The organism is Streptomyces sp. NPDC052109 (assembly GCF_040680195.1).
GTDB lineage: Bacteria > Actinomycetota > Actinomycetes > Streptomycetales > Streptomycetaceae > Streptomyces.
In genome coordinates this window covers 342,528-395,865 of the sequence record NZ_JBFAWF010000005.1, presented here as the reverse complement: position 1 = coordinate 395,865, position 53,338 = coordinate 342,528, and the positions used below count along the sequence as shown (strand labels likewise).

The 53,338-nt window shown below is 72.4% G+C and carries 43 protein-coding genes and 1 pseudogene (1 of these 44 running past the window's edge); 17 read left to right on the top strand and 27 right to left on the bottom strand.

The features are described 5' to 3' along the window. Nucleotides 1–699 precede the first annotated feature (699 nt). The 3 genes from AB0L59_RS14685 to AB0L59_RS14675 all read left to right on the top strand — a co-directional run bounded on the left by AB0L59_RS14685 (nt 700) and on the right by AB0L59_RS14675 (nt 3,537). Complete coding sequence (locus AB0L59_RS14685) at nt 700–1,140, top strand: amino acid ABC transporter permease (RefSeq protein WP_365582731.1); 441 nt, start codon at nt 700–702, stop codon at nt 1,138–1,140. Between the two features lie 7 nt (nt 1,141–1,147). Beyond that, nucleotides 1,148–2,941, top strand: a complete 1,794-nt coding sequence (locus AB0L59_RS14680; protein WP_365582729.1) for an alpha/beta hydrolase — start codon at nt 1,148–1,150, stop codon at nt 2,939–2,941. Between the two features lie 161 nt (nt 2,942–3,102). Beyond that, entirely contained in the window at nt 3,103–3,537 is a 435-nt protein-coding gene (locus AB0L59_RS14675; RefSeq protein ID WP_365582727.1) for a hypothetical protein, read from the top strand. Between the two features lie 399 nt (nt 3,538–3,936). Here AB0L59_RS14675 and AB0L59_RS14670 read toward each other — a convergent pair whose 3' ends face one another. After that, the gene (locus AB0L59_RS14670) at nt 3,937–5,082 is read right to left on the bottom strand and encodes an MFS transporter (protein WP_365582753.1); all 1,146 of its coding nucleotides are present in this window, start codon (nt 5,080–5,082) and stop codon (nt 3,937–3,939) included. Nucleotides 5,083–5,503: 421 nt separating this feature from the next. Between AB0L59_RS14670 and AB0L59_RS14665 the strand changes: the two genes are divergently transcribed. Next, nucleotides 5,504–6,013 (top strand): hypothetical protein, encoded by a 510-nt coding sequence (locus AB0L59_RS14665; RefSeq protein WP_365582725.1) that lies wholly within the window; start codon nt 5,504–5,506, stop codon nt 6,011–6,013. 92 nt (nt 6,014–6,105) lie between these two features. Continuing rightward, nucleotides 6,106–7,038 carry a hypothetical protein gene (locus AB0L59_RS14660; protein WP_365582723.1) on the top strand — a complete coding sequence of 311 codons (933 nt, stop codon included), beginning with the start codon at nt 6,106–6,108 and terminating at the stop codon, nt 7,036–7,038. 281 nt (nt 7,039–7,319) lie between these two features. On the opposite strand, the gene lysA is transcribed toward AB0L59_RS14660, so the two are convergent. After that, nucleotides 7,320–8,645, bottom strand: a complete 1,326-nt coding sequence (gene lysA, locus AB0L59_RS14655) for a diaminopimelate decarboxylase (protein WP_365582721.1) — start codon at nt 8,643–8,645, stop codon at nt 7,320–7,322. Nucleotides 8,646–8,660: 15 nt separating this feature from the next. Then, nucleotides 8,661–8,999 (bottom strand): SAV_915 family protein, encoded by a 339-nt coding sequence (locus tag AB0L59_RS14650; protein WP_365582720.1) that lies wholly within the window; start codon nt 8,997–8,999, stop codon nt 8,661–8,663. A 273-nt stretch (nt 9,000–9,272) separates the two neighbouring features. On the opposite strand from AB0L59_RS14650, the gene AB0L59_RS14645 reads away from it, so the two are divergent. Further along, nucleotides 9,273–9,839, top strand: coding sequence for a universal stress protein (locus tag AB0L59_RS14645; protein ID WP_365582718.1), 567 nt, complete (start codon nt 9,273–9,275; stop codon nt 9,837–9,839). A 116-nt stretch (nt 9,840–9,955) separates the two neighbouring features. On the opposite strand, the gene AB0L59_RS14640 is transcribed toward AB0L59_RS14645, so the two are convergent. The 8 genes from AB0L59_RS14640 to AB0L59_RS14605 all read right to left on the bottom strand — a co-directional run bounded on the left by AB0L59_RS14640 (nt 9,956) and on the right by AB0L59_RS14605 (nt 22,747). Continuing rightward, a complete protein-coding gene (locus AB0L59_RS14640; RefSeq protein ID WP_365582717.1) occupies nt 9,956–12,490 on the bottom strand; it encodes a sensor histidine kinase KdpD in 2,535 nt (844 codons plus the stop codon). A 1-nt stretch (nt 12,491) separates the two neighbouring features. Next, nucleotides 12,492–13,175 (bottom strand): response regulator transcription factor, encoded by a 684-nt coding sequence (locus AB0L59_RS14635; protein ID WP_365582715.1) that lies wholly within the window; start codon nt 13,173–13,175, stop codon nt 12,492–12,494. Nucleotides 13,176–13,257: 82 nt separating this feature from the next. Then, entirely contained in the window at nt 13,258–13,890 is a 633-nt protein-coding gene (locus AB0L59_RS14630) for a potassium-transporting ATPase subunit C (protein ID WP_365582714.1), read from the bottom strand. Nucleotides 13,891–13,895: 5 nt separating this feature from the next. Next, nucleotides 13,896–16,025 carry a potassium-transporting ATPase subunit KdpB gene (gene kdpB / locus AB0L59_RS14625; RefSeq protein ID WP_365582713.1) on the bottom strand — a complete coding sequence of 710 codons (2,130 nt, stop codon included), beginning with the start codon at nt 16,023–16,025 and terminating at the stop codon, nt 13,896–13,898. Next, the gene (gene kdpA / locus AB0L59_RS14620; protein ID WP_365582712.1) at nt 16,025–17,686 is read right to left on the bottom strand and encodes a potassium-transporting ATPase subunit KdpA; all 1,662 of its coding nucleotides are present in this window, start codon (nt 17,684–17,686) and stop codon (nt 16,025–16,027) included. Before kdpA ends, kdpB begins: the two co-directional genes overlap by 1 nt. Nucleotides 17,687–17,694: 8 nt before the next feature. Then, nucleotides 17,695–17,784 carry a K(+)-transporting ATPase subunit F gene (gene kdpF, locus AB0L59_RS14615; protein WP_037770757.1) on the bottom strand — a complete coding sequence of 30 codons (90 nt, stop codon included), beginning with the start codon at nt 17,782–17,784 and terminating at the stop codon, nt 17,695–17,697. A gap of 318 nt (nt 17,785–18,102) precedes the next feature. Continuing rightward, nucleotides 18,103–19,944 (bottom strand): APC family permease, encoded by a 1,842-nt coding sequence (locus AB0L59_RS14610; RefSeq protein ID WP_365582710.1) that lies wholly within the window; start codon nt 19,942–19,944, stop codon nt 18,103–18,105. 307 nt (nt 19,945–20,251) lie between these two features. Beyond that, a complete protein-coding gene (locus tag AB0L59_RS14605; protein WP_365582709.1) occupies nt 20,252–22,747 on the bottom strand; it encodes an ATP-binding protein in 2,496 nt (831 codons plus the stop codon). Nucleotides 22,748–22,989: 242 nt separating this feature from the next. Between AB0L59_RS14605 and AB0L59_RS14600 the strand changes: the two genes are divergently transcribed. Beyond that, nucleotides 22,990–24,564, top strand: coding sequence for a Na+/H+ antiporter (locus AB0L59_RS14600; RefSeq protein ID WP_365582708.1), 1,575 nt, complete (start codon nt 22,990–22,992; stop codon nt 24,562–24,564). Between the two features lie 88 nt (nt 24,565–24,652). Beyond that, complete coding sequence (locus AB0L59_RS14595; protein WP_365582707.1) at nt 24,653–27,808, top strand: BTAD domain-containing putative transcriptional regulator; 3,156 nt, start codon at nt 24,653–24,655, stop codon at nt 27,806–27,808. 13 nt (nt 27,809–27,821) lie between these two features. On the opposite strand, the gene AB0L59_RS14590 is transcribed toward AB0L59_RS14595, so the two are convergent. Continuing rightward, nucleotides 27,822–28,616 (bottom strand): ABC transporter permease, encoded by a 795-nt coding sequence (locus AB0L59_RS14590; RefSeq protein WP_365582706.1) that lies wholly within the window; start codon nt 28,614–28,616, stop codon nt 27,822–27,824. Then, entirely contained in the window at nt 28,613–29,584 is a 972-nt protein-coding gene (locus AB0L59_RS14585) for an ATP-binding cassette domain-containing protein (RefSeq protein ID WP_365582704.1), read from the bottom strand. The genes AB0L59_RS14590 and AB0L59_RS14585 overlap by 4 nt, the downstream gene beginning before the upstream one ends. 193 nt (nt 29,585–29,777) lie before the next feature. Here AB0L59_RS14585 and AB0L59_RS14580 point away from each other — a divergent pair, with 193 nt between their 5' ends. Continuing rightward, nucleotides 29,778–31,826, top strand: coding sequence for an NAD(+) synthase (locus tag AB0L59_RS14580; RefSeq protein ID WP_365582703.1), 2,049 nt, complete (start codon nt 29,778–29,780; stop codon nt 31,824–31,826). A gap of 57 nt (nt 31,827–31,883) precedes the next feature. On the opposite strand, the gene AB0L59_RS14575 is transcribed toward AB0L59_RS14580, so the two are convergent. Further along, nucleotides 31,884–32,627, bottom strand: a complete 744-nt coding sequence (locus AB0L59_RS14575) for a TIGR03943 family protein (RefSeq protein WP_365582701.1) — start codon at nt 32,625–32,627, stop codon at nt 31,884–31,886. Beyond that, nucleotides 32,624–33,643 carry a permease gene (locus AB0L59_RS14570; protein ID WP_365582699.1) on the bottom strand — a complete coding sequence of 340 codons (1,020 nt, stop codon included), beginning with the start codon at nt 33,641–33,643 and terminating at the stop codon, nt 32,624–32,626. Before AB0L59_RS14570 ends, AB0L59_RS14575 begins: the two co-directional genes overlap by 4 nt. Nucleotides 33,644–33,797: 154 nt before the next feature. Here AB0L59_RS14570 and AB0L59_RS14565 point away from each other — a divergent pair, with 154 nt between their 5' ends. Further along, nucleotides 33,798–35,600, top strand: coding sequence for an NAD-binding protein (locus AB0L59_RS14565; protein WP_365582697.1), 1,803 nt, complete (start codon nt 33,798–33,800; stop codon nt 35,598–35,600). Nucleotides 35,601–35,652: 52 nt separating this feature from the next. On the opposite strand, the gene AB0L59_RS14560 is transcribed toward AB0L59_RS14565, so the two are convergent. Next, a complete protein-coding gene (locus AB0L59_RS14560) occupies nt 35,653–37,470 on the bottom strand; it encodes a prolyl oligopeptidase family serine peptidase (protein WP_365582695.1) in 1,818 nt (605 codons plus the stop codon). Nucleotides 37,471–37,554: 84 nt separating this feature from the next. Here AB0L59_RS14560 and AB0L59_RS14555 point away from each other — a divergent pair, with 84 nt between their 5' ends. Both AB0L59_RS14555 and AB0L59_RS14550 read left to right on the top strand, forming a co-directional pair. Beyond that, nucleotides 37,555–38,397, top strand: coding sequence for a class I SAM-dependent methyltransferase (locus tag AB0L59_RS14555; protein ID WP_365582693.1), 843 nt, complete (start codon nt 37,555–37,557; stop codon nt 38,395–38,397). A 47-nt stretch (nt 38,398–38,444) separates the two neighbouring features. After that, the gene (locus AB0L59_RS14550) at nt 38,445–39,236 is read left to right on the top strand and encodes an SURF1 family protein (protein ID WP_365582691.1); all 792 of its coding nucleotides are present in this window, start codon (nt 38,445–38,447) and stop codon (nt 39,234–39,236) included. Between the two features lie 174 nt (nt 39,237–39,410). Here AB0L59_RS14550 and AB0L59_RS14545 read toward each other — a convergent pair whose 3' ends face one another. From AB0L59_RS14545 to AB0L59_RS14530, 4 genes are all read right to left on the bottom strand, one after another. Further along, the gene (locus AB0L59_RS14545) at nt 39,411–40,508 is read right to left on the bottom strand and encodes a hypothetical protein (protein ID WP_365582690.1); all 1,098 of its coding nucleotides are present in this window, start codon (nt 40,506–40,508) and stop codon (nt 39,411–39,413) included. 128 nt (nt 40,509–40,636) lie between these two features. Beyond that, on the bottom strand, nt 40,637–41,320 hold the full coding sequence (locus tag AB0L59_RS14540; protein WP_365582688.1) for a SigE family RNA polymerase sigma factor: 684 nt from the start codon (nt 41,318–41,320) through the stop codon (nt 40,637–40,639). A gap of 315 nt (nt 41,321–41,635) precedes the next feature. Further along, a complete protein-coding gene (locus AB0L59_RS14535; RefSeq protein WP_365582686.1) occupies nt 41,636–42,694 on the bottom strand; it encodes an aspartate-semialdehyde dehydrogenase in 1,059 nt (352 codons plus the stop codon). Between the two features lie 28 nt (nt 42,695–42,722). Then, the gene (locus AB0L59_RS14530) at nt 42,723–43,994 is read right to left on the bottom strand and encodes an aspartate kinase (RefSeq protein ID WP_365582684.1); all 1,272 of its coding nucleotides are present in this window, start codon (nt 43,992–43,994) and stop codon (nt 42,723–42,725) included. A gap of 193 nt (nt 43,995–44,187) precedes the next feature. On the opposite strand from AB0L59_RS14530, the gene AB0L59_RS14525 reads away from it, so the two are divergent. Continuing rightward, nucleotides 44,188–44,916: a sulfite exporter TauE/SafE family protein gene (locus AB0L59_RS14525; RefSeq protein WP_365582683.1), complete on the top strand. Its 729-nt coding sequence runs from the start codon at nt 44,188–44,190 to the stop codon at nt 44,914–44,916. On the opposite strand, the pseudogene AB0L59_RS14520 reads toward AB0L59_RS14525, so the two are convergent. The 3 genes and pseudogenes from AB0L59_RS14520 to AB0L59_RS14510 all read right to left on the bottom strand — a co-directional run. Continuing rightward, nucleotides 44,906–45,258: pseudogene (locus AB0L59_RS14520) on the bottom strand (Uma2 family endonuclease); the annotation flags it as partial. The gene AB0L59_RS14525 and the pseudogene AB0L59_RS14520 sit on opposite strands and share 11 nt — an antisense overlap. Nucleotides 45,259–45,565: 307 nt before the next feature. Beyond that, the gene (locus AB0L59_RS14515; protein ID WP_365582682.1) at nt 45,566–45,748 is read right to left on the bottom strand and encodes a DUF397 domain-containing protein; all 183 of its coding nucleotides are present in this window, start codon (nt 45,746–45,748) and stop codon (nt 45,566–45,568) included. Continuing rightward, complete coding sequence (locus AB0L59_RS14510; RefSeq protein WP_365582751.1) at nt 45,741–46,520, bottom strand: helix-turn-helix transcriptional regulator; 780 nt, start codon at nt 46,518–46,520, stop codon at nt 45,741–45,743. Before AB0L59_RS14510 ends, AB0L59_RS14515 begins: the two co-directional genes overlap by 8 nt. Before the next feature lie 96 nt (nt 46,521–46,616). On the opposite strand from AB0L59_RS14510, the gene AB0L59_RS14505 reads away from it, so the two are divergent. Next, nucleotides 46,617–47,057 (top strand): hypothetical protein, encoded by a 441-nt coding sequence (locus AB0L59_RS14505; RefSeq protein WP_365582680.1) that lies wholly within the window; start codon nt 46,617–46,619, stop codon nt 47,055–47,057. On the opposite strand, the gene AB0L59_RS14500 is transcribed toward AB0L59_RS14505, so the two are convergent. Genes AB0L59_RS14500 through AB0L59_RS14490 form a run of 3 tightly spaced genes read right to left on the bottom strand, consistent with a single transcriptional unit; the run spans nt 47,008 to nt 48,658 of the window. Next, nucleotides 47,008–47,670: a DUF5063 domain-containing protein gene (locus tag AB0L59_RS14500; RefSeq protein WP_365582679.1), complete on the bottom strand. Its 663-nt coding sequence runs from the start codon at nt 47,668–47,670 to the stop codon at nt 47,008–47,010. The two genes, AB0L59_RS14505 and AB0L59_RS14500, sit on opposite strands and share 50 nt — an antisense overlap. Beyond that, entirely contained in the window at nt 47,663–48,262 is a 600-nt protein-coding gene (recR, locus tag AB0L59_RS14495) for a recombination mediator RecR (protein ID WP_031164801.1), read from the bottom strand. Before recR ends, AB0L59_RS14500 begins: the two co-directional genes overlap by 8 nt. 51 nt (nt 48,263–48,313) lie before the next feature. Continuing rightward, on the bottom strand, nt 48,314–48,658 hold the full coding sequence (locus AB0L59_RS14490) for a YbaB/EbfC family nucleoid-associated protein (protein WP_365582677.1): 345 nt from the start codon (nt 48,656–48,658) through the stop codon (nt 48,314–48,316). 262 nt (nt 48,659–48,920) lie between these two features. Between AB0L59_RS14490 and AB0L59_RS14485 the strand changes: the two genes are divergently transcribed. Continuing rightward, nucleotides 48,921–49,670, top strand: a complete 750-nt coding sequence (locus AB0L59_RS14485) for an SLATT domain-containing protein (RefSeq protein WP_365582676.1) — start codon at nt 48,921–48,923, stop codon at nt 49,668–49,670. A gap of 66 nt (nt 49,671–49,736) precedes the next feature. On the opposite strand, the gene AB0L59_RS14480 is transcribed toward AB0L59_RS14485, so the two are convergent. Then, entirely contained in the window at nt 49,737–51,683 is a 1,947-nt protein-coding gene (locus tag AB0L59_RS14480; protein WP_365582675.1) for a protein kinase, read from the bottom strand. 211 nt (nt 51,684–51,894) lie between these two features. Between AB0L59_RS14480 and AB0L59_RS14475 the strand changes: the two genes are divergently transcribed. Both AB0L59_RS14475 and AB0L59_RS14470 read left to right on the top strand, forming a co-directional pair. Further along, a complete protein-coding gene (locus AB0L59_RS14475; protein WP_365582673.1) occupies nt 51,895–53,250 on the top strand; it encodes an aspartate aminotransferase family protein in 1,356 nt (451 codons plus the stop codon). Nucleotides 53,251–53,336: 86 nt separating this feature from the next. Next, on the top strand, nt 53,337–53,338 hold a 2-nt sliver of the coding sequence (locus AB0L59_RS14470) for a GntR family transcriptional regulator (protein WP_365582671.1). 694 nt of this gene lie beyond the right edge of the window; a 2-nt sliver of its 696-nt coding sequence is all that appears in the window; only part of the start codon is in view: it crosses the right edge, with 2 bases visible at nt 53,337–53,338; its stop codon lies off the right edge, out of view.

Here is a 53,338-nt window from a genome sequence, read left to right as displayed (position 1 = left end):
CGGGCGGGTAGCCAGACCTGGCTCGACATGCAGTCTTGCAGTCACTTCGAAACGCCGCCGGCGGACCACAACGATCGAGACGACGGACACCATCTACGGGCGGCGGACCAGATCAATCGAGACAGGACACAAGCGCAACGGCGCCATCGGCTACGGCATCATGCGGTCGCGCATCGCTTGCAGAGCCCAGATGACGCCGACCCGGCTAACGCGTACCCGCTCCCGGACTTCAAGGCAGCGGCGTCTCAGTCGGCTTCGCCGAAAGCTTCGGGATCCGAAGACTGCGATGCTCGGGCAAAGGGCGGCAACGCGCCCGCGTCTCGGGACAGCAGTACCCCCCTGAATCGCGCTGGGCGTGGGCACTGTCGTACTTCTCGGAGCAGGGATCGCGGTTGCCGTCGTCGTCCGGAAGCCGCGGAAAACCGCGATTCCGCCCCCAACGACCGCGCCCCCTCCGGGGCTAGCGCACTAGTCGCCCGTGGGTTCACGCCCTCGTCGTACGCGCCGCCGGTCTCGCCGGACACCCCCCGTCCCATGGAGGACCTGGGGCTGTCTGAGTATGCATACCCAGACGGGCTGGTGACTGATACGGATGGGGTAATCGACGCAGCGTTACTAATGTGCTCCTTGGCCACCGCAGCGTCGCGGTCGCACGTTCACCACAACTCGGCGGCATACAAGGAGATAAGGGGGCCACGCATGGCGTGGGACGAGTGGGAGCAGCTCAAGGCGGGTGCGGCCCAGCGGATGCAGATCGACCAGCTGGCCGATCCGGGAGGCGGTGGGTCGAGCAGTACCCCCGGCGGGTCGGCTCCTGATCTGAAGGCGTCGAAGGGTCCGTGGACCAAGGCTTCCGGCGTGGCTCAGGATCTGCGGACGGTCACGAACACAGGGCTGACGGAGCTCAAAACGGCCCACGATGGCGTCAAGGGAGGGACCGCCGGCTTCACGAGCACCGCCGCGCTGAACGAAATCCTGCCCACCTGGGAGAAGCGGCTGACCTCGGTGCGCAACGAGTGCGATCGGTTGCACGGCGCGCTCGCCAAGGCCGGCCGGGACTTCGGCGAGATCGATCCCGCCGTCGCCGGCGAGGTCAACGGCGTGAACGTCGGTGGCAACAAGCCCGATTGGGCGCGGTGAGGCGAGCATGCCCACATGGCAGCAGCTGCGCGACGCGAAGTTATCCGAGTACGAGGACGCGGCCGACGGCTGGAGCATGGTCAGCAACCGGGCCGACGCCGCACGCATCCGGGCCGACCACGAAATGGCCGGCCCGCTCCGTGCCACGCAGAAGGGTCAGGCGCAGACCTCGGCCGAGCGGGATCTGACCCAGCTGGGCCGGAACTACCAGTACATCCACAGCGAATGCGGTCTCGTCCGTACGGCTCTGAACGCTCTCGCCTCCGAACTGTCCGGTGCCCAGAAGAAGCTGAAGCAGGCCCTCGACGACGCGGCCGATCTCAAGTTCACGGTGAATGAGGACGGCTCGGTCGAGTACCCGAGGAGCACCGAGCTCCCCATGGCCCCCGGCACCTCCTCCGGTACCGGAACCGCCAAGCCAGGCGCCCCCGTCCCGTACCTGCCCGGCGCAAGCGAGGCGAATGGCGACCCCAACGAGGGCAGGGCCGAGGACATTGCCGAGCGCATCTCGCAGGCGGTGAACAGCGCCATCGAGATCGACAACCGGTACGCAAAGATCCTGCGCGAGCTGAAGGCTCCGGACGGCTTGGCCGTGACCGACGACATGCTCCTGGACGAGGCCCACGACATGGGCGATGTCCAGAAGACGGTGGGCACCTACCTCAGTAAGGACAGCATTCCGCAAGGCAAGTCCCCGGCTGACAACAAGAAGTGGTGGGACGGCCTCACGCAAGGGGAGCGCGAGGAGTACCAGACGCTGTATCCGGCAGAGATCGGCGCCCTCGACGGCCTACCGAGCGTGGTCCGCGACTCGTCCAACCGGATCGTGCTGGACGAGTCGCGTGTCCAGGTCAAGAGCGAACTTGACGCACTGGGCCCGGAGCCGTCCAAGACGGTCGTCACCGCAGGCGGGCTGATTCGCAATCCGGAGTGGACCGCTTGGGAGGCCATGGGCGGTGGTCGGCTCAAGGGGCAGCTCGACGGTATGAACGCCATCCAGTCCCGTTTCGACCAGACTGGCATCGACGGCTTGCCGCCGGCCTACCTTCTGGGCTTCGACGTCAAGGGCAATGGTCACGCCATCGTGGCGAACGGCAACCCGGACACGGCGGACAACACAGCGGTCTATGTGCCAGGGACGAAGTCGAAGTTGGCGGGGGCCGGAGGGGACATCGGGCGCATGACGCGGGTGTGGAAGGAAGCCCGCAGCATGTCAGTCAGCCAGTCAACCTCGACGATCACGTGGATCGGATACGACGCCCCGCAGGGCATCGCCCCCGAGGCCATGGAGAAGCACTGGGCCTACGACGGCGCACCCAAGCTCAACAATTTCCTGGACGGTCTGCAGACGGTCCAGGGCGGCCCGGACGCCAGCCACACCACCGTCATCGGCCACAGTTACGGATCCACCACCGTGGGCGCCGCGTCCAAGGCCCCCGGGCACATTGCTGCGGATGACATCGTCGTGGCGGGCAGCCCCGGCATGCTGGTCGGCGACGCGAGTGATCTGGACGTCGGCAAGAACCACGTCTGGTCCGAGGCCGCAGGCGACGACGCGGTCCCACTGGGCGGCAAGATCGCCCACCTCGGTGGCTACAAATGGGGCGTCCAGACCTTCCACGGGCTGCCCTACGATGCCGGTTACGTTCAGACGGTCCCGTCGGACGAGGCATTCGGTGCCCACAGGATGCACGTCGACACCAGCGGTCATAGCGGTTACTGGGACGAAAGATCGGACAGCCTCAAGAACCAGGCAGCGGTAGTCGTCGGCCGCTATGACAAGGTCCAGGAGGACAATTGATCCCCCCGTCCCGTCGCCGCTTCCGGGGCAATCGGCTTGGTATCGCGGTCACTATCACCGCCCTCTCCCTCACCGGAACAGGTTGCTCGAACACCATGGATCACAAAGCAGACGCTGCGGCAACGCACGAGACGACCAGCTCGAAGCCCACCGTCCTCGACGTGGACAAAGCTCGTGAGAAGGCGAAGGCCGTATCCAGTCAGATCTACGACTTGATCAACCTCCCCTCCGGCAAAGTCACCGAACCGGGTCCGAGCATCTCCACCTGTGACCAGGACCCCGAGCACCTCTACCAGACCGTTCACCCATGGTCGGTCTACGACATGTCCGAGGACGAGTTGAAGGCAGGCTTCCAGCGGCTGCGGGAGGGCCTTCCCGGGAAGGGGTGGAAGATCGTCCACTACGGCCCGAACAAGAGCAAGGACAAGACCCTGGAACTCACGGCGGACTCCAAGACCGAGCCCTTCTCCGTGAACGCCGAACTCTGGGTATCGAGCCCGACGGCCAGCCACGAGAAGGAACCGAAGATCCTGATCAACATCGTCTCCGGCTGCTGGCGGGCTCCCAAGGGCACGGATCTCAACACCCAGTACTGACCACAGAGCCAACGACCGAGCTGACCAGGTGGTGGCTGCCGTGCCGGGTGGAGACGGCGCGCGTACTGGAAGGACGAAGGGCCCGACGGGGCCCCTCACCGAGCAGGTACCGGCATGGTTGGTCACATCGAGGGGCTCGGCGATACTGCGATCACCGTCGATGCCTCCGGCCACGTGGACAACGCCGACGGCGCCGATCGCCTCGGTCCACCTGGCCGCGTGCGAAAGGACTCTTCTCGGTCATCCCCGCACCGTCCTCGACTCGGGTGGCACGCCCCGCCTGGTCGGGCCACTCCGTCAGGCCGAGCGGCCCGTGCTCGGCGAGTCCACGACAGCCGCCGTGCCACACGTGCAGGCGCGGACTGCTGGTCGAGGGGACGAGGGCAGTGGTCGTCCACCCTACGAGCGCTCCCGCGTGGGGGCCCGGCGTCGTACGAGGGCGAGTGCCGGGCCCAGGGCCAGCAGGATGGCGAGGGCCGCGTAGCCGTGGGTGAGGGTGGTGAGCGAGGCGACCACCGCGACCAGCAACGGTCCGCCCGCGTCGCCCAGTTCGCGGCCGAGTTCGGCGGCGCCCATGGTCTGGCCGAGCCGCTCGGCCGGGGTGGCGGCGGCCAGGGCCGCGAAACCGAGCGGGGTGATCAGACCCGTCCCGACACCGATCAGGGCGGCGCCGGGCAGGACCCCGGTCAGACCCGGCAGCGTCGCGCAGCCCAGCCCGGCGGCGGTCACCAGCAGGCCCGCCGCGATGCCGGACCGGGTGGTCAGGCGCCCGGCGTCCCGCGCCCGCCCGGCCCGGGGCTGGACCACGGCCGCACAGGCGGCGAGCACGGATACGGCGGCACCGGTGGCCACCGTGCCCAATCCGGCCGCCCGGCCCGAGACCGGCAGGAAGCCCACGCCGACCGACAGGGCGGCGGTCGCCGCGGCCAGCGCGGACGTCGGGACCAAGAAGGCCGGGTCGGCCAGCCGCCGGGCCAGATCCAGCACCGTCTGCCGGGCCTTCGGCAGCGGGGGTACGACGGGGACGGCGAGCGCGGCCCAGCCGGCGACCGCCGTGCCGAGCACCGCGAGCACGGCGAACAGCAGCCGCAGCCCGCCGGCCCACACCAGGACACCGCCGAGCAGCGGGCCCAGCGTGTAGCCGACGGACTTGTGGAAGCCATAGCTTCCGAAGGCGCGGCCGTGCTTGGCGGCCGGGTTGAGGCGGGCGACGAGCGTGGCGGCGGACGGGGAGAAGGCGGAGGCCGCGGCGCCCTGCCCGAGGCGGGCGGCCCAGAGCCAGCCGGGGCTGTCCGCGAGGGCGTACAGCGCGGAGGCCGCGGCGAAGGCGACGAGTCCGCCGATCAGCACGGGGCGCGCGCCGACGCGGTCGGCGAGGGTGCCGAAGACCGGCTTGAGGACAGCCTCCGCGCCGTCGTAGAGCGCGAGAAGGCCCCCCAGGACCAGCAGCGAGGTGACCGCGCCCGCGGCGTGACCGCCGAGGTTGGCGGCGATGCCGTGTGCGCCGAAGGCCGTGGTGAACCCGGCCGCGTACAGCGGCCACATCTGCCGGGCCGGCCACATCCGCCGGGGCGACCGCATGCGCCGAGCCGGCCACCTCCGCCCGGCCGGCCACCTCCGCCCAGCCGGCGGCGTCCGCCCGGCCGGCGGCGGCGGGACGCTCACCGCTGCCCCGGCGGGGGGCTCGGTCCCGGCTGCTTCCGGTTCCGTGTTCGGCACAGCGTGAAGGTAACAGGGGTCGCCTCCCCGCGTGCCGGCCGCGCACCACGTCAAAGCCGGCGGCCTGACCGGCGGACAGGAATGCTTGTGTGGGCTCGGGTGAGCGCCGTACAACTACGGGGCCGCAGCGGGTTGTTGTTCCTCACGCCCTGCTCGCTCACCGGTCGGTGGTCCGGAGGCCCGTCGGGTCACCCGGTCGGCCGCGCTTGCCCGCGTCCCCGTTCGTGCCTCCCCTTAAGGTGGAGCCGTGATCCTCGCGCAGCCCGCCGCCGGCACGGCCGGGGCCCGTCACCGCTCGGCGGTGCGGCCCTCGGTCCTGGTCGCGGTGCTGCTCGGGCTGTTCCTCATGCACGGCGGCCCGGCCGCGGCCGCGGGCGGCTGCCACGGGGCCACGCCGGACACCGCCGTCACGCACTCGACGGCCATCCCGACGGCCGAGCACCCTGCCCACCACCCCGGGATGACGGCCGAGCACCCGGAGAGGGCGGCCGGTCATCCCCAGACGGCGGCGGGGACGGGCGTGGTCGTGGGGGGCAAGGCTGCCCTCCGGGTGGACGAGGCCATGCGTGGTGCGCTCTGTCAGGCCACCACGCCCCGCTCGGAGATCCCGGCGCCCCCGGGCGCGGCGGTCGCGCTCCTGCTTCCGGCCGCCGGCCTGCTGCCGTGGGTCCGGCCCGGTTCCGGCGGCACCCGCCGCCGAGGTCCGCCGGGCGGCGGACGTCCTCTCCTGCTCCAGGTGTGCGTCGCGCGGACGTGACGGGACCCCGGGCCGCGGCTCGTCGCCGCGATCCCGCGCAGGTCTCACGCCGCCCGCGCCGTCTCACGGCGCCCACCTGGAAAGACACACGCATGTCCCAGCGCTTCCGCACGCCCCGCCGCGCCCTCGCGGCGGCCGCCGCCACCGCGGCCCTCGCCCTGCCCCTCGCCGCCTGCGGCACGGGCTCCGACGGCGACCCCGACCACGGCTCCGCCATGGGCGGCATGCACCACGGCGCCACACCGTCCGCCTCGGTCTCGGCCTCGGACGACGGCATGGCGTCGATGCCCGGCATGGACACCGCGTCCACCGCCAACGGCCTGGCCGCCGCCGAGGACGGCTACGCGATGACCTCCCCGGCCTCGGCCCTCCCCGCGGGCAGGGCGGCCGCGTACCGCTTCGCCATCACCGGGCCGGACGGCAGGCCGGTCACCGACTTCGCCGTCGACCAGACCAAGCGGATGCACTTCTACGCCGTCCGCTCCGACCTCACCGGCTTCCAGCACCTGCACCCGGCCATGGCCGGAAACGGCACCTGGACCGCGCCGCTGGCCACGCTGCGGCCGGGCACCTGGCGGCTGTACGCCTCCTTCACCCCCGGCAGCGGCGCGGGCAAGGGCAAGGGGTTCGTCCTCAGCCGCACCGTGAAGGTGTCCGGCATGGTGATGACCTCACCCCTGCCCCAGGCGTCCGGCACCGTCACCGTCGACGGCTACACCGTGGCGGTGAAGGGCGATCCGATGGCGGGCATGGCGCACCAGCTGACCGCCACCGTCTCCCGGGACGGAAAGCCGGTCACCGATCTCCAGCCCTACCTCGCCACCTACGCCCACCTGACCGCCTTCCACCAGGGCGACCTCGCCTTCGCCCACCTCCACCCGGAGACGAAGGCCGACGGCGGCCACGGCGGACCGACGCTGACCTTCCACGCCGAGTTCGCCCGGTCCGGGAACTGGCGGCTGTTCCTCCAGTTCCGTACCGGCGGCAAGCTCCACACCGCGGCCCTCACCCTGCGCGTCGGCTGACGCCGAGGAGGCCTCGGCGTCCACGCGCCGAGGCCTCGCCGGTCCGACGTGCCGTGCCGATCAACCGCTCGGGGACCACACTCCCGCCCGGTACGGCGGCGTGCACACCACCGGACCGGTCGCCGTTCGCGACGTGCCGGGCCGAACACCGTCGGGATCTCGCCACGGCCGGCCGGGCAGTCGGCCCCGGCATGCGGTGCGGGGCGGTGGGGTGCTCCAAGAGGCCCGGGCGGGTCGGCCGGCGTGAGAGGGAAGACCGGCCCGCCCGGGAGTCGTACCGGCTACAGGCCCACGTCGCGGGCGCGGATGTCCGCCAGGGACTCGCGGCGGACCAGGAGGCGGGCGAGGCCGTCGCGTACGGCCACCACGGGTGGGCGGCCGACCAGGTTGTAGCCGGAGGCCATGGACAGGTGGTAGGCGCCGGCCACCGGTACGGCGAGCAGGTCTCCGGGGCGGGTGTCGGCGGGGAGTTCCGCGTCGGCGGCCAGGACGTCGCCCGCCTCGCAGTGCCGGCCGACCACGGCGACCCGGGCGGGCTCCGCCGTGCTGTGCCGGCCGATCAGGCGCGGCGCGTACCGTACGCCGTACAGGGCGGGGCGCGGGTTGTCGCTCATGCCGCCGTCCACGGCCACGAACACGTGCTCGCCCGTGTGCTTCACGGACAGGACGCGGTACACGGCGATCCCGGCGGGGCCCGCGATCGCCCGGCCCGGCTCGATGAGCAGGCGCGGGACCGGCAGGCCGGCCGTCGCGCAGGCGTCGGCGAGCTCCGCGCGGACCCTGCGGGCCAGTGCCGTCAGGTCCAGTGCCGCCTCACCGGGGCGGTAGGCGATGCCGTGGCCGCCGCCGAGGTCGAGTTCGGGCAGGACCAGTCCGTGCTGCTCGTACAGCCGCGCCATCAGGCCGACCATCCGCCGCACGGCGACGAGATACGGCTTGACGCTGCTGATCTGCGAACCCAGGTGGCAGTGCAGGCCCGTGAGTTCGAGCTGGGGCTGGTCGAGTATGCGGGCGATGGCGTGCTGGGCGTAGCCGTCGGAGATGGACAGGCCGAACTTCTGGTTCTCGGTGCCGGTGCGGATCTTGTCGTGTGCGCCGGCGCTGATGCCGGGGACGACCCGCACCATCACCTTCTGGTGACCGTCCGGCCCGACGGCGGCGGCGAGCCGCGCGATCTCGGCGGGACTGTCGATGACGATGCGGCCGACGCCGAGGCGCAGCGCGGTGTCCAGGTCGCGCGGGGACTTGGCGTTGCCGTGCAGCACGATCCGCTCCGGCGGGAAGCCGGTGGTGACGGCGAGTTCGAGCTCACCGGCGGAGCACACGTCCAGGCCCAGGCCCTCCTCGTCCATCCAGTGGGCCATGGCCCGGCACAGGAACGCCTTGGCCGCGTAGAGGACTTCGGCGTCCGGGAAGGCGTCCCGGTAGGTACGGCAGCGGTCGCGCACCTCGGCCTCGTCCAGGACGTAGACGGGGGTGCCGAAGCGGTCGGCGACCTCGGCGAGCGGTACGCCGCCCACGGCGAGGTCGCCGTGGGCCGACTCGGTGGTGGAGGCGGGCCACACCAACAGGCGGCCCGTGGTGCCGGGTTCGTGAACCGTGGTCATCGTCGTCCTCCCCGCTCAGGCGATCCGTGCGACGCGCAGCACGGGGATCTCGTGGGTGACCGGCGTGGGCGCCGGGGCGGTGAACTGCGGGTCCACCGTGAGGTGGGTGACTCCGAGCGGCGTGGTCAGGGCGCGCAGCGCGGGCTCGGCGAGGCGGATCCACGCCTGCCCGGCGCCCAGGGTGGCGGCCAGCCGGCGCTCGGAGGTGAAGCCGACGGCCGTGCGGTCGCCGAGCGGGGTGCGGAAGAGCCGGGCCGCGCACCCGGAGGGCCCCGGCCGGACCGGGACGTACAGCGGTCCGGCCGGGAACGGATCGGAGGGCTCGGGGTCTTCGCCGTAGCGGGGTTCTGTCATGGGGTGCCTCCCGAAAGGCAGGGAGCGGGGGATCTGGGAGCCCCGGACACGGGGAGGCGGACCGGGGCGCGGTGTCGACGGTATGCCCGGCGCCCCGGGGTCCCGGGCGGCCCCTGACGTGACGCTGACGGCGATCCGCACGACCTTGACGGGACGCTGACGCCGCTGGTGAGAGGGCCGGGAGGGGTCGTCAGAAGGGTGTCAGGAACGGGCGTGCGAACTGTTCGGGGGCGCCGGGGCGGGGTGTGATGGAAGGGATTTCGAGGAGGGGCCATGTCCGACCACCGCCCGCCTGCGGCCGCCCGGGTCGTGGTGGGAGTCAGCGGCTCACTGGGCGGTGCGACCGCCCTGGGCCGAGCCGCGTACGAGGCCGGGTGCCGGGGCGCGGAGCTCTGGCCGGTGCTGTGCTGGCAGCCGCCGGAGGGCGATCTCGCCGCCCGCAGGTTCCCGTCCGCGGCCGTCATGGCCGAGGAGTGGGAGCGGGTGGCGCGGGACCGGCTGATCAGGGCCCTGCGTGAGGTGTTCGGCGGCACGGACACCGGGTTGCCGGGGCAGGCGCTCGTCGTGCGGGGCTCGCCCGGGCCGGCGCTGGTGCGGATGGCCGACCGGGACGACGACGTCCTCGTGGTCGGCGCCGGACAGCGCGGGCGGGTGCGCCGGGCGCTGTGGCCGTCGGTCGGCCGCTACTGCCTGGCCCGCGCCACGTGTCCCGTCCTCGCGGTGCCGCCGTCGCCGCTGCAGGGCGAGTTGGCCGCGGTGCACCGGCGGAACGTGTGGCGGCTGGGGTTGCACACGGGGCATCTGGAGCGGGAGCTGGACACGGCGCCGCCCGAGTCCTGACCCGGTTGCTCCGCTCGCCGGCGCCGGCGGAGTGCCGCGGCGCTGCGGAGCCGACGGCACCGCAGCTCCCTCCGGGGCGCGGGGAACCGCCCGACCGGCCATCCGCTCACCCGCGCTCACGGCGTGGGCAGCCCCCCGCGCCGGCTCTCACCGGCCGGCGCGGTCGGCACCGCGAGGACCATGGTGAGCCCGCCCCCCGGCGTGTCCTCGGCGAGCAACGTGCCGGAGACCGCCTCGGCGAACCCGCGCGCGACCGCGAGCCCGAGGCCGACGCCGACCCCGCGCGGAGCGTCCCCGTACCGCTGGAAGGGCTCGAAGATGCGCCCCTTGGCCTCGTCCGGCACGCCCGGCCCGCGGTCCACCACCCGTACCTCGACCCGGTCGGCGAGGGCGCTCGCGGAGACGAGGACCTTCCCCCCGGGCGGGCTGTACTTGACGGCGTTCTCCACGACGTTGGCCACGGCCCGCTCCAGCAGACCGCGGTCGACGTACACCATGGGCAGCGTCTCGGGGATGTCCAGCTCCACGCTGTCCTCGGGCACCCCGCCGAGCGCCATCGGCACGACCTCGTCCAGGTCGGTCTCGCGGATGATCGGGGTCACCGTGCCGGTCTGCAGGCGGGACATGTCCAGCAGGTTGCCGACGAGGTGGTCGAGCCGGTCGGCGCCCTCCTCGATGGCCTGCAGCAACTCCGCCTGGTCCCGCGCGGACCACTCGACGTCGTCGGAACGCAGCGACGTCACCGCGGCCTTGATGCCGGCGAGCGGGGTGCGCAGGTCGTGGCTGACGGCGGCGAGCAGCGCGGTCCTGATGCGGTTGCCCTCGGCGAGTTCCTTGGCCCGGTCGGCCTGGCTCTGCAGGCGCTGGCGGTCCAGGACGACGGCGGCCTGGGCGGCGAACGCGGCCAGCACCCGGCGGTCGGCGGCGGGCAGCACCCGGCCGCACAGGGAGAGGGCCATGTGGTCGCCGACGGGGACGTCGACGTCGGCGTCCTCCGGGATCCGCGCGGCTCCGGGCCCCACACTGCCGGCGCAGGTCCAGGGATCCGTCTCGCCGGTGCGCTCCAGCAGGGCGACCGACTCCATGCCGAAGGTCTCCCGGACCCGCTCCAGCAGCTCCTGCAGCGAGGTCTCGCCCCGCAGCACGTTTCCGGCGAGGAAGGAGAGGATCTCGGACTCGGCGCGCAGCCGGGCGGCCTGGTGGGTGCGGCGGGCGGCGAGGTCCACCACCGAGGCCACGGACACGGCGACGCCGACGAAGATCGCGATGGCGACGATGTTCTTGGGGTCGGCGATGGTCAGGGTGTGGACCGGCGGGGTGAAGTACCAGTTCAGCAGCAGCGAGCCCACGACCGCTGAGGCCAGCGCCGGGAAGAGGCCGCCCAGCAGGGCCGCCGCCACCGTCAGCGTCAGGAACAGCAGCATGTCGTTGGCGAGGCCGACGGGCGGGGCGGCGCCGGTGAGCAGCCAGGTCAGCGGGACCGGGCCGAGCACGCCGACGAGCCAGCCCCGGATGACCCGGGAGCGGCCGAGGCGGGCACCGCGCGCCACCGGCAGTCCGCGGCCCTTGCCCGCCTCGTCGTGCGTGATGAGGTGGACGTCGAGGTCGGGGCCGGACTCGCGGGCGACCGTGGAGCCGACGCCCGGCCCGAAGACGTACTGCCAGCTGCGGCGGCGGGAGACGCCCAGCACGATCTGGGTGGCGTTCACGCCGCGGGCGAAGTCCAGCAGGGCGGCCGGTATGTCGTCGCCGACGACGTGGTGGAAGGTGCCGCCGAGGTCCTCCACCAGGGTGCGCTGAACGGCCAGTTCCTTCGGGGAGGCCGAGGTCAGGCCGTCGCTGCGGGAGATGTAGACGGCGAGCACCTCACCGCCGGCGCCCTTCTCGGCCAGGCGGGCCGCACGCCGGATCAGGGTGCGGCCCTCGGGGCCGCCGGTCAGCCCGACCACGATCCGCTCCCGGGATCCCCAGATCGTCGACACCCGGTGCTCGCGGCGGTACTCGTTCAGGTACTCGTCGACCCGGTCCGCCACCCACAGCAGCGCCAACTCCCGCAGCGCCGTGAGGTTTCCGGGCCGGAAGTAGTTGGACAGGGCCGCGTCGACCTTGTCCGGCTTGTAGATGTTGCCGTGCGCCATGCGGCGGCGCAGCGCCTGCGGGGACATGTCGACCAGTTCGATCTGGTCGGCCCGCCGTACCACCTCGTCCGGGACCGTCTCGCGCTGCCGCACTCCGGTGATCGACTCGACCAGGTCCCCCAGGGATTCGAGGTGCTGGATGTTGACGGTCGAGATCACGTCGATGCCGGCGGCGAGCAGCTCCTCGACGTCCTGCCAGCGCTTGGCGTTGCGCGAGCCGGGGACGTTGGTGTGGGCGAGCTCGTCGACGAGGACGACGGTGGGGGCGCGCCGCAGGACGGCATCCACGTCCATCTCGGTGAAGACGCCGCCCCTGTAAGGGAGTTCCCTGCGCGGCACCTGTTCCAGGCCGTGCAGCATCACCTCGGTACGGGGCCGGTGGTGGTGTTCGACGAAGGCGACGACGCAGTCGGTGCCGCGCTCGATACGGCGGTGCGCCTCGGACAGCATCGCGTACGTCTTGCCGACGCCGGGTGCCGCGCCGAGGTAGATCCGGAGCCTGCCGCGTGCCATGTCATCCCTCGAAGCGGTAGCCCATGCCGGGCTCGGTGATCAGATGGACGGGCCGGGACGGGTCCGCCTCCAGCTTGCGGCGGAGCTGGGCCATGTAGACCCGCAGATAGTTGGTCTTGTTGCTCTGCGAGACCCCCCAGACCTCCTGGAGCAGCTGTTTCTGCGTGATCAGCCGGCCGGGGCTGGTCACCAGGATCTCCAGCAGGTGCCACTCGGTGGGAGTCAGCCGTACGTCCCGCCCGTCCCGCACGGCCTTCTTGGCGAGCAGGTCGAGGGTGAAGTGCTCCGTCTCGACCAGCGTCGCCGAGGGGACCAGCGGGATGTCCTCGGTACGGCGGACGGCGGCCCGCAGCCGGGCCAGGAGTTCGTCCATGCTGAACGGTTTGGTGATGTAGTCGTCGGCGCCGGCGTCCAGCGCGGCCACCTTCTCGTCGGAGGCCTGCCGTGCGGACAGGACCAGGACCGGCACGCGGCTCCAGCCGCGCAGGCCCTTGATGACCTCGACGCCGTCCATGTCGGGCAGGCCGAGGTCCAGCAGCACCGCGTCGGGCTGGCGCGAGGCGGCGAGCCGGAGGGCCGTGGCGCCGTCGGGCGCGGCGTCCACGCCGTAGTGCCGTGCCTGCAAGTTGATGACGAGGGCCCGTACGAGCTGCGGGTCGTCCTCCACCACGAGCACCCGGGTCATGGGTGTGTGTGCCTCTCCTGTCATGCCTGCGGGAGTCGGCACACCGAGATGCCGACTCCCGTCGCGGGATCGCGTAAGGCGGTCACTTCTGCGCCACGAGGTCCTTGAGCCCGACGTTGAGTTCGAGGACGTTCACGCGGGGCTCCCCCATGAAGCCGAGCGTCCGGCCGGTGGTGTGGTCCTTGACCAGCTTCTCGACCGCGGCCACGGACAGGCCGTTCTTCTCCGCGACGCGGTGGACCTGGAGGTCGGCGTAGGCCGGGGAGATGTCCGGGTCCAGTCCGGAGCCGGAGGAGGTGACGGCGTCGGCGGGTACGTCGGACGGCTTCACGGTGTAGCCGGGGACGGAGTTGTCCTTGACCACCTTGGCCTTGGCGTCCTCGACCTGCTTGAGGAGCACTTTGCTGTCCGCGGACAGATTGGTGGCACCCGACAGGATCAGCTTGTACCGCGGGTTGACGCTGTTGGTGCCGAGGCCGTTCGCCGGGCGGGGCTGGAAGTACCTGAGGCTGTAGCCCTGTTGCCCGATGAGGGACGAGCCGACGACCCTGCCGTCCGCCTTGATCTGCGAGCCGTTCGCCTTGGTGGAGAACGCCGCCTGGGCGATGCCGGTGACCACCAGCGGGTAGACGACCCCGGTCACCAGGGTCAGCACGAGCAGGGCCCGCAGACCCGCGCCCAGCAACCGGGCCGTGTTCACGAAGGAGTTGTTCATGACGATCAGCCGATTCCGGGGATGAGGGAGATGAGCATGTCGATGATCTTGATGCCGATGAAGGGCGCGATCAGGCCGCCGATGCCGTAGATCCCGAGGTTCCGTCGGAGCATCCTGTCGGCGCTGACCGGCCGGTACTGCACGCCCTTCAGGGACAGCGGCACCAGCGCGATGATGATCAGCGCGTTGAAGATCACCGCGGACAGGATCGCGGAGTTCGGCGAGGACAGGTGCATGATGTTCAGCTTGTCCAGGCCCGGGTAGACCGCCGCGAACAGCGCCGGGATGATCGCGAAGTACTTCGCGACGTCGTTGGCGATGGAGAACGTGGTCAGCGCGCCGCGCGTGATCAGCAGCTGCTTGCCGATCTCCACGATCTCGATCAGCTTGGTCGGGTTGGAGTCGAGGTCGACCATGTTGCCGGCCTCCTTGGCGGCCGACGTACCGGTGTTCATCGCCACGCCGACGTCCGCCTGCGCGAGCGCCGGGGCGTCGTTCGTGCCGTCACCGGTCATCGCGACCAGCTTGCCGCCGGCCTGCTCCCGCTTGATGAGGGCCATCTTGTCCTCGGGAGTGGCCTCCGCGAGGAAGTCGTCGACGCCCGCCTCCTCGGCGATCGCCTTCGCGGTCAGCGGGTTGTCACCCGTGATCATGACCGTCTTGATGCCCATGCGGCGCAGCTCCTCGAACCGCTCCCGCATGCCCTCCTTGACGACGTCCTTGAGGTGGATGACACCCAGGACGCGGGCGCCCCTGTCGTCGTGGACGGCGACCAGCAGCGGGGTGCCGCCCGCCCCGGAGATGCGGTTGGCCATGCCGTCCGCGTCCTCGGCGACCGTGCCGCCCTGCTGCTCGACCCAGGCGATGACCGAGGCGGTGGCGCCCTTGCGGATCCTGCGGCCGTCGACGTCCACACCCGACATCCGGGTCTGGGCGGTGAACTCGATCCACTCGGCGCCGGCCAGCTCGCCCTGGTGGCGTTCGCGCAGCCCGTACCTCTCCTTCGCCAGGACCACGATCGAGCGGCCCTCGGGCGTCTCGTCGGCCAGCGAGGACAGCTGGGCCGCGTCGGCCACCTCCGCCTCGGTGGTGCCCTTCACCGGCACGAACTCGGCGGCCTGGCGGTTGCCGAGGGTGATGGTGCCGGTCTTGTCCAGCAGCAGGGTGGAGACGTCACCCGCGGCCTCGACCGCACGCCCGGACATGGCGAGCACGTTGCGCTGCACCAGCCGGTCCATGCCCGCGATGCCGATGGCCGACAGCAGCGCGCCGATGGTGGTCGGGATCAGACAGACCAGCAGGGCCACCAGCACGACCATGGTCAGGTGCGTGCCCGCGTAGTCCGCGAACGGCGGCAGAGTGGCGCAGGCCAGCAGGAAGACGATGGTCAGCGAGGCGAGCAGGATGTTCAGCGCGATCTCGTTGGGGGTCTTCTGCCGGGCCGCGCCCTCCACCAGGCTGATCATCCGGTCGATGAAGGTCTCGCCGGGCTTCGTCGTGATCTTGATGACGATCCGGTCGGAGAGGACCTTCGTACCGCCCGTGACGGCCGACCGGTCGCCACCGGACTCCCGGATGACCGGGGCCGACTCGCCGGTGATCGCCGACTCGTCGACCGAGGCGACGCCCTCGACGACGTCACCGTCACCGGGGATGACGTCGCCGGCCTCGCAGACCACCAGATCGCCGATGGTCAGCGCGGTGCCGGGGACCTGCTCCTCGGAACCGTCCGCGAGGAGCCGGCGGGCGACGGTGTCGGTCTTGGCCTTGCGCAGGGTGTCGGCCTGCGCCTTGCCGCGTCCCTCGGCGACCGCCTCCGCCAGGTTGGCGAAGATCACCGTCAGCCACAGCCAGGCGCTGATCGCCCAGCCGAACCAGTCGCCCGGGTCCTTGAAGGAGAAGACGGTGGTCAGCACGGACCCGATCCACACCACGAACATCACGGGCGACTTGACCATCACCCGCGGGTCGAGCTTGCGGAGCGCCTCCGGCAGGGACTTCAGGAGCTGCTTGGGATCGAAGAGGCCCGCTCCTACACGGCCCTCGGCGGGCTTGTGCCCGGTCGGTGCGTCCTGGTGGGGCGCAAGGGTGGGAGTGGACATGGAGTCCTCGTGCTTCTCGATGTCGGTCGTCATCACGCCAGCCCTTCCGCGAGCGGGCCCAGCGCGAGGGCCGGGAAGTACGTGAGACCGGTGATGATCAGGATCGCGCCGACCAGCAGGCCGGTGAACAACGGCTTCTCGGTGCGCAGGGTGCCCGCGGTGACCGGGACCGGCTTCTGCTCGGCGAGCGAGCCGGCCAGGGCCAGGACGAAGATCATGGGCAGGAAGCGGCCGAGCAGCATCGCGAGCCCGGTCATGGTGTTGAACCAGTCGGTGTTCGCGTTCAGGCCGGCGAAGGCCGAGCCGTTGTTGTTGGCCGCCGAGGTGAAGGCGTACAGGACTTCGGAGAATCCGTGCGCGCCGGAGTTGAGCATCGAGTGCGGCGGGGTCGGCAGGGCCATGGAGGCCGCGGTGAAGACCAGCACCAGGGCGGGGGTGATGAGGATGTAGCAGGCGGCGAGCTTCATCTCGCGGCCGCCGATCTTCTTGCCCAGGTACTCGGGTGTACGGCCCACCATCAGGCCGGCGATGAACACCGCGATCACGGCCATGATCAGGATGCCGTACAGGCCGGAGCCGGTACCGCCGGGCGCGATCTCGCCCAGCATCATGCTCAGCATGGTGATGCCGCCGCCGAGGCCGGTGAAGGAGGAGTGGAAGGAGTTCACCGCGCCGGTCGACGTCAGGGTCGTGGCGACGGCGAAGATCGAGGAGCCGCCGACGCCGAAGCGGACCTCCTTGCCCTCCATCGCGCCGCCCGCGGCCTGGAGCGCCGGGCCGTGGTGGGCGAACTCGGTCCACATCATCAGGGCGGTGAAGCCGAGCCAGATGGTGAACATCGTGGCGAGGATGGCGTACCCCTGCTTCACGCTGCCGACCATCACGCCGAAGGTGCGGGTCAGCGAGAACGGGATCACCAGGAGCAGGAAGATCTCGAAGAGGTTCGTGAACGGGGTCGGATTCTCGAAGGGGTGGGCGGAGTTGGCGTTGAAGTAGCCGCCGCCGTTCGTGCCCAGTTCCTTGATGGCCTCCTGAGAGGCGACCGCGCCGCCGTTCCACTGCTGCGAGCCGCCCATGAACTGCCCGACCTCGTGGATGCCGGAGAAGTTCTGGATGGCGCCGCAGGCGACCAGGATCACGGCAGCGATCGCGGCACCGGGCACCAGGATGCGCAGCGTGCCGCGCACCAGGTCGGACCAGAAGTTGCCGAGCTCACCGGTGCGGGAGCGGGCGAAGCCGCGCACCAGGGCCACGGCGACGGCGATGCCGACGGCCGCGGAGACGAAGTTCTGCACGGCCAGACCGGCGGTCTGCACGACGTGACCCATGGTCTGCTCGCCGTAGTACGACTGCCAGTTGGTGTTGGTCACGAAGGACACGGCCGTGTTGAACGACTGCGCCGGGTTGACCGAGGAGAAGTGCAGCGAGCCGGGCAGGACGCCCTGCAGCCGCTGGAGGAGGTAGAGGAAGAGGACGCTGACGGCCGAGAAGGCCAGGACGCCGCGCAGGTACGCGGGCCAGGTCATCTCGGCGTCGGGGTTGGCGCCGATGGCCTTGTAGATCCACTTCTCGACGCGCAGGTGCCGCTTCGAGGAGTAGACCTTGGCCATGTAAGTGCCGACGGGGACGTAGGCGAGCGCCAGTGCGCCTATGAGGGCGAGCAGCTGGAGCACGCCTGCAAGTACGGGGCCCATGGGGTGTCTCAGAACCTCTCCGGGAAGATCAGGGCGAGGACGAGATAGCCCAGCAGGGCGACGGCCACGACCAGGCCGACGACGTTTTCGACGGTCACAGCTTCGTCACCCCCTTGGCGACGAGAGCCACCAGCGCGAAACCCGCGAGCACGGTGACGACGAAGGCCAGATCGGCCATCGCGAACTCCTGGAGTGAGGTTCGGTTGAAACGGACGATTCGAGGAAAGCGCCTGTCCGGCCGGATCCGGCCACCCGTTGACGCCTCTCATACGGCCGCGCTCACGCCCTTGACGGGTCTCTTACGAGCCCTGGTCCCACACCGTCGAGCAGCCCCCCGTCACACACAGTGACCCGGCTCACAGTCGCCGTGAGACGTGGGCCGGGTCCTGGATCGCAGCGGCGTCAGCCGCCCCCGGTCACAGCCGGAACCGCAGCCGGCAGATCGCCGCGTCCGTCTCCCGCCGCACCGCGTGTGCCACGACGGCGCCCCGCTGGTTCTGCAGCAGGCGCTGCCACAGCCGCTCGGGCTCGGCCTCCGGGATCAGCACGGTGACCCGGGTGCCGGGCTCGCGGGCGGCCACCTCACGGACGTAGGCGGCGATGGGGCGCCCGAGGGTGCGCCGCTCGCAGGTCAGCCGGACCAGCGGCACTCCCGGGTCCCATTCCGCCCAGGACCGCTCCAGCGCGTGCAGCTGGGCCCGGTCCTCGGGGTCCGGGTAGCAGACCGTCACGGCGCGGACCTCGTCGCCGAGGGAGCCGGCCGCGGTGAGGGCCTCCGAGGTCAGCCGGGACAGGGTGGACACCGGGACGACCACGAGCGAGCGCTGGCGGTGGGGGGCCTGCGGAATGCGGCCGAGTCCGAGCCGCTCGCCGATCCGGCCGTAGGCACGGTGCACCGCGACGAAGGCGACCACCAGCAGCGGCAGGGCGATGACGATCAGCCACGCCCCCTCGGTGAACTTGCTCGCCGTGACGACGACGGTGGCGACCCCGGTGAGCACCGCGCCGAAGCCGTTCAGCAGCGCCTTTCCACGCCAACCGGGGCCCCTTTCGAGCCGCCAGTGGCGGACCATGCCCACCTGGGCGACGGTGAAGCCGACGAAGACGCCGATGGCGAACATCGGCACCAGGGTGTTGGTGTCACCGCCGGAGAAGACCAGCAGCGCGGCCGAGACGACGGCGAGCGCGAGGACGCCGTGCCGGTGGACCTGGTGGTCGGCCTTGAGCGCGAAGACGTGCGGGGCGTAGTTGTCGCGGGCGAGCAGCTTCAGCAGCACCGGCAGCCCGCCGAAGGAGGTGTTCGCGGACAGCGCCAGCAGGAGCGTCGTCGCGAACTGGATGACGTAGAACGCCCCGTTGTGGCCGAGGGAGGCGTCCGCGAGCTGGGCGAGGACCGTGACGCCCGCGACCGGCTGGAGGTGGAAGCGGCCGATCAGCACCGACAGCCCGATCAGCATCAGACCGAGTACGGCGCCGAGGGCGACCTCCGCCCGCTGGGCACGCCTGACGCGCGGGACGCGGAAGGTGGGGACTGCGTTGGCGATCGCCTCGACGCCGGTCAGCGCGGCACAGCCGGAAGCGAAAGCCTTGAGCAGAAGGAGCACACCCACGCTGGTGGCGTTGCCCGCGACCACCGAGGCGTGCCCGGCCGCGGTCGCCGTGCTCACCGGATGGGAGCGGAACAGGCCGACGACGATCAGCACGAAGATCGCGCCGACGAACACGGCCGTCGGCACGATGAACGCCTTCGCCGACTCCACGATCCCGCGCAGGTTGACGCCCGTGATCAGCGCGAGCACCGCCAGGCACAGCCACAGCCGGTCGTCGTAGAGGGCGGGGAAGGCGGAGGTCAGGGCCGCCACGCCGGCCGTCACCGCGACCGCCACGTTGAGCACGTAGTCCAGCACCAGCGAGGCGGCGGCCACCAGGCTCGTGCGCGCCCCCAGGTGCGCCTTCGCCACCGCGTAGGAGCCGCCGCCGTCCGGGAAGGCCGCGATCACCTGCCGGTAGGAGGCGACCAGCACCGCGAGCAGCGCGGCGATGGCCAGGGTCACCGGCAGGGTGAAGCCCAGTCCGTGCGCGCCCGCGGCGGCGAGGACGAGGACGATCGCCTCGGGGCCGTAGGCCACCGACGCCATCGCGTCCAGCGACAGGGCGGCGAGTCCCGTGACGGCGGTCAGCCGGTGGCGTTCGCCGGTATCAGGCGGCTCCTCGCCGGCGGGAACGGCATCCGGCTGCTCGGTGGTCAGGACGGACATGGGCGCGTGCTCCTTCTTCCTTCGGCCGCGCGCGAGGGCTGAACGGCGCGCGGGTGCACCCAGGTTCTGTCCGTCCTGGGCCGTGTCCGCCCGTTCCTTGCGGCATTTTCGCGCTCGCCCGGCCGTCCTTGACGGGATCTTGACGGTGGAGGAACGGGGCCCCGGGCCGCGGGTGGGCAGGAAGCGGCCGCCCCTGTTCCCGGCGTGGCGGGGGCCGCCGTCAGGGCGAGCCGGTCCCGCCCGGCCCAGGTCGGGTGCGCGCGGGTCTCCGTACGGAGCGGCCTCCGGGTACCGGTCACGCCGCTCGTCACGGGCCTCCTGCGATCTGCTCGGTCGGTTCGGCATCCACGATCGGGGCCGCGAGCGGCAGCGACACCACCATCGTGAGGCCGCCGCCGGGGGTGTCCTCGGGGCCGAGGGTGCCGTTCATGGCCTCGGTCAGGCCCCGTGCGAGGGCGAGGCCGAGCCCGAGACCGGTGGCGTTGTCGGTGTCGCCGAGGCGCTGGAAGGGCTCGAAGAGCCGGTCGCGGCCGTCGGCGGGGAGTCCGGGCCCCCGGTCCACCACCCGCAGCTCCACCCGGCCGGCCAGGGCACTGGCCGTGACCAGTACCGTCCTGCCGGGCGGGGTGTGCCGGGCGGCGTTGCCGACCAGGTTGGCGATCACCCGCTCCAGCAGCGGCGGGTCGGCCAGCACCGCCGGGATGTCCTCCACGTCCGCCACCCGCACCCCGGACACGTCGGCCAGCGCCGGCGGCAGCACCTCCTCCAGGGAGGTCGGGCGCAGGTCGAGGGTGAGCGCGCCGGCCTCCAGCCGGCTGAGGTCGAGGAGGTTGTCCACCAGCCGGCTGAGCTTGGCCATGGACTCGTCGGCGGTGGCGAGGAGTTCGTCGCGGTCCTCCTCGGTGAAGGCGACGTCACGGCTGCGCAGCGAGGTGACGGCGGCCCAGCCGGCGGCCAGCGGGGTGCGCAGGTCGTGGCCGACGGCCCGCAGCAGGGCGGTGCGCAGCCGGTCGGCGGCCTTCACCGGCTCCACCTCGGCCGCCGCCTCGGCCAGCCGGGCCCGCTCCACCGCGGAGCCCACGTGCGCGGCGAACGCGGCCAGGACGCGCCGCTCGGACGAGGACAGCGTGCGCCCCCGCAGCGCGAGGAAGGCGCCGGGACCCGCGGGGACGGCGGTCACCCCGGGCGCGTCCGGCGGCTCGTCCACCAGGTCCGCCGACTCCATGCCGAAGGTCTCCCGGGTGCGCTCCAGCAGGGCCGGGATGGTGGCCTCGCCGCGCACGATGCTGCCGGCCAGCGACGACATGGTCTCCGCCTCGGCCGTGGCCCGGGCGGAGCGGCGCGACAGGCGCAGCGAGCGGTCCACGACCGCGGCGACGGTGGCCGCGACGACCGCGAACACCGTCAGGGCCACCAGGGCGTTGGGGTCGTCCAGCGTGAAGGCGCCGATGGGCGGGATGAACCAGTAGTTGAGCAGCAGGGACGCCGTCACGGACGCGATCACCGCGGACGCGACCCCGCCTATGCAGGCCACGCCGACCACGGCGAGCAGGAACAGCAGGGCCTCGCTGGTCAGGTTGAGCGTGCCGCGCAGCTGGGCGAGGAGAGCGGTGAGGAGGACGGGCAGCACCAGTCCGGCCACCGGTCCGGCGATCAGCCGGGCGGTCGACAGGGTGCGGCGCCGGGACGGCAGCAGGGTGCCGCGGCCGGCCCGCTCATGGGTGACCCGGTGGACGTCGATGTCGCCGGACAGCTCGGTCACCGTCTCCCCGGTACCGGGCCCGGTCAGGAACCGCGCGAGCCGCCCCCGCCTGCTGGTGCCGAGGACCAGCTGGGTGGCGTTCTCGGCGCGCGCGAACTCCACCAGGGCGGTGGGCACGTCGTCGCCGACGACCGAGTGGTAGCTGCCGCCGAGGTCCTCCACGAGCCGGCGCTGCCGGGCGAGCGAGGCGTGCGAGACCCCGGCGGCGAGGCCGTCGCTGCGGGCCACGTGCACGGCGAGCAGATCGCCGCCGGCGGACCGGTCTGCGATGCGGGCGGCCCGCCGTACCAGCGTGTCGCCCTCCGGGCCGCCGGTCAGGGCGACCACGACCCGCTCCCGGGTCTCCCACACCCGCCCGATGCCGTGCTGCGAGCGGTACTCCTGCAGGGCCTCGTCGACCCGGTCGGCCGTCCACAGCAGCGCCAGCTGGCGCAGGGCGGTGAGGTTGCCGGGCCGGAAGTAGTTGGCGAGCGCGGCGTCGATCTTCTCGGGGGCGTAGATGTTCCCGTGCGCCATGCGCCGGCGCAGCCCCTCGGGGGGCATGTCCACCAGCTCGATCTGCCAGGCCCGCCGTACCACCTCGTCGGGCACGGTCTCGTGCTGCGGCACCCCGGTGATCTTCTCGACCACGTCGTTGAGGGATTCCAGGTGCTGGATGTTCAGGGCGGTGACCACGTCGATGCCGGCGTCGAGCAGGGTCTCGATGTCCTGCCAGCGCTTGGGGTTGCGGCCGTCGCCGGGGACGTTGCTGTGGGCGAACTCGTCGACGATCGCCACCTGGGGATGCCGGTCCAGGACCGCGCCCAGGTCCATCTCCTCGAACGCCCCGCCCCGGTACGAGCAGGACACACGGCCGACGGTCTCCAGGCCGTCGAGCATCGCCTCCGTGCACGGGCGTCCGTGGCACTCCGCGAACCCGATCACCACGTCCGCCCCGCGGGCGGCACGGCGGCGCCCCTCGTCGAGCATCCGGTAGGTCTTGCCGACCCCCGGGGCCGCGCCGAGGTAGACCTTCAGTCGTCCGGGCCGTACGTCACTCATCGCCGCCGACGCGCTCCGCTCACCGATCCTCCCCTCCGCGGGAGGGTTCCTCCTCCCAAGGAAGCCGCCTCGCGGGCCGGCCGTTGCCGCTGTTGGCGATTCCTTGGCGCAGGTCCCGGCGACCTTGACGCTGTTTTGATGTGACGTGGCCCGATAGGGTGAGGCCAGGTGTGCCGGGAAGTCTGGTCGGCCGGGAGCCGGAGCGGCTTCCGCAATCCCCTTCCGCATCCCCGGGGGACGGCATGCGCAGCGTCGGTACGGTTCTCGCCCTCGTGATCCTCGCCACGGTGGTCGCCACCTTCGCGCGCCGCCGGCGCATCCCCGCCCCGTCGCTGCTGGTGGTCGCCGGACTCGCGGTGGCCCTGCTCCCGGGCACCCCGCAGATCCAGATCAGCCCCGAGATCATCGGCCTGGTGGTGCTGCCGCCGCTGCTGTACGCGAGCGCCGAGGACATGCCCTGGCGGGAGCTGCACGCGGTGTGGAAACCGGTCGGGATCCTCGCCATAGGGCTGGTGCTCGCCTCGGCGGCGGCCGTGGCCGCGGTGGCCGCCTGGCTCACCCCGCTGTCCTGGCAGATGGCGTTCGTGCTGGGCGCGGTCCTGGCCAGCACCGACCCGGTGGCGGTGACCGCGCTCGGCCGCCGGCTCGCCCTGCCCCCGCGCGTCCAGGTCCTGGTCCAGGCGGAGAGCCTGTTCAACGACGCGACCTCCCTGGTGCTGGTCCGGGTGGCGGCGGGCATCGCCATCGCCTCGGCCGCCGCGGACTGGGGGGCGGCCGGCGGTGAGTTCCTGCTGCTCGCCGGCGGTGGCACGGTGATCGGGGCCGCGGTGGCCGGCGTGATCGCCCTGATCCGGCGGCGCACCGAGGACCCCGTCCTGGAGACGGTGATCGCCCTGGTCACCCCGTATGCCGCCTATCTGCTCGCGGAGGCCGCCCACACCTCCGGGGTCACGTCCTGCGTGGTCGCCGGGGTGGTGCTGGGCGGACGCGGCGACCGGCTCACCAACGCCCGCATCCGGCTCCAGCTGCACGCCGTCTACGGCACGGTCGTCTTCCTCCTGGAGAGCGTGGTCTTCAGCCTCATCGGGCTGGCCCTCCCCTCCCAGGTGCGGGCCCTGGCGGACGGCGACCGTACCTGGCCCCTGTACGCCCTCGCCGTGGCCGCCACGCTCGTCGCCGTACGGATGCTGTGGCTGGCGCCGCTGTCGGCGCTGGTACAGCGCAAGGGCGGGATCGGCAGGCCGAACTGGCGGGTGCCGATGGTGCTGACCTGGGCGGGCACGCGCGGGGTGATGCCGCTGGCCGCCGCGCTGTCGATCCCGGAGGTCGCGCGGAACGGCGCGCCGCTCGCCGACCGCCCGCTGGTGCTGGTCCTGACGACCTCCGTCGTGGTCGTCACCCTCGTCGTCCAGGGCTTCACCCTCGCCCCGGTCGTCCGCGCCTCCGGCATCGCCCTGGAGCCCGCGCACACCGCCCGCGAGGAGGCCGAGGCCCGCGCCCGCCTCGCCCACGCCGGCCTGGCCCGCCTGGAGGAGCTGGCGGAACTGGAGGTCGCGCCCGAGGTCGTCATGGACCGTCTCCGCCGGGGCCTGAACGCCCGCCTCGACGACGCCCGCGACCGCCTCGCCGGCGAGGGCACCACCGGTCCGGGCACCGAGTCCGCCGACCGGGTCTACCGCCAGCTCCGGCGCGACCTGATCACCGTCGAGACAGTCGAACTGCAACGGCTCTACGACGCCCACGCCATAAGCGACACGACGCGACGCCGCTTGCAGCGCTCGCTGGACCTGGAGGAGGCCCGGCTGTCCGACGGGTGACGCCGCGCCGGGGGCGGGTGGGGTCGCCGCGGCGGACGGAGCGGCCGCTCCCTGCCCGGGTCCGGGGAAACGCCCTAGTCTTCACGGCGTGACCACCGAGTTGACCCTGCTGTCCCGAGTCGCCTGCCGTGGCCGGGAGATCACCGCGCCCCGGTTGCGCGGACTGTTGGCGTTGCTCGCGGAGGACCTGCGGGCCGGGTGCAGCACGGGGCGGCTCGTGGCGGGGCTGTGGGTCGACGAGCAGCCCGAGCGGCCGGGCAAGGCCGTTCAGGTCCTGGTGTCGCGGCTGCGGGCGCAGGTCGGTGCGGAGCTGGTGGTGAGCACACCGACCGGCTACCGGCTGGCGCTGGAGGAGACGCAGGTCGACAGTTCCGCGCTGCTGCTGCACGAGACGGCGAGCGCCGAACGGGCACGGGCGGGCGACCACGGCGGTGCGCTGGCCGAGGCCGAGGCCGGGCTGGCGCTGTGGGACGGGAACGTGGGCGCGGACACGGGAGAGGACCTGCACGATCCGCTCGTCGCGCTGCGGGCCGGCCGGGTCCGGGCCCACCGTTCACTGGTCCGTTCCCGCGCGCTCGCGCTCGCCCGGCTGGGCCGCCGGGAGGAGGCCGCGGCGCCCCTGGCCGAGCTGGCAGGGGAACTGCCGCGGGACGAGGAGGTGCTGGCGGAGCTGCTGCGCTGCGAGGCCGCCGGCGCGCGGCGGGCCGCGGCGCTGACCCGGTACGACGCCTATCGGCGCCGGCTGCGTGACGAGCTGGGAACCGATCCCGGGCCCGGACTCCGCGCCGTGTACCAGGAGTTGCTCAGCGCCGACGTGGCGCCGGTCCGCCATGGTGTGCCGCACGAGCCGAATGCGCTGCTGGGGCGGGACGCCGACATCGCCGCCGTGGCCGGACTGCTGCGCGGGGCCCGGGTCGTCACCGTCGTCGGTCCCGGCGGGCTGGGCAAAACCCGGCTCTCGCACGCGGTGAGCCGGGCGGCCGAGCAGCCCGTGGTGCACTTCGTCCCGCTGGCCGGTGTCACCGACGACGACGACGTGGCCGGTGAGGTGGCCTCGGCCGTCGGTGCCGGGGAGGGCCGGCAGTTCACCGGCGGCACGGACGTGGTGAGCGGCATCGTCGCAGCGCTGGGCGCCGGGCCGGTGCTGCTGGTGCTGGACAACTGCGAGCAGGTCGTCGCCGGTGCGGCCGCCCTCGTCCAGGCGCTGGTGTCGCGGTCGAGCAAGCTGCGGGTCCTGGCCACCAGCCGGGCCCCGCTGGGCCTGAGTTCGGAGTCGGTGTACGCCCTGCCGGAGCTGTCCCAGGCGACCTCGGAGGAACTCTTCACCCAGCGGGCCCGCGCCGCCCGGCCCGGCGTGGAACTTCCCGCGGACGCGGTGACCGAGATCTGCCGGCACCTGGACGGGCTGCCGCTCGCCGTGGAGCTCGCCGCGGCCCGGGTTCGGGTGCTCTCCGTGGCCGACATCTCCAGCCGCCTGAGGGACCGGTTCGCGCTGTTGCGCGGCGGCGCCCGCGACGCACCCGAACGGCACCGCACCCTGCGGGCCGTGGTCGACTGGAGCTGGAACCTCCTGGAACCCGACGGCCAGGCCGCCCTGCGCGCCCTGTCCGTGTTCCCCGGCGGCTTCACCGAGGACGCGGCGGAGTACGTCCTCGGCGAGACCGCGGACGCGCTGGCCCTGCTGGAACAGCTGGCCGGGCAGTCCCTGGTCAAGGTGGACGACAGCCCCTCCGGAGTGCGCTTCCGCATGCTGGAGACACTGCGGGAGTTCGGCTCCGCCAAGCGCGCCGAGGCCGGCGAGGAGGAGGCGGTGAGCGGCCGGTTCCTGGCCTGGGCGCGGGACTTCGGCCGGGCCCACCACGACGTGCTGTACAGCGGCGACCCCGTACCCGCCTGGATACGCATCCGCGCCGAGCAGGACAACCTCGTCCTGGCCCTGCGGCACGCCCTGGCCCGCGCCGACGGTCCCACCACCGCGGCCGTCACCGCCGTCCTGTCCTCCCTGTGGGCCACCGGCTCCAGCTACGCCCGGCTGGCCTCGCTGGCCGCCGACACCGCCGGCCCGCTGTCCCACTTCCGGCCCGACGACCCCGAGGACGTGGAACCGGCCCGCAGCGCGGCGGCGGTCTGCGCGGCGAGCCTCTTCATGGGCCACGGCCCGCGCGCCGTACGCCAGTTGGTGACCCTGCGCCGGCTGCCGCCCGCCCCGCCGGACACCCTCGTGCGGGCCCTGGCCGTCGTGCTGTGCGCCGTGCCGGAGATGCGGCCGCCGGAGTTCGCCCGGCTGCGGCAGCTGTGCGAGGCCGACGCGCCGATGCTGGCGGGTGTCGCCTCGGGCGTCGCCAGCTACGTGTGGGAGGCCGGTCACGACACGGAGCGGGCCCTGGACAGTGCCCGCCGGATGGTCGACGCGCTCACCCCGCTGAACAACCCGGCCATGCACCTGCTCAGCCACGGCCGGGTCAGCGAGCTGTGCCTGCAGTCCGAGCGGGGCGCGGAGGCGTACGACCATCTGCGCGCCGCACTGAGCGCGCTGGACGCGTTCGGCGACCCGTCGGACCTGCTCGGCGTCCGCTGGGGGCTGGTGCTGGCCTGTCTGCACAAGGGCGACATCGAGGAGGCCGAGTACTGGCTGGGCCGCGCCACCCTGGACCAGCCGCCGGAGTCGGACCGGATGTTCGTCCCCGAGCTGCCGGCCAGGGCGGAGATCGCGCTGGCCCGGGGACTGACCGAGGTCGGGCTCGGGCTGTGGCGCCGGGCGGCGGAGGGAGTACGGACGGCCTCTGCACTGTACGCCGACGATCCCTTCGTGGACCCGTGGGCACTGCAGCTGCAGTCGGCCGCCGTGGCCGCGCACGCGCTGCACGGCCGGCCGGACCCGGTCGCCGGGCTCACCGAGGAGTTGCGGGTGCGGCTGCTCGGTCTGCTGTCCGGTGCCCCGGCCGACGGCTCGCCCGCCGACGGGTCCCCGGTGGAACTGCCGGTGTACGGCACGTTGTTGCTGGCGGTCGGACACGCCCGGCTGGCCCAGGGCGACCCGGCGGCCGTACGGCTGGTGGCGCTGGCCGAACGGATGCCGGTGGTACGGGAGTTCCCCACCCTGTCCCTGACCCGCTCCCGGCAGGCGGCCGAGAACGCCGACGGGGCGGCGTACACCGACGCGAGGTCGAGGTACGCCGCCCTGGGGCGGGAGGAGTTGCGGGCGGAGGCACTGCGGGAGCTGACGGACGCCGGGGGCCGGTAGCGCCCGACCGAATTCACCTCTTCGGCTCGCGACTGAACTGCGCCTTGGACCACAGGTAACCCAGCAGGCTCAGCCCCACGCACCACGCCACGGCCAGCACCGCGTTCTTCGTGCCGATCCCGCTGCCCAGCAGCAGCCCCCGCAGCGTCTCGATGGCGGGCGAGAACGGCTGGTACTCGGCGAACCAGCGGAACCAGCCCGGCATGGCGTCCACCGGCACGAACGCGCTGGACAGCAGCGGCAGCATCGTCAGCGGCAGTCCCATGTTGCTGGCACCCTCCGCGTTGGGGCTGGCCAGGCCCATACCGACCGCGATCCAGGTCAGCGCGAGGCTGACGAGCACCATCAGCCCGGCCGCCGCGATCCACTCCACCGGCGTCGCGTTCGGCCGGAAGCCGATGGCGAGTCCGATACCGAGAATCGCCACCAGAGCCAGCAACGTCTGGATCACGTTGCCGAGCACATGGCCGATCAGCACAGAGGCGCGGGAGATCGCCATGGTGCGGAACCGGGCCATGATGCCCTCGGTCATGTCGGTGGCCACGGAGACCGCCGTGCCGAGTGCGGTCATGCCCACGGTCATGAGAAGGATGCCGGGGACGATGTAGGCGACGTAGTCGGCCCGGTGCGCGTGACCGCCGTTGATGCCGGCGCTCATCACGTTGCCGAAGACGTAGACGAACAGCAGCAGCAACATCACCGGGGTGAGCATGATGTTCAGGGTGAGGGAGGGGTAGCGGCGCGCGTGCAGGAGGTTGCGCCGCAGCATCGTGAGGTTGTCGCGGAACGCGTAGCCGGCGGCGCTCATCGGACGGTCTCCTTGTCGGTGGTCTGCGCGGGTACGGAACTGCCGGTCAGGGCGAAGAACACGTCGTCCAGGTCCGGGGTGTGCACGGAGAGTTCGTCGGCCTCGACGGCGGCGGCGTCCAGCCAGTCGAGGATGGCGCGCAGCTCGCGCTGGCTGCCGTCGCTGGGGATCTGCAGGGTGAGCGCCTCGTCGTCGCGGGTGGTCTCGCGCAGCGCGGTCGCCGCCCGCTCGTACGCCTCCGGGTGGGAGAACCGCAGCCGCACGTGACCGCCGGGCACGAGCCGCTTGAGTTCCGCGGCGCTGCCCTCGGCGACGATCCGGCCGCCGTTGAGCACGGCGATGCGGTCGGCGAGCTCGTCGGCCTCGTCCAGGTACTGCGTGGTGAGGAAGACGGTGACGCCGCCGGCGACGAGCTCGCGGATGATCTGCCACATGGTGTTCCGGGAACGCGGGTCGAGACCGGTGGTGGGCTCGTCGAGGAAGATGATCCGCGGGTTGCCGACCAGGGTCATGGCGATGTCGAGGCGGCGCTTCATGCCGCCGGAGTAGGTGGAGGCGGGCTTCTTCGCGGCCTCGACCAGGTCGAAGCGCGCCAGCAGCTCGGCGGTGACCCGCCGCCCCTCCCGGCGGGGGAGGTGGTGCAGGTCGGCCATCAGCAGCATGTTCTCCTCGCCGGTGATCAGCCCGTCCACGGCGGAGAACTGGCCGGTGACCCCGATGGCCGCCCGGACCGCCTGGGCCTCGGCGGTGATGCCGTGCCCGGCGATCCGCGCCTCGCCCCCGTCGGCGGGGATCAGCGTGGACAGGATGTTGACCACCGTGGTCTTGCCCGCGCCGTTCGGCCCGAGGAGGGAGAAGACCGTGCCGGCGGGCACCTGGATGTCGATGCCGTCGAGGACGTGCCTGTCCCCGTAGGTCTTGCGCAGCCCGGTGGCCGCGATCGCGAGTTCGTGGTCCGTCGTCGTCATGCCATAGAGCGTGCGGCCGGGGCGGTTCAGATCGGTCTCAACCGGGTTTCAGCCGGGCCGGGAGGGCTTCGGGGCGCTGAAACCCGCAGTGGGCTGCGGCTGAAACCCGCAGGTGGGCGGTGGGGGACACGGTCCGGCAGCCCGGCCTTCTAGGCTTCTTCCTGTAAGGACACCGCTTCGGAAAGAGGTCCCGTTGAGCTTCTGGTCGATCTACCAGCACGGCTTCGCGCGCGTCGCCGCGTGCACGGGCCACACCGTCATCGCCGACCCGCCCGCCAACGCAGAGGCGGTCCTGCGCCACGCGCGCCGGTGCGCCGAGGAGGGCGTCGCCGTCGCCGTGTTCCCGGAGCTGTGCCTGTCCGGGTACGCGATCGACGACCTCCTGCTGCAGGACGCCCTGCTCGACGACGTCGAGAGGGCGCTCGGCACGATCGTGGCCGAGTCGGCCGACCTGCTGCCGGTGCTGGTCGTGGGCGCCCCGCTGCGCCACCGCGACCGGATCTTCAACTGCGCGGTGCTCGTGCACCGCGGCCGGATCCTGGGCGTCGTACCGAAGTCGTACCCGCCGAACTACCGGGAGTTCTACGAGCGCCGGCAGATCGCGGGCGGCGACGACGAGCGCGGCGCAACGATCCGGGTCGGCGGCGCGGATGTGCCGTTCGGCGTGGACCTGCTGTTCGCCGCGGCGGACGTGCCCGGGCTCGTCCTGCACGCGGAGGTGTGCGAGGACATGTGGGTGCCGGTGCCGCCGAGCGCGGAGGCGGCGCTGGCCGGGGCGACCGTCCTCGTCAACCTCTCGGGCAGCCCGATCACGGTCGGCCGTGCCGAGGACCGCAAGCTGCTGTGCCGCTCCGCGTCCTCCCGCTGCCTCGCCGCCTACGTCTACGCGGCGGCCGGCCTCGGCGAGTCGACCACCGACCTGTCCTGGGACGGCCAGACCCTCATCTACGAGAACGGGGTGCTGCTGGCCGAGAGCGAGCGCTTCCCGCTCGGCGAGCAGTACGCGGTCGCCGACGTCGACCTGGACCTGCTGCGGCAGGAGCGGCAGCGGATGGGCACGTTCGGCGAGAACCGCCGCACCCACGCCGCGCGCACCGGCGACTTCCGCACGGTGTCCTTCGCGCTCGTCCCGCCGGCCACGGCCGATCTGGGCCTGCGCCGCCGCGTCGAACGCTTCCCTTTCGTCCCCGCCGACGCCGAACGTCTCGCCCTCGACTGCTACGAGGCGTACAACATCCAGGTCGCGGGGTTGCAGCAGCGCCTGGCGTCGATCGGCGGCCCGAAGGTCGTCATCGGCGTCTCCGGCGGCCTGGACTCCACGCACGCGCTGATCGTCGCCGCCCGGGCGATGGACCGCGCGGGCCGCCCGCGGAGCGACATCCTGGCCTTCACCCTGCCCGGCTTCGCCACCAGCGACCACACCAAGGACAACGCGCACCGGCTGATGCGGGCCCTCGGTGTCACCGCGGCCGAGCTGGACATCACGCCGACCGCGCGGCTGATGCTGAAGGAGATCGGCCACCCCTTCGCCGCCGGCGAGCCGGTGTACGACGTCACCTTCGAGAACGTCCAGGCGGGCCTGCGCACCGACTACCTGTTCCGCCTCGCCAACCAGCGCGGCGGCATCGTCCTCGGCACCGGCGACCTCTCCGAGCTGGCGCTCGGCTGGTCCACGTACGGCGTCGGCGACCAGATGAGCCACTACAACGTCAACTCCGGCGTGCCCAAGACGCTGATCCAGCACCTCATCCGCTGGGTCATCAGCAGCGGGCAGTTCGACGAGGAGACCGGCAAGGTCCTCGCCGCGATCCTGGACACCGAGATCAGCCCCGAGCTGGTCCCGGGCGAGCAGATGCAGTCGACGGAATCCAAGATCGGCCCGTACGCGCTGCACGACTTCACCCTCTTCCACGTGCTGCGTCACGGGTTCCGGCCCTCCAAGATCGCCTTCCTCGCCTGGCACGCCTGGCACGACCGCGAGGCCGGCGCCTGGCCGCCCGGCTTCCCGGAGGCCGAGCGCGGCTCCTACGACCTGGCGCAGATCCGGCACTGGCTGGAGGTCTTCATCCGCCGCTTCTTCGCGTTCTCCCAGTTCAAGCGCTCGGCCATGCCCAACGGCCCGAAGGTGTCGGCGGGCGGTTCGCTCTCTCCGCGAGGCGACTGGCGGGCTCCGTCGGACGGCACGGCTCATGCTTGGCTGCGGGACTTGGAGCGCTTCGACTCGAAGGGAACCAAGGCGTAGGCGCCCCGAGCCGCTGGGCAGGCGCCCGCCGCCGTCGAGCACTGCCGTGATCCGACGTCAGGTGTTCCAGGTCTCGTCGTACGGGTCGTGCGGCACCGGCACCGGTTTCGTCGACGTCACCTTCAGGTACGGGATGGGGCCGTTGTTGACCGGGTCGTGGGTGAGGCGCGGGGTGTAGGTGCCGGTCACCTCCAGCCAGGCGTCCGGGCGCAGGACCGGGGGCAGGTCGCCGGTCAGCGCGATCTTGACCGGCTGGGCGTCCGCGGCACAGCAGTTGAGGGCCATGCGGACCAGGTACGGCGCGCCCGAGCGGTCCAGGGCGAGGAAACCGGTGACCCGGACCGGGCGGCCGTGCAGGGAGCGGCCGTGGTCGTAGGCGGCGCGGGAGGCGTAGTCGACGACGGAGAGCGGTACCGGGTCGCCGCCGGGCAGCGGTCCGAGGGCGTAGGGCTTCTGCAGGGCCGTACCGGAGCGCAGGGCGCTGTAGGAGCCGAGGGCGGGCGGGGCGATGAGGATGAGCGCGAGCAGAGGGAGCAGCAGGAGCCAGGAGATCCTCGGCTCGGGGTGGGCGTGATCGGGGTGGGCGTGCTCGGCGTGGGCGTGCTCGGCGTGGGCGGCCCTGGCTCGTCGGCGCTCGTACCAGACCGTCGCCAGCGCCGCCGCGACGAGGACCGCGCCGGAGGCCAGCAGCAGCGGGCGCAGGCCCGCTTTGACGTAGCGCAGATACAGGTCGGTGCTGCCCGCGTGGAGGAGGGCGGCGCCGAGCAGGAACAGGACGGCGGCCTGGGACTGGCGGTTCACAGCAGCACCGCCGAGGTCAGTACGGCGCCCGCGACGGCCAGCGCGAAGGTGGCCGGGGCGAAGCGGAGGGCGAAGCCGCGGCCGAAGGTTCCGGCCTGCATCGCGAACAGCTTGAGGTCGATCATCGGGCCCACCACCAGGAACACCAGCTTGGCCGTCAGGGAGAACTGGGTGAGGGAGGCCGCGACGAACGCGTCGGCCTCCGAACAGATGGAGAGCAGGACGGCCAGGACGGCGAGGGCGAGCACGGAGAAGACGGGGTTTCCGGCCGCCGTGCGCAGCCAGTCCGCCGGGGTCGCCGCCTTCAGCGTGGCCGCGGCCATCGCGCCGAGCACCAGGAAGCCGCCCGCGTGCATGGTGTCGTGCCGCACCGAGTGCCAGAAAGCCTCCCCCTTCGTCGCGCCCTCGTGCGCTCCGTGGGCCGGCGGGCGCAGCCAGTCGGTGCGGCCCAGCCGCTGCCACAGCCAGCCCATCGCGCACGCCACCAGCAGGCTCGCCAGGAACCGGCCGAGCACCATCTGCGGGTCGCGCGGGAAGGCGACGGCGGTGGCGGTCAGCACGATCGGGTTGATCGCCGGGGCGGAGAGGAGGAAGGCCAGGGCTGCGGCAGGGGTCACGCCGCGGCGCACCAGAGCGCCCGCCACCGGCACCGAGGCGCACTCGCAGCCGGGCAGGATCGCGCCGGCGATCCCGGCGACCGGGACGGCCAGGGCAGGGCGGCGCGGCAGGGCGCGCGCGAAGAAGGACGGCGGCACGAACACCGCGATCGCGGCCGACAGCAGGACGCCGAGCACCAGGAACGGCAGGGCCTGCACGGTCACCGCGACGAACACCGTCATCCAGCTCTGCATCAGCGGAGTGCCGAGGAGCCCGCGGATCGGGGACTGGGCGAGCACCGCGAGGAGCAGGGTCAGCGTCAGCACCAGCGGGGAGCTGAGCCTGCGGCCCTCCGGGGCGGGCGACCCGTCGGCGGGGCCGGCCTCCGCGCCGGGTGGGGCGTCTTCGGTGATGGCCACGTGCGGTTCCCTCCGGCTGTCCTGGCTCCCTCCCCCTGCGTACGCGAGTCGTCCCGCGGGTGTTCACCCCGTTGCTGGAACCACTCCTCTCCTTGGGGCAGTCTTTTCCCTCGTGGCGAGCGTTCCGTATCAAGGTGGGCCCCGTGCCCCGCACATGGTGGTCTGCGGAGACGACGGGCTCGCGCACCGGCTGGCCGCCGAGTTGCGCGGAGTCTACGGCGAGCAGGTCACCCTGGTGGTACCGCCGAACGAGCGCACCGCCAGACCCCCGGTGGTCGGACGGTCCAGGTCCGCCTCGGCGGCGCTGTTCGACCGTGTGGTCAGCGCCGCGGTCGGCCGCACCGGCACCGGGTCCGGGTCCGGGTCGGCCGCGACGGCCACCGGGACCGGCAGCGGCGGCAACGGCGCCGACGCCGCACGGGTCTTGGAGGCCGCAGAGATCACCGAGGCCGTGCTCGCCGAGGCCGGGGTGGAGCGGGCCGCCGCGCTCGCCCTCGTCTTCGAGGACGACGAGACCAACATCCGCGCCGCGCTGACCGCCCGCCGGCTCAACCCCAGGCTGCGGCTCGTCCTCCGGCTCTACAACCGGCGGTTGGGCCAGCACATCGAGGAACTCCTCGACCAGGCGGCCGCGTTGGCCTTCGGCGACGACGGGGGCGGCCCGGAAGCGTCCACCACCGTGCTGTCCGACGCCGACACCGCCGCGCCCGCGCTGGCCGCCACCGCCGTCGCCGGCACCAGCAAGGTCGTGCAGACCGAAGGGCTGCTGCTGCGGGCCGTCGAACGGCAGGCGGGCAGCGGACTGTGCACGCTCGCTCTGCTCTCCCCGGGCGCGGATCCCGAGGGCGGCGGGGAGCAGGAGCCCCGGCTGCTGCCGGACGACGACGAGGTACAGCAGGCCGGTGGGCGGGCGGCCATGGTGCTGGAGCAGGTGTCGTCGGCGGGCGGCGGGGAGTCGGCCGCGCCCGGCCGGGGCGGGGTGCCGCCGCTCGCCTCGCTGTTCTCCCGGCGGCTGCGGTGGTCCCTGGCGGGCATGGTGGCATGCGTGGTCGCGCTCGCCGTCGCGCTGTGGGTGGTCACCCCCGGCATCCATCCGCTGCGCGCCTTCTACTACACGCTCCTGGACCTGTTCGCGATCGACAACCCGGCCATCGGGGCTCCGCTGGGCCGGCAGATCCTCCAACTCCTCTCCGGACTCGTCGGGTTGCTGCTGCTTCCGGTGCTGCTGGCGGCCGTGCTGGAGGCGCTCGGCACCTTCCGCACCGCCTCCGCCCTGCGCAAACCGCCGCGCGGTCTCGGCGGGCACGTGGTGCTGCTCGGCCTGGGCAAGATCGGCACCCGGGTGCTGACCCGGCTGCGCGAGCTGAACATCCCGGTCGTGTGCGTCGAGTCCGACCCGGACGCGCGCGGACTGGCCACCGCGCGCCGGCTGCGGGTGCCGGTGGTGCTCGGGGACGTCACCCAGGAAGGGGTGCTGGAGTCCGCCAAGATCCACCGGGCGTACGCGCTGCTCGCGGTGACCAGCGCGGACACCACGAACCTGGAGGCCGTGCTGTACGCGCGGAACGTGCGGCCCGATCTGCGGGTGGTGCTGCGGCTGTACGACGACGACTTCGCCACCGCCGTGTACCGCACCCTGCGCGCCGCGTACCCGCACGCCCTCACCCGGAGCCGGAGCGTCACGCATCTGGCCGCGCCCGCGTTCGCCGGGGCGATGCTGGGGCGGCAGGTACTGGGCGCCATCGCGGTGGAGCGCAGGGTGCTGCTGTTCGCCGCGGTCGACGTGGCCGGGCATCCCCAGCTGGAGGGGCGGACCGTACGGGACGCCTTCCGGGCCGGGTCCTGGAGGGTACTGGCCCTGGAGGGCCGCACGGACACGGCACCGGGCCATGTGCTGGACGAGGGGGACCGGGTGGTGGTCGCCGCAACCCGAAGAGGTCTCGCGGAGCTGCGCTGACCACTGCGGCGGTCCCACCCGGCCGCCCCACCCGGCCGCCCCGGCCGTCGGCCTAGAGCGCGCCCAGGTGCCGCGCCGCGAAGTCCATCTCCAGTCTCACCTGCTTGATCCGTTCGTCCACGACCAGGGAGCCGTGACCGGCGTCGTACCGGTACACGTCGTGGGTGGCGCCTCTCGTCTCCAGGCGCTTGACGTAGTTGTCGATCTGGCGGATCGGGCAGCGGGGGTCGTTGACCCCGGCCGAGATGTAGACGGGGGCCTTGACCTGGTCGACGTAGGTCAGCGGGGACGACGCCTCGAAGCGCTCGGGGACCTCCTCCGGGGTGCCTCCGAGCAGGGTGCGGTCCATGGCCTTCAGGGCCTCCATCTCGTCGTGGTACGCGGTGACGTAGTCGGCGACGGGCACGACCGCGATGCCCACCGTCCACGCCGCGGGCTGGGTGCCGAGGCCGAGCAGCGTCAGGTAGCCGCCCCAGGAGGCGCCGGTGAGGACCAGCCGGGCGGGGTCGGCGAGGCCCGAGGAGACCGCCCAGTCGCGGACCGCTGCCACGTCCTCCAGCTCGATCAGGCCGACGCGGTGTTTCAGGGCGTCGGTCCAGGCGCGGCCGTAGCCCGTGGAGCCGCGGTAGTTGATGCGGATCACCGCATAGCCCTGGTCGACCCAGGCGGCCGGGCCCGCGGCGAAGGAGTCGCTGTCGTGCCAGGTCGGGCCGCCGTGCAGGTCGAAGACGGTGGGGAGCGGGCCGGTCGCGCCCGCGGGCTTCTGGACCAGGGCGTGGATGCGGCCGCCGGGGCCCTCCACCCAAGCGTCCTCCACCGGCACCGACGGCGGGCAGGCCATGCCCGGCGGGTCCAGGACCACCCCGCCGGAGGTGGAGCGCACCGCCGGGGGCTCGGCGGCCGACGACCACAGGTACTCGACGCTCCCGTCGGGGCGGGCCGTGGCGCCGGAGACGGTGCCGGGCGGGGTGGGGATGCGGGTCAGCTCGCGGGTCGCCAGATCGAGGCGGAACAGCTCGCTGCGGGCCTCGAACCCGTGGGCGACGAGGAGGGCGGAGCCGTCCGGATACCACTCGGCGCTGACGTCGCCCGGCAGGTCCAGGGCGAGGTCGGTCTCCTCGCCCGTGGCCACGTCCCACACCAGCGGCTCCCAGCGGCCCCGGCGCTGGTGGCCGATGAGCAGGCGGGTGTCGCCGTCGACCGGCGCGAAGCCGAGCACCTCCAGGCCCAGCTCCTCGGTTCCGCCCCTGGTGTCGTCCAGCTCGGCGACCGGTGTGCCGTCCGGGCGCAGCACGCGCAGCGCCGCGTGCATGGCGTCGCCGTGCTCGGTGTGCTCGACGGCGATCAGGGAGCCGTCGTGCGAGAGGTCGCCGACGCCCGCCGACTCCCGGTGGCGGTAGATCTCGACCGGGTCCTCGCCCTGGCGCGCGAGGTGGATCGTCGTACCGTCCTCGTCCGTGGAGCGGCCGACGACCGCCGTGCGGCCGTCGCGGGCCAGGGCCAGGCCGGCCGGGTAGGAGGGGTCGAGGCCGGGGACGGCCGCCTCGGCCTCCCCGCCCGCGAAGGGCTGGCGGCGCCAGATGCCGAACTCGTCACCGTCCTTGTCGTCGAACCACCAGATCCAGGCGCCGTCCGGGGAGAGCACGCCGTCCGTCGTGCCGTTCGGCCGGTCCGTCGCCTGGCGCTGCTCGCCCGTCGCCCGGTCCCAGGCGTACAGCTCGTACGTCCCCGTCGCGTTCGACACGAACAGGGAGCGGTGCGGCGCGTCCTCCGCCCAGTCGGGCAGCGACACCCGCGGCGCCCGGAAGCGCCTCTCCCAGTCCGGCATGCCGGACGCGTCCCGCGCGCCCGGCCCGTTGCTCTCACTCATCGCCCCAGTCATGCCGCCCATACTGCCTGGCCGCGCCGACAATTGGGTGGCGGGTGTGCGCAGCCTGTGGATAACTTCCCGGCCATGAGCACCCAGATCGACCATCAGTCCGCTCCCGACCGCTGGCGCGAGGACAACCGGGCCATGTGGGACGAGCGGGTCCCCGTGCACGTCGCCGGCGAGTACTACGACCTGGACGGCTTCCGGGCCCGCCCGGACGTCCTGCGGGACTTCGAGACGGACGAGGTCGGCGACGTCACCGGCAGGACGCTCCTGCACCTGCAGTGCCACATCGGGACCGACACGCTCTCCTGGGTCCACCGGGGCGCCGCCCGCGTCGTCGGCGTGGACTTCTCCGCCCCGGCCGTGGCGGCCGCCCGCTCCCTCGCGGCCGACCTCGGCCACGGCCCCGAGCGCGCCGCCTTCGTCACCAGCGACGTGTACGACGCGGCCGGCGCCGTGCCCGAGGCGTCGTACGACATCGTCTACACCGGGCTCGGCGCGCTGTGCTGGCTGCCCGACATCCGCCGCTGGGCCGAGGTGGCCGCCTCGCTCGTGGCGCCCGGAGGGTTCCTCTATCTCGCCGAGTTCCACCCGATCACCGAGACCCTGGACGACGCGACCGGCTCGCGGATCGTGCGCGACTACTTCTCCCGTGACGCCCGGGTGTACGAAGAGCCCGGCACCTACGCCGACCTCGCCGCCGCCACCGTCCACAACCGCAGCGTGGAGTGGCAGCACACCCTCGGCGACGTCGTCTCCGCCCTCGCCGCGACCGGGCTGCGGATCGAGTTCCTGCACGAGCACGACGTGTCGCTGTTCCCGCGCTTCGAGAACTTCGAGGTCCGCGACGGCTACCACCGCTTCCCGGCGGACCGCCCGCGCATCCCGCTGATCTACTCGCTCAAGGCCACGAGGAGCCGATAGCCGACCCGCGGGCAGGTGCCCGGCGGCGGCGCCGTACCTTGGAAGGCGTGTACCGGTTTCTGCTGACACCCCGCTGGTGGGGCATCAACGTCTTCGTGCTGCTCGCCATCCCGTTCTGCATCTTCATGGGGTCCTGGCAGCTGAGCCGGTTCGAGGGCCGGGTGCACGACAGTCGCGCCGCGACGAAGCAGGCCGCGTCCGACCAGCACGAGACCGCGCGTCCGCTGGCCTCGATGCTGCCCGTCGACACGGCCACCTCGGGCCGCCGGGTCACCGCGCGCGGGCACTACGGCACGCAGCTGCTGGTGCCCGGCCGGCAGCTCGACGGCAGGAACGGCTTCTACGTCCTCACCCTGCTGCGCACCGACTCGGGCAAGGCCCTGCCCGTGGTCCGGGGCTGGCTGCCGGGCAAGGCCGACGCGGCGAAGGCGCCCGCGCCGCCGGCCGGTGAGGTCACCGTCACCGGGGCCCTGCAGGCGTCCGAGACGCCCGGGGACGACGGGGTCAGCGCGCAGGGCGGGCTGCCGGCGGGGCAGACGGCGGCGATCAGCTCGGCGTCGCTGGTCAACCTGGTGCCGGACAAGCTGTACGACGCCTGGGTGACCCTCGACAAGGCCGACTCCGGGATGAAGGCCGTGCCCGCGACGGCGCCGGAGGGCACCGGGCTGGACCTGAAGGCGTTCCAGAACCTCGGCTACACCGGCGAGTGGTTCGTCTTCGCCGGCTTCGTGGTGTTCATGTGGTTCCGGCTGGTACGGCGCGAGGCCGAGGCCGCGCGGGACGCCGCGCTGGGCCTGGTGCCGGAGGAGCCGGCCCAGGAGCCGGTGGTCAGCGGCTGACCGGTACCGCTGCGGACCGCCCTTCGACCGCGGGTCCGCCGCGGCTGGTCGCGCGGCTCCCCGTACGCCCGGGGAACCGCGGTGCCGCCGGCTGCGCAGTGCGCCGCCGCTGGGCGACGGCGGAGGCACCCGCACGCGCGGCCCGGCGCCCCCGGCCGCAGCACTACGGCGCTTCTACGCCCCCGCCAGCACCCCGGTGTAGACGACGGTCCCCGCGCACTCCCCCGCCACGGTCGCCGTGGCCGAGGGCGAGCCCCCCTGCGCGATGTGGGTGATCTGCACGCTGCCGTCCGCCGTGCCGTCCGCGGTCATCAGCTGGGTCGTGGTGCCCGCCGACGTGCTCCCGCCGTCCGCCGGACCGCCGGTGGCACTCGCGCCCTGGGTGGGCGTCGGATCCGGTGACGCGCCGCCGGTGTCGGTGCCGCCGGTGGTGCTGTCGCCGCCGGTGGTGGGGCAGGTCTCCGAGGGTACGAAGGCGAACTTCTCCTCGTAGGCCGCGCCGGGCTGCAGGACCAGCCCGGTGACCTCCAGCGAGGGGTCGGGCAGGCCGGTCGCCGCGTCCCCGGCCACGTGCCGGGCGGTGCTGATCTTGGCCTGGTCGGCCGCGCCCACCGCGGTCGGGGTGATGGTGCCCGCGCCGTCGACGGTGCAGGCGGTGGTGGAGACGTTGACCACGCGGAAGGTGCCGTAGACCACGCCCGCGGTGTCGGGGGCGTCGGCGGTGCCGGTGGCGGAGCCCAGCTGGGCCGTCGTGCACGACGGGACGCTGCCGGCGGAGAGGCTGGCGGACGGGTTGGCGCCGCCGGTGGAGCCGGGGGAGCCGCCGGTCCTGCCCTTCTGCCCGGGCTTGCCGGTCTCCTTGCCGGGCTTGACGCTCGTGCTGCCGTCGCTCTTCCGGCCGCCCGGGTCGCCGCCCTTGTCCTTGCCCTGCCCGGTGCCGCCCTGGGCCTGCGAGGACTGGCCCGCCATGGCGGTGTTGGGGTCGGAGCCGCCCGAGTCGGAGACGTGCACGAGGGCGGGGATGGCGGTGCCGATGAACAGGGCCGCGGCGGCCATGCCGACGGCGGCCTGCCGCTTGCGGGCCCGCCGCGCGGGGACGGCCCGGCGCAGGTGATCCAGGGTGCCGGTGCGCGGCTCCATGTCGTCGACCGCGGAGTGCAGCAGGCGGCGCAGGACCAGTTCGTCGGCGCCCAGCCCGTCGGCATCGGCACCGGGCCCGTCGGGGCCCTGGTCGAGCCTCTCGGGGCCCTTCTCGTCGGGGCCGTGGTTCACAGTTCCGTTCCCAGCGTGCGATTGCGTGTGATCTTGCTCGTCCCGCTTCGTCGGTTCGTGCCAGGCGAAGGGCTCGTGACGTTCGTGGGAATGGCGTTCATCGGCATCGCCCCCTCCGGCGCGCGCGCTCATGCCGGTGTCCCCATGGCCACCCGCAGCGCGGCGATGCCCCGCGACCCGTACGCCTTCACCGAACCCAGCGAGATCCCGAGGGTCTCGGCGACCTGGGCCTCGGTCATGTCCGCGAAGTAGCGCAGGACCAGGACCTCGCGCTGGCGGCGCTGCAGCCCCTTCATCGCCTTGATGAGGTCACGGCGCTCCAGCTGGTCGTAGGCGCCCTCCTCGGCACTCGCCATGTCCGGCATCGGCTTGGAGAGGAGCTTCAGGCCGAGTATGCGGCGGCGCAGCGTGGACCGGGAGAGGTTGACGACCGTCTGCCGCAGGTAGGCGAGGGTCTTCTCGGGGTCGCGGACGCGCTTGCGGGCCGAGTGCACCCGGATGAAGGCCTCCTGGACGACGTCCTCGCAGGAGGCGGTGTCGTCCAGGAGCAGCGCGGCGAGGCCGAGCAGGGAGCGGTAGTGCGCCCGGTAGGTCTCGGTGAGGTGGTCGACGGTCGTACCGGCGGCCTCGGTCACCGCGGTGGCCGCGGCCTCCTCGCCGCCGTCACGCTGACTGGGTATGCGGGCGGGCCGCGCTGCGGGCATGGGCGCGATCACCGGCATGCCGCCGGGCATGCGGGGCCGGAGCGCCGCACGGGGCGGCCTGAGGGCCGCTGTGCCGCGGGCCGCGCTGAGTTCGAGTACCTCTGCCACGCCAGTTGGACACGTCTACCCCCGCGAGGGTTGTACGTGCCGGGCGTCACATGTGCGACGACCGGCGGTGCCTCGAGTGCCGTCATGCGTCCCGCTCTTCCCCTATGTCCGATATGGGCGGGCGTCCCCACACCCGGCCCGCTGGCGCCCCACGTCCGAAGAGTGACCGCAAAGACGCTCCCCGCCCTCCGCACGGTTGCGGGGGGCGGGGAGAGAAATCCTCTGTTGCCCTGGGCAATGGTTTCAAGTGGTTCGGACCATGCTCCCGGCCACACTTCTTACGCAGATCCTATAAAGCTCTTGTCGGACCCCGACTTACCGGTCGGTCCGCTCCGCCACCACCAGCTCGGCGATCTGCACGGTGTTCAGCGCGGCACCCTTGCGGAGGTTGTCGCCGCACACGAAGAGTTCGAGCGCGGTCGGATCGTCCAGCGCCCGCCGCAGCCGGCCCACCCAGGTCGGGTCGGTGCCCACGACGTCCGCAGGCGTGGGGAACTCCCCGGCGGCCGGATCGTCGCACAGCACCACACCGGGCGCGGTCGCGAGGATCTCCTGGGCACGGTCGACCGTCACCTCGCCCTGGAAGCGGGCGTGCACGGTCAGCGAGTGAGTGGTGACCACCGGGACGCGTACACAGGTCACGGCGACCGGCAGCCGCGGCAGCCCGAGGATCTTGCGGGACTCGTCGCGGACCTTCATCTCCTCCGACGACCAGCCGTCCTCCCTCAGCGACCCGGCCCACGGGACGACGTTCAGCACGACCGGCTCCGGGAACGGCCCGGTGTCCTCCCCGACGGCCCGCCGTACGTCGCCGGGCTTGGTGCCCAGCTCGGTCCCGGCCACCAGGGACAGCTGGGCCCGCAGCGTCTCCACGCCGGCCCGCCCGGCCCCGCTCACCGCCTGGTACGACGACACCACCAGCTCGCGCAGCCCGAACTCGGCGTGCAGCGCGCCCAGGGCGACGATCATCGTCAGGGTCGTGCAGTTGGGGTTGGCGACGATCCCGCGCGGGCGGACCCGCACGGCGTGCGGGTTGACCTCGGGCACCACGAGCGGCACCTCGGGGTCCAGCCGGAAGGCGGCGGAGTTGTCGACGACGACCGCGCCGCTCGCGGCGGCGATCGGCGCCCACTGCGCGGCGACCTCGTCCGGCACGTCGAACACGGCGATGTCGACCCCGTCGAAGGCCCCCTCGCTCAGGGCCACCACCTCGACCTCCTCGCCGCGCACGGCCAGCTTGCGGCCGGCCGAGCGCGGGGAGGCGATCAGGCGGATCTCGCCCCAGACGTCCGCGCGCTGGGACAGGATCTGGAGCATGACCGCGCCGACGGCTCCGGTCGCTCCCACGACCGCGAGCGTCGGCTTGCCGGTCATCGTCGTACGCCTCCGTACGTGGCGACGGTCATCGGCCGGTGCCGCCGTAGACGACGGCCTCGTCCGTGTCGGAGTCGAGCCCGAAGGCGGTGTGCACGGCACGGACGGCCTCCGGCACGTCGTCCTTGCGGGTGACGACCGAGATGCGGATCTCGGAGGTCGAGATCAGCTCGATGTTCACGCCCGCGTCGGACAGCGCCTCGAAGAAGGAGGCGGTGACGCCCGGGTTGGTCTTCATACCGGCACCGACCAGCGAGATCTTCCCGATCTGGTCGTCGTACCGAAGCGAGTCGAAGCCGATGCCCGGCCGGTTCTTCTCCAGCGCGTCGATGGCCTTGCGGCCCTCGGTCTTCGGCAGCGTGAAGGAGATGTCCGTCAGGCCCGTGGAGGCGGCGGACACGTTCTGCACGACCATGTCGATGTTGATCTCGGCATCGGCGATGGTCCGGAAGATCGCGGCGGCCTCACCCGGCTTGTCCGGCACGCCGACGACCGTGATCTTGGCCTCGGAGGTGTCGTGCGCGACACCGGAGATGATGGCCTGCTCCACCTTCTGGTCCCCAATCGGCTCACTGCTGACCCACGTCCCCTGCAGTCCGCTGAAGCTGGACCGGACGTGGATCGGGATGTTGTAGCGGCGGGCGTACTCCACACAGCGGTGGAGCAGCACCTTGGAGCCGGAGGCCGCGAGCTCCAGCATGTCCTCGAAGGAGATCCAGTCGATCTTCTTCGCCTTCTTCACCACGCGCGGGTCGGCGGTGAACACGCCGTCGACGTCGGTGTAGATCTCGCAGACCTCGGCGTCGAGCGCGGCGGCCAGCGCCACGGCCGTGGTGTCGGACCCGCCGCGGCCGAGCGTGGTGATGTCCTTCTTGTCGGCGCTGACGCCCTGGAAACCGGCGACGATCGCGATGTTGCCCTTGTCCAGCGAGTCCCGGATCCGGCCCGGCGTGACATCGATGATCCGGGCTTTGTTGTGGACCGAGTCGGTGATGACGCCTGCCTGGCTGCCGGTGAAGGACTGGGCCTCGTGGCCCAGGTTTTTGATCGCCATGGCCAGCAGGGCCATGGAGATCCGCTCTCCGGCGGTCAGCAGCATGTCGAACTCACGTCCGGCAGGCATCGGAGAAACCTGCTCGGCGAGATCGATCAGCTCGTCCGTCGTGTCGCCCATCGCGGAAACGACGACGACAACCTGGTTGCCGTTCTTCTTCGCTTCCACGATCCGCTTGGCGACGCGCTTGATGCCCTCGGCATCGGCTACGGAGGAGCCTCCGTACTTCTGCACGACAAGGCCCACGTGCGCTCCTCGCTCGGTTCGTTTGTGTCGGCTCAGTCTAACGAGCGCCCGAATTCCACCACCCTGCTCCCGCATGGTGAGACGTCGGCCGGTCGCTCCGGAAGGGCTCTTGCCCATCGCACGGGGGACCACGCGGAAAGTGCCCCGGGTCACAGTGAGCACCGCTAGCGTTCGGCGATGAGGGGAGCATGACATGACGGAAGGACTGCTCGCCGGGATCGTCCTGCTCGGCGGATGCGTGCAGTGGCTGACCGGCATGGGCTTCGCCCTGGTCGCCGTACCGGCGCTGGTGCTGCTGCTCGGCCCCGCCGACGGGGTGGTGCTGGCCAACTGCGCCGCCGGGGCCATCAGCGTCGTCGGCCTCGCGGGCGGCTGGCGCCGGGTCCGCGCGGCGGCGATGGTCCCGCTGTGCGCCGCGGCGGCCTGCACGGTGCCGCTGGGCGCCTGGACGACCCGCCAGCTTCCCCGCCCCGTCCTGCTGTTGGTGATGGGCGCCCTGGTCACCGCGGCCGTCCTGCTCGTGATGCGCGGCGCCCGTGTCACCGCCCTGCGGGGCGGCAAGGGCGCGGTGACCGCGGGAGCGTTGGGCGGCTTCATGAACGCGGCGGCGGGCGTGGGCGGCCCCCCGGTGTCCCTGTACGCCCTCAACGCGGGCTGGACGATACGGGAGTTCGTGCCCAACGCCCAGTTCTACGGCGTCGCCGTCAACGCGTTCTCCGTCGCCGCGAACGGCACGCCCCGGCTGACCGGGGTCCAGTGGGTGGCCGTCTGCGCCGCGATGACGACCGGCGCGGTGATCGGCCACGCCATCGCCGGCCGCATTCCGGAGCACCGGGCCCGCCACCTCGTCCTGCTGCTGGCCCTGGCGGGCGGCGCGACGGCGATGACGAAGGGGCTGTGGGGGATGTGGCTCAGTCGCTGAACTCCTTGAGCGGCTCGGTGTCCAGGGTGATGTTCACCGGGGCGGGGAGCTGGACGGAGGCGCCGAAGGGCAGCTTCTACTGAGGAGGTAGACGGGGATTCCGGCGGCGGCGTAGCCGTCGGGCTTCTCGACACGGTCGCGCTGGTGTGTGTCGGAGTCGTGCGACGTGACTTCCACCGCCATGAGCGCACCCGGCGCATCGGACCAGTCCCCGTGCCCCACCGGAAACCCGAAGGGCGCCGGAAGTCCGTCCGGACGGGCCCGGCCCTTCCGATAGCGCTCGACCTTCAAGCCACGGTCGCCATAGAGCCACAGCTCGGGGCGATGCTGCATGCACAGCCGCTCTGCACGCTCATACGCCCTCCCACAGCGCCTTGCCCCCGGGTGAGCGCAGCCCGCCCGCCGCCCGCACCTGGGCCGCCCAGCGGTGCACCTCCTCGGCGCTGGGGGCCGGCCCGGAGCCGGTGTTGGCGCACCGACCGGGGACGATCTATTGCCGCGAAACCAGAGCGGCTTTACGCTCCGGCGCAAGCTGATCACGCAACGTCACCCGTTCGAAGCAGGCGACTTCAACTCAGGTTCAGGCTTGGTTGCTTGGGGGGATTTCACACAACCCAGAACCCAGGGGGAAGGGCTCGAAGCCCGAGGCTCAAGCCCCGGGCCGAAGTGCGGAGACGAACGCCGACCAGGCGGGGGTGGGGAGGTGGATCTCCGGGCCGGCCGGGTCCTTGGAGTCGCGGATGCGGACGCGGGTCGCGAAAGCGACTTCGAGGCAGTTGCCGCCCTCATTGTCGCTGTAGCTCGACTTGAACCACGTGAGCTGGTCAGTCATGGCGATCCACCATCCGCTCGATGAAACAGGACGACTCAACGGGGCTGAGAGCCTGTGCGCGGATCATGCTAAGCCGCCCGGTCACCCGGCTGACAACCTCCGGATCGGCCGTAAGTTCGCTGGCGAACGGGCCTTCCGTGAAGGCGAATCGGTCGTGGTCTCGAACCTCCAGCAGAACCATGGGCCCCAAGTGCGCGTCACTCAGGGACCGTTCGAACGGCATCACCTGCACGTCGACATTCCGCAGGCGGGACGCCTCCAGCAAGTGGCGAAGTTGATCGGCGTCCACGAACGGACCGCGCAGGGCTGCTTCGTGGAGGACGAAGCTGAGGGCCACCGGCGGTTTCCTCTGGGTGAGGATCGTCTGCCGCTCGATCCGCGCCAGGATCCGCTTCTCGACCGTCTCCTCATCCAGAGGGGGGTAGCGGTTCTCGATGAGAGCGCGTACGTACGCCTCGGTCTGCAACAGCCCGGGGACCAGCATCGTCTCGTACGACCAGAGACCGATCGCCTCCCTCTCCCGCTCCATGAACTCCTGAGCCCGGGGCGGGAACTTCTCCCTGCTCAAGTAGTCCTTGGCCGCGCTCAGCATCCCCTCCGCCCGGCACAACTCATCGGCCACGTCGAGGATTCGGGGGGTCGGCATGCGTACCCCTTGTTCCATCGCCTTGACGGTGTCCGGGGAGTAGTTGGACGCGGCGGCCAGTTGCTCGCGGCTGATGTTGGCCTTCGTGCGCCAGCGTTTCATCTGGTTCCCGCTGAAGCGCCACATGGGCGGCGACTGGGACACCGCATGCACCTCCGACCGGTACACCCCGCCGTGTATCACCTGGGTCACTACCGAGGGTAGCCGCACCGGCGGCAGCGTGTGACCATGACGAACGGAATTCACCGGCCCGCCTGGGTCCCCCTCCGCGGGCACCGGCTCCGCGTGGCCGGCGTGCACTTCGACGCCGTGCGGATCGAGGGGAGATGGGGAGAGGCCGTCGCCGACTGGCTGGTCGAGCGCGGGGACGGGGACGCGGGGCCGATCGTGTGCGAGGGCGGCGGCGGGAAGCGGTGGGTGTACTTCCTGCTGCGCCCGGGGGTCGTGCACCGCTACGACTGGCCGCTCGGCGTGCAGTACTTCGGCCGGCGCAGCGACCGGACCGTCACGTACGTCGGCGTTCCCGCGCTGGACGGCGACACCTGGCCGCTGCGCTGGTACAGCGAGCCGACGCCGTCCGCCCCGTACGTCGATGCGGCGGCACTGCTCGCGGTCACTTACCCTGCCGGACCCCCAGCTGTCCGCCGATCTCCTGCGCCATGACCCGGCCCGCCTCGAACTCCAGGGTCTCGTCGCCCATCGTGGTCTGGTCCGTGTCCAGGCCGTCGAGCTCCTCCAGGGGCTGGTCGAGGCGGACGTGGATGAGGACCGACTGCAGGGCGCGCAGCGTCGCGGAGGCCGTGGGACCCCAGTTGGAGAAGTAGGAGAACTGCCACCACCACAGGGCCTCCGTGGTGCGGCCCGCGCGGTAGTGGGCCATGCCGTGGCGCAGGTCGGTGATCACGTCGGCGAGGTCGTCGGAGATGCGGGCCGGCACCGGGGCCTTGCGGGGCTCGTACGGGTCGAAGACCTCGGAGTAGACGTCGACCGGGTCGAGGAGCCGGGCCAGGTTCTCGCGCAGCTCGTCCACGTCCGGCTCGGGGCCCAGGTCGGGCTCGTAGCGCTCCTCGGGGACGATGTCCTCGTGGGCGCCCAGACGGCCGCCGGCCAGCAGGAGCTGGGAGACCTCCAGGAGGAGGAAGGGGACGGTCGAGCCGGGCTCGTCGCCCCTGGCCACCTCCGTGACGGCCACCAGGAAGCTCTCGATCTGGTCCGCGATCTGGACCGCGAAGTCGTCGGGGTCCCGACCGGTCGCGTGCAGCGTGGCGTCAGACATCTAGGAGTCGTCTCCCCTCGAAGGCGCGGCCGAGGGTGACCTCGTCCGCGTATTCCAGGTCGCCACCCACCGGGAGGCCGCTGGCCAGGCGGGTGACCTTCAGGCCCATGGGTTTGATCATGCGGGCGAGGTAGGTGGCCGTGGCCTCGCCCTCCAGATTGGGGTCCGTCGCCAGGATCAGCTCCGTGACCGTCCCGTCGGCCAACCGCGCGAGAAGTTCTCGTATACGCAGGTCGTCGGGACCCACGCCCTCGATCGGGCTGATGGCGCCGCCCAGGACGTGGTAGCGGCCCCTGAACTCACGGGTGCGCTCGATGGCCACGACGTCCTTCGGTTCCTCCACGACACAGATCACCGAGGGGTCGCGGCGCGGATCGCGGCAGATGTTGCACAGCTCCTCCTGCGCTACGTTCCCGCACGTCGCGCAGAAGCGGACCTTCGCCTTGACCTCCAGCAGGGCCTGGGCGAGGCGCTTCACGTCCGTCGGCTCGGCCTGCAGGATGTGGAAGGCGATCCGCTGCGCGCTCTTGGGACCGACGCCGGGCAACCGCCCCAGCTCGTCGATGAGGTCCTGGACCACGCCTTCGTACACCGGACTGCCCTTCCTGGAGACCTTTCGGTACGTACCGTAGTTGGCCCGGGCTCAGAACGGCAGACCGGGGATGCCCGTGCCGCCGCCGAGGCCCTGGGCCAGCGGGCCGAGCTTCTGCTGCTGGAGCGTCTGCGCGTTCTCGTTGGCCGCCTGCACGGCCGCCACGATCAGGTCGGCGAGGGTCTCGGTGTCCTCGGGGTCGACCGCCTTCGGGTCGATCTTCAGCGCGCGCAGCTCGCCGGCGCCGGTCACGGTGGCCTTCACCAGACCGCCGCCCGCCTGCCCGTCGACCTCCGTGTTCGCCAGTTCCTCCTGCGCCTGCTGGAGATCCTGCTGCATCTTCTGGGCCTGCTGGAGCAACTGCTGCATGTTGGGCTGGCCACCACCGGGGATCACGATCAGCTCCTCTACGTTCTTCTCCTTGGCACGAGCCTACGTGGTCCACCGCGCCGTCGCCCCGCCACTCTTTCGAGTGAGAACAAGGGCAGCCCTATACCTGATCAAGGCCCTCTTCCGAGCGGAAAAGCCGGGAAAGCTCCCTCTTCGCCACCCATTGGGCGGTAGGAAGGGTGCCGCGCGTCGTCATGGAATCGACATGGACTGTCACCCACCGTGACAGCGTCGTGATCGGTGATCAAGGATCAGTAGGGAGTGCCGGGTGGCTCAGCCGGAGATGCAGCCCGAGGGTCCGCCACAGGACGGGCGGGGCGAGGGCGCGGCCGGGCTGCGGCCGGGCGATCTGACGGGGCGGGCCTTTCCGCTCGGGGACTGGGGGGAGCCCGCCGAGCGGCTCGATGAGCTGTACCGGTGGGTGGAGCGCGGGGCGCTGCAGACGGCGTCCTGGTATCTCCGGGACCGGGTGTGGAAGCGGCGCGGCGCCCAGGCGCTGCGCTCGGGCGCCGCGGCGGGCGCGGTGGCCGGTGCCGCTCTGCCGTTGCTGGACCTGACGGGAGCGGCCCGCGGGGTGGCGTCCTGGGGCTGTCTGGCGCTGTTGCTCGCGGTGTCCTGCGTCGGCGTCGACCGGTACTTCGGCGTGACGTCGGGCTGGATGAGGGACGTGGCCACCGCGCAGGCGGTGCAACGGCGGCTTCAGGCGTTGCAGTTCGACTGGGCCTCCGAGAGCATCCGGGAGGTGCTGGGCCCCGCGGAGGGCACGGCGAGCGAGGCGGCCGAGCGGTGCCTGGGGGTCCTGCGGCGCTTCACGGAGGACATGACGGAACTGGTGCGCACCGAGACGACCGACTGGATGGTGGAGTTCCGGACCGGATCGGCGCCGCTGGGCCTCCAGGCGGCCGTGACGTACGTGCCGCGGCAGGAGGCGGCGGGCCCGGGCGGCCGCCTCCCGCTGCCGCCGGCCAACGGCACCCGCCCGAACATGCCCCGTCAGCGGCCGCCGGAGCCCCGGTAGCCACGCCCGGATACGCGCCGGGCCGCCGGTCCCACCGGTCACCGCTCGGCGTACGTCAGACCGTCCTCACTGCTTGGTGTACGTCAGGCTCTCCCCGCCGCTCGCCTTCGCCCGCTTCAGCCTGCCGTCCGACAGCAGGGTGACCTCGGTGGCCTCACCCGGGGAGCAGGAGGAGGCGGGGTCGCCGCTGGTGACGGTGGACGCCCCGATCTCCAACGGGCCGCCCGCGCCGGGCTGTTGGGTGAGCCTGGCCTCGAAGACACAGTGGTACGTCCCACCGCCGGTCGTCGGCCCGTCCGCGACCAGGGTCAGCACGCTGTCGCCCACCTTGCCCTGCCGGATGGTCAGTTGGCGGGTGTTGGTCCCGTCGGCGTTGTCGATCGTCGTCTCCCAGGTGCCCAGATAGGCCTCCGGGACCACCCCGTCCGAAGAGGTGGAGGCGGAGGCGGAGGGCGTGGGACCGGCCGGGCCGGACGCCCCCGAGGTCCCGTCGGCCGCCGCGCCGGAGCTCGTGGTGGGCGCGGGGCCGACGGTCCCGCCGCCCTTCGCGTCGGTCCCGCTGCCGTTCCTCATCAGCGCGTACACCGTCCCGCCCGCACCGAGCGCCACCACCAGCGCGATCACGACGAGCAGCGCGGTGGACCGCCCGCGGCTGCGCTCCGGATCCTGGGCGGCGCCCACGGGCGGCGGTCCGTACGGCGGTGTGGCTCCGGGCCCGCCGCCGTAGGGGGTGTACGACGACTGCGGGTGGCCGTAGGCGGGTCCGGACGGGGGGTAGGTCCGGGGATACGTCGGGGGGTACGTCTGAGGATGCTGCTGCGCGTACCCGTACGCCCCGGGCGCCGCCCCGAACCCGGGCGCCGCCGGTGGCGCCGCAGGCGGCGGGGTCCGGTCCGACGCGACGGTGGGCAGATGATTCCCGGCACCGCCGGCTCCGGGGCCGGCCGCCGCCCCCGGCGCGTTCCCGTCGTCGGAAGCGGCAGCATGCTCGGGCGACGCCCCGGCAGCCGCCGCCGACGCCTGTGTACCGGCAGGGACACCAGCGGGGGCACCCGCAGCAGCACCCGGAGCCGCCCCGCCGTCCCCCTCCGGATCCTCGGCCTCCAGCAACTGCACGGCGTGTCGGCCCAGTTGGGCGACCAGCGCGCCCGGCAGCCAGGGATCCCTGGACCGTCCCCCGGACACGGTGTCCTCCGCCCCCGTCCGCTCCAGCAGGGCGTCCAGCGAAGGCCGGCCCGCCGGATCCTTGCGCAGGCAGTCCCGCACCAGGTCGGCGATGCCCTCCGGCACCCCCTCCAGGTCGGGCTCCTCCTGGGCGATCCGGAACATCAGCGCGTGCGCCCCGCTGGTGGCGCTCCCGAAGGGCAGCGAACCGGTCGCCGCGTACGCCAGCACGGAGCCGAGGCAGAAGACGTCGCAGGCCGGCGTGATCCGGTCGCCCCGCACCTGCTCGGGCGCCATGAATCCCGGCGACCCGACCAGCGACCCGGTCCCGGTCAGCCCCTCCCCGCCCAGCGAGGTCGTCTCCAGGGCCCGGGCGATCCCGAAGTCGATGACGCGCGGCCCGTCGATCGTCACGAGCACGTTCGACGGCTTCAGGTCCCGGTGCACGATCCCGGCCGCGTGGATGTCCTTCAGGGCGTGCGCGAGGCCCGCCGCGAGGATCCGTACCGACCGCTCTGGGAGCGCCCCGTGGTCATGGCCGACGACCTGCTGCAGGCTCGGCCCGGCGACGTACCCCGTGGCCACCCACGGCACCGCCGCCTCGGTGTCCGCGTCCAGCACGGGCGCGGTCCAGTACCCGCCGACCCGCTGTGCGGCCCGCACCTCCTGCCGGAAGCGCGCCCGGAACTCCTCCTGCGCGGCGAGCTCCTCGCGGACCAGTTTCACCGCGACGGTACGACCCCGGTCCGACCGGGCCAGATACACCTGCCCCATGCCGCCCGCGCCCAGCCGCGTCAGCAGCCGGTACCCCCCGATGTGGTGCGGATCCCCCGCCCCCAGCTTCTCCATGGCCGCCCCGCCTTTCCCCCCTGGACGCACATCGCATACGTGTGCAACGGACCGAGAATAGTCCGGCCCCAGAAGGAGTCGCGCGGGCCGCCGTCCACGGTTCCGGGCCGCTCGGCGCTCGTCCCCTTCGACAACCTGTCGCGGAAAGCCCCCGTCCACGGAACAAGACGCCGATAGGACTTCCGCATCGCGGACATTTACGCTCGCGGGCATGACCCCTCAGCCCAATCCCGACGCCGGCGCCGCAGTCAAGGCCGCGGACCGCGCGCACGTCTTCCACTCCTGGTCCGCCCAGGACCTCATCGACCCGCTCGCCGTCGCCGGCGCCGAGGGGTCGCACTTCTGGGACTACGACGGCAAGCGGTACCTGGACTTCACCAGCGGGCTGGTCTACACGAACATCGGCTACCAGCACCCGAAGGTCGTCGCGGCCATCCAGGAGCAGGCGGCGAGGATGACGACCTTCGCGCCCGCCTTCGCGATCGAGGCGCGCTCGGAGGCGGCCCGGCTGATCGCCGAGCGGACCCCCGGCGACCTGGACAAGATCTTCTTCACCAACGGCGGCGCCGACGCCGTCGAGCACGCGGTGCGCATGGCCCGGCTGCACACGGGCCGCCCCAAGGTGCTCTCGGCGTACCGCTCGTACCACGGCGGCACCCAGCAGGCGATCAACATCACCGGCGACCCGCGCCGCTGGGCGAACGACAGCGCCGCGCAGGGCGTCGTCCACTTCTGGGCGCCGTTCCTCTACCGCTCCCGCTTCTACGCCGAGAACGAGGAGCAGGAGACCGCGCGCGCCCTGGAGCACCTGGAGACGACGATCGCCTTCGAGGGCCCGGGCACGGTCGCCGCGATCATCCTGGAGACCGTCCCGGGCACGGCCGGCATCATGGTCCCGCCGCCCGGCTATCTGGCCGGCGTCCGGGAGCTCTGCGACAAGTACGGGATCGTCTTCGTCCTGGACGAGGTCATGGCCGGCTTCGGACGCACGGGTGAGTGGTTCGCCGCCGACCTCTTCGGTGTCGTGCCCGACCTGATGGTCTTCGCCAAGGGTGTGAACTCGGGTTACGTGCCCCTCGGCGGTGTCGCCATCTCGGGCGCGATCGCCGAGACCTTCGGCAAGCGGCCCTACCCCGGCGGTCTGACCTACTCCGGTCACCCACTGGCCTGCGCCGCCGCCGTCGCCACGATCAACGTGATGGCCGAGGAGGGCGTCGTCGAGAACGCCAAGCGGCTCGGCGAGAGCGTCGTCGGCCCGGCCCTGGCCGAGCTCGCCGAGCGGCACCCGAGCGTCGGCGAGGTGCGCGGCGTCGGCATGTTCTGGGCACTGGACCTCGTGAAGAACCGCGAGACCCGCGAACCGCTGGTGCCGTACAACGCCACCGGCGAGGCGAACGCCCCCATGGCCGCGTTCGCCGCGGCCGCCAAGAAGCAGGGGGTCTGGCCGTTCGTGAACATGAACCGGACGCACGTGGTCCCGCCGTGCAATGTCAGCGAGGCCGAACTGAAGGAGGGCCTGGCCGCCCTGGACGCCGCGCTGAGCGTGGCCGACGAGTACACGGAGTAGTACGGCCCGAGGCCCGAACGCGTAAGGTGACGTGCTCGTAAGAGAAAGGCGAGTACGTCACCCACGCGTGAGGAGAGGCCCCGACGAT

What these genes read in the sequence shown, in the direction of transcription:
- AB0L59_RS14685 (WP_365582731.1), top strand. Translation starts at nt 700, where the DNA reads ATGGCGTGGGACGAGTGGGAGCAGCTCAAGGCGGGTGCGGCCCAGCGG.
- AB0L59_RS14680 (WP_365582729.1), top strand. Translation starts at nt 1,148, where the DNA reads ATGCCCACATGGCAGCAGCTGCGCGACGCGAAGTTATCCGAGTACGAG.
- AB0L59_RS14670 (WP_365582753.1), bottom strand. Translation starts at nt 5,082, where the DNA reads ATGTGGCCGCTGTACGCGGCCGGGTTCACCACGGCCTTCGGCGCACAC.
- AB0L59_RS14660 (WP_365582723.1), top strand. Translation starts at nt 6,106, where the DNA reads ATGTCCCAGCGCTTCCGCACGCCCCGCCGCGCCCTCGCGGCGGCCGCC.
- lysA (WP_365582721.1), bottom strand. Translation starts at nt 8,645, where the DNA reads ATGACCACGGTTCACGAACCCGGCACCACGGGCCGCCTGTTGGTGTGG.
- AB0L59_RS14650 (WP_365582720.1), bottom strand. Translation starts at nt 8,999, where the DNA reads ATGACAGAACCCCGCTACGGCGAAGACCCCGAGCCCTCCGATCCGTTC.
- AB0L59_RS14645 (WP_365582718.1), top strand. Translation starts at nt 9,273, where the DNA reads ATGTCCGACCACCGCCCGCCTGCGGCCGCCCGGGTCGTGGTGGGAGTC.
- AB0L59_RS14640 (WP_365582717.1), bottom strand. Translation starts at nt 12,490, where the DNA reads ATGGCACGCGGCAGGCTCCGGATCTACCTCGGCGCGGCACCCGGCGTC.
- AB0L59_RS14635 (WP_365582715.1), bottom strand. Translation starts at nt 13,175, where the DNA reads ATGACCCGGGTGCTCGTGGTGGAGGACGACCCGCAGCTCGTACGGGCC.
- AB0L59_RS14630 (WP_365582714.1), bottom strand. Translation starts at nt 13,890, where the DNA reads ATGAACAACTCCTTCGTGAACACGGCCCGGTTGCTGGGCGCGGGTCTG.
- kdpB (WP_365582713.1), bottom strand. Translation starts at nt 16,025, where the DNA reads ATGACGACCGACATCGAGAAGCACGAGGACTCCATGTCCACTCCCACC.
- kdpA (WP_365582712.1), bottom strand. Translation starts at nt 17,686, where the DNA reads ATGGGCCCCGTACTTGCAGGCGTGCTCCAGCTGCTCGCCCTCATAGGC.
- AB0L59_RS14610 (WP_365582710.1), bottom strand. Translation starts at nt 19,944, where the DNA reads ATGTCCGTCCTGACCACCGAGCAGCCGGATGCCGTTCCCGCCGGCGAG.
- AB0L59_RS14605 (WP_365582709.1), bottom strand. Translation starts at nt 22,747, where the DNA reads ATGAGTGACGTACGGCCCGGACGACTGAAGGTCTACCTCGGCGCGGCC.
- AB0L59_RS14600 (WP_365582708.1), top strand. Translation starts at nt 22,990, where the DNA reads ATGCGCAGCGTCGGTACGGTTCTCGCCCTCGTGATCCTCGCCACGGTG.
- AB0L59_RS14590 (WP_365582706.1), bottom strand. Translation starts at nt 28,616, where the DNA reads ATGAGCGCCGCCGGCTACGCGTTCCGCGACAACCTCACGATGCTGCGG.
- AB0L59_RS14585 (WP_365582704.1), bottom strand. Translation starts at nt 29,584, where the DNA reads ATGACGACGACGGACCACGAACTCGCGATCGCGGCCACCGGGCTGCGC.
- AB0L59_RS14565 (WP_365582697.1), top strand. Translation starts at nt 33,798, where the DNA reads ATGGTGGTCTGCGGAGACGACGGGCTCGCGCACCGGCTGGCCGCCGAG.
- AB0L59_RS14560 (WP_365582695.1), bottom strand. Translation starts at nt 37,470, where the DNA reads ATGAGTGAGAGCAACGGGCCGGGCGCGCGGGACGCGTCCGGCATGCCG.
- AB0L59_RS14555 (WP_365582693.1), top strand. Translation starts at nt 37,555, where the DNA reads ATGAGCACCCAGATCGACCATCAGTCCGCTCCCGACCGCTGGCGCGAG.
- AB0L59_RS14535 (WP_365582686.1), bottom strand. Translation starts at nt 42,694, where the DNA reads ATGACCGGCAAGCCGACGCTCGCGGTCGTGGGAGCGACCGGAGCCGTC.
- AB0L59_RS14525 (WP_365582683.1), top strand. Translation starts at nt 44,188, where the DNA reads ATGACGGAAGGACTGCTCGCCGGGATCGTCCTGCTCGGCGGATGCGTG.
- AB0L59_RS14515 (WP_365582682.1), bottom strand. Translation starts at nt 45,748, where the DNA reads ATGACTGACCAGCTCACGTGGTTCAAGTCGAGCTACAGCGACAATGAG.
- AB0L59_RS14510 (WP_365582751.1), bottom strand. Translation starts at nt 46,520, where the DNA reads ATGTGGCGCTTCAGCGGGAACCAGATGAAACGCTGGCGCACGAAGGCC.
- AB0L59_RS14500 (WP_365582679.1), bottom strand. Translation starts at nt 47,670, where the DNA reads ATGTCTGACGCCACGCTGCACGCGACCGGTCGGGACCCCGACGACTTC.
- AB0L59_RS14480 (WP_365582675.1), bottom strand. Translation starts at nt 51,683, where the DNA reads ATGGAGAAGCTGGGGGCGGGGGATCCGCACCACATCGGGGGGTACCGG.
- AB0L59_RS14475 (WP_365582673.1), top strand. Translation starts at nt 51,895, where the DNA reads ATGACCCCTCAGCCCAATCCCGACGCCGGCGCCGCAGTCAAGGCCGCG.